The organism is Streptomyces yunnanensis, from assembly GCF_029011865.1.
Lineage (GTDB): Bacteria > Actinomycetota > Actinomycetes > Streptomycetales > Streptomycetaceae > Streptomyces > Streptomyces yunnanensis.
In genome coordinates this window covers 1,704,899-1,761,950 of sequence record NZ_CP095749.1, presented here as the reverse complement: position 1 = coordinate 1,761,950, position 57,052 = coordinate 1,704,899, and the positions used below count along the sequence as shown (strand labels likewise).

Sequence of the window (57,052 nt, the reverse complement as noted above, 5' to 3'; positions counted from 1 at the left end):
GACGATGCCGGCGAGGTCGGCGGGGGTGAGTCCGGCGCGGTGGCAGGCATCGCGGGCGATGGCGGGCAGTTCGGTGGTGACCCAGCGGAAGACGGTCTGGCCTTCCTGGACGAAGCGGGGGTGCCAGTCGTCGACCAGGCGCACGGCATCGCTGCGGGTGGGGTCCGAGCCCCAGGCGACCGGACCGACTCCCTCGTTCTCGTCGGCGCTGAGGACTGCGGCGCCTGCGCCGTCGCCGAGCAGGACGCAGGTGCTGCGGTCGCTCCAGTCTGTGACGTCGGACATCTTCTCGGCGCCGATCACCAGGGCGTGCCGGGCAGCGCCCGCTCGTAGCGCGTGGTCCGCGCCGGCGATGGCGGTGCAGAAGCCGGCGCAGCCGTTGTTGAGGTCGTAGGCGACGGCGGAGGGGATGGCGAGGCGGCCCGCGACCTGGGCGGCGATGGAGGGGCAGCGATCGACGGCGGAGCAGGTCGCCACGGTGATCAGGCCGATGTCGGACGGCTGGAGGCCGGATACGGCCAGTGCCTTGCCCGCGGCGGCGGCTGCCAGGTCGGTGACCGACTCGTCCTGCGCGGCGATTCGTCGGGTGGCGATCCCGGTTCGGCGGCGGATCCAGTCGTCGCTGGTGTCGACCATGCCGGCCAGGTCGTCATTGGTGAGGACGTGGGCGGGTTGGTAGTGCCCCAGGGCGGCGATACGGGATCCAGGCACGGCGGTGCTCCTTGGTCGGACGGCAGTGCCGGGAATATAGCAACCGATCGGTCGGATGCTAAAAGAGTGGTTGTTGGCTACGATGACGGGATGAGCCCCCGTAAGTCCGTCGCCGAGGCCCGCAGGACGCGGGAGCGGATCGTGGAACATGCCATCGCCGTCGCCTCGGTCGACGGCCTCGAAGGACTGACCATCGGACGGCTCGCCATGGACCTCGGCATGAGCAAGGCCGGAGTACTCGGACACTTCGGCACCAAGGAATCCCTCCAACTCGCCACCCTGGAAGGGGCCTCCGCGGTCTTCGCGCGCACGGTATGGGAACGGGCGCAGCACGAACAGCCCGGCCTTCCCCGGCTGCAGGCTGTCTGCGACGCCTGGATCGCCTACATCGAGACAGAGCGCGAGGTCTTCCCCGGCGGCTGCCTCTTCACCACCGCAGCCGTCGAGTTCGATGCACGCAGCGGCCCCGTGCGTGATGCGGTGGCACGCCTGTACAGGGTGTGGCGCCGGCGGCTGGCCGATGAGGTGCGCATCGCCGTCGACTGCGGTGACTTGCCCTCCGGCACGGATCCCGAACAGGTCGCCTACGAACTGGTGGGGCTCTACATGGCTTTCAACCAGGAGATCCAGCTCTTCGCCGATCCGGCCGCTGCCGAGCGCACTCGTCGGGCCCTGGCTCGCCTCTTCGGACAGGAGCAAGCGTCGTCCGGCGGATCATGAGGCGCGCCGACAGGACGGGCCCCGGCTGACCGGCGTCACCGCACTCACCTGGCGGGACGCATGACCGGCACCGACACCGCGAAGCCGCTCCTGGAGCGGATCGACGCCCGTGAGCAGGCCGTGACCGACCAGGCCGAGCGGGTGTGGACGCAGATCGAAGAGCTCACCGCATGGCTCGGTGAACTCGACGAGCACCTCGATCACCTGCGGATCACCCGCAAGACGGTCCTTGCCCTCGCCGACGAACCCGACACCAAGCAGACCAGGGGCAGTTCACCGGCACCCGAACTGCCGGAACACCCCGCCTACCAGTAGATAGTGACCGTCTTCGCCGCCCGGGACAGGCCGCTGCGAGCCCGCCACCTGTGCCTGGTCCTCGACCTGCCCCTCCTGCGCAAGCACACCGAAGACATTCGCTCCAAACTCAAACGCTTGGTCAGCCGCGGGATACTCACCGAACCCAAGCCCGGTCTGTTCGTCCAGCCTCGCCCGTAACCCCGCACCGAACCCCAGGAACAGTCAGCCTTACCCGGCGCCAGCCCTGTAGCGGACATCGAGCCTCATAGCGCCCACTGACAGCCCCGTCTGCGAGGGGCCGGCCCCGGCGAACTCGAACTCGGCCTGTTCGCCCTCTCACCCCAGTCAGCCGATGTCGGCCACGCTGGGCACCCACTCGACGTGAAATCCGGCGCCTACCCAACGTAGAAGGCGGTGCCTCCGAATTGCCGCACGACCTGATACATCGTCCGCGCTGCGCCAGGACAGTCCGGGAGAGCGTCCGGCTGGTCGCGGCAGATCCGGAGCATCTCCTCAAGGAGGCGGTCGTCGATGGTCCTGCGCCGGGCTTCGGTGGGGTCCAGGCGCAGGCCCTGTCCGCCGTAGTTGCGGTAGCCGAAGTCGTGGATGACACATGCGTCGTGGAAGACCTTCGCCCACGGGCGCGGGGTGGGGGGTGAGCAGCCGTCGGTTGTCCAGTCGAAGGGCTTCTCGTGCTGCCGTGCGTAGGCGGGGAACTGGCGGTAGGTCCTCGCCATGAGGAAATCGGCCCGCTCGCGCACCTGATCGGTGTGCCTGGCCTGCGTCGGTCGCGAGGCCGCCCGTGGTGCGGCGTCGGACGCTGCCGCGGGTGTAGCACTCGGCAATGCGCTGATCAGAAACGATCCGCAGAGGGTGAGTCCGGTGAGGAACCGTGACGCGGCGCGCCGCCGGGTGTGGAGTCTCATGCTGCTCCCATCTGGAGATGCGAGTGCGGGAACGACGAGGCGTCGCCACTATGCGTATTCGGAATATAGCTGTGTGCAGGTAGGTCGACTCTCGTGCATCCGGATCAGGTCATGCTTCGGCTGTCACGTGCCTCCACCAACCCGCCCCGAGTCCCCTGCTGGCGGAGCGGGGCCGCATGGCGCGAGTGCCCCGCCGCCGACCAGCGGGGCACTCTGTGCGGGGCGGCGGTCGTTCGAGGCCAGGGCGTGTCGTCCGAGGCTGCTACGCGAAGGTCAGCGTCGCCGGGCCGCTCTGGCTGGAGACTCCCTTGCCCGAACACGCGGTGGGGTTCAGATCGGGCAGCGTGACCGTCCGCGTGGCGACACTGCCTTTCCCGAATCCCTGGGTCACCGTGCCGACGGCCGTGATCTGGGATGTGCCGTTCCCCAGTCGGACCACCGAGGTCACCTTGAAGAGCACAGTGGACCTCTTGTCGTTGTTCCACTGGTAGGTGGGCTGGTCCTGGGTGCCGAGCGGGTTGTTGAGGGAGGTACAGGACGCGGTCTCGGTGACTTGGAACGTTCCCTTGCCGGACGTGATACCGGCCGTGTCCGTGCAGGACGTGTAGACCTCGGTGATGGTCACCTTGGTCGACTTGGCAGTGTTGGTGAGCGGCGGATCGTAGGTGACGGTCTGAGTGCCGATGCACGACAGGAGCGAGGCGTCGGCGTGTGCGGTGGCGGGTGCGAGGAGACCGCCGCACGCGAGCGTGAATGTCGCGGTGATGCCGAGGGTCCGAGAGCGAATGCCGGCGAACACGGTGCCTCCTGGGCTTCCGAAAGGAGTGACGCACGGTGAGACCATTAGCCCACCGCTCTCGGCCAGTTGGCCAGATCCCGACCGCACATCACAGGAGTGCACAGGCTCAGTGCCGAGCGCGCCACGAACCCTGTGCGCCGCCGGTGGGCAACAGCCCAGAATGTGTGCGCCGGAGCTGACCCTCCGGACCGGCGGACGGCTCGCTCAGGGCGTGGACCTGGCGGAGATCGGCGAGGTGGCATTCACCAGTCCGGACCGAGTCCGGGACATGGTCCACAACTTCTACGCGGACGGCACGAGGCTGGATGCGGCCGCCACAGTCATCGCCGCCCTGCACCACGACAACCCGGCGCTGCGCGCGCACCTGGACAGCCACACAGTACCGGCAAACTCGCCGATCTGGACGAACGCCAGGGTGACCGCGTAGGCCGTGGTCCCATCATCGGCCCCTGCTGACCTCAGGAAGCTGAGCGGCAGGATAACCCGGGGGACCTGCCCGGGTTGCCGGCTCCTTCTCCTGGTCGTTGTGGTGGTTCGGTCCTGAAGTGTCGGCGGTGCCGGTGGGGCCGCAACGCGCCGCCGGCACGTTTGGTTTGCGCGGATCCTGCCGCCCCGGACAGCAGTGCGGCGGCAGGGCCCAGATCGCCCGAACTCACCCGCCGGCTTCCGGCTTCAGGGCGCCCGGCCACCGGCTCAGGACGAGAAGCCATCCTGAACCGGTCGACAACACCGAGGGAAGGCCCGCCGTCCAGGTCGTTGTCTCACCCCCAGAGGAAGCGAGCGCTCGTGATGCCGCTAGGCGATGACGGTATCTATGGGCAGTTGATGGTGCCGGTGTTGTTGCCGGTGGCAACAATGGTGGCGCTGGTGAGAGTGCCTCCCCCGCTGTTGCCGTTGCCGCCTTGACCGCCGCTGGCACGGGCGCTGCCGATGCCTCCGGCGCCGCCGGTGGCCGTGATGGTGCCGGCGGTGATGGAGGGGAAGCCTCCGCCTAGGCTGGTGCCTTCGCCGTCGCCGCCGGTGCCGCCGACGTTGCCGCGCGCGCTGGTACCGGCAGAACTGCCTCCCATGCCGCCGACGGCGGTGACGGCCGCGCGGGCGCCGGTGATAGCGCCATTCCCGGTGTTGCCGTTGCCGCCGAGACCGCCGGATCTGGTGCCGACGCCTCCGGCGCCTCCGGTGACATCGATGGTGACCGGTCCAGAGCCGGGTGCCTTGATGGTGCCGAAGTTGCCACCGCCACCGAAACCGCAGATGGAGCCGGGGCCACCTGCGCCGCCAGTGAAGTTGAGGGTCCCGCTGTTAGTGACAGTGACAGCGCCGGCGTTGCCGGGGCGGCCGGTGCCGCCGATTCGGCCGCCGCCGTTGCCGCCGGCGCCGCCGGTGGCGTTGAGGGTCCCGTTGTTGCTGACAGTGGCGGTTCCACTGTTGCCGAAGCCGCCGTCGGAGCCGGTGCTGTCGCCGCCGTTGAGGGCGAGGGTTCCGCCTTTGACGGTGACGGTCCCGGTCGAACCGGCGCCGGCGAAGCCGCTGAGGCCACTGCCGATGCCGTTGCCGCCGTTGATGGTGCCCTTGGCGCCGGTGAGGTTGACCGTTCCGGCGTTACCAGGCTGGCCAGGGCTGCCGGCGGACCCTGTGGCCTCCAGGACGATCCGCGACCCGTTCAGGTTGACGGTGCCGCCCGAGGAGATAGCGGGCAGCGGGGGGCCGAGGACGGGAATGATGATGTTGACGTTGCACGCCCCGCTGGTGGTGACATTCAAGGTCCCGGCCACGGTCCCTTCCACGTTGACGGTGGTGCACGCGTTGATGGTCACGATCGTGTTGGCGGGGATCCCGTTCGGGCAGGTCCAGACGCCGCCGACCTCGGTGCATGGGTCGGCCGCGTGGGCCTGCGGTCCCGCCAAGACCTCAGCGGCCAGGGCCAGCACGCCCGCGGCGGCCCCGGCGGCCACTGTCCGCAGGATACGTACGAGGTGTGTGCGACGGTGTTGGAGTGGGCGAACTGGAGATGGTCTCATCAAGCGACCTTCCCCTTTCCTCGCTGGCCCGAGCGGCGGGCCAGCAGCCGATTCCCCGCGTCAGCACACAGCACGCTACGTCCGGCATACGACGTTAGGCCAGATGCAACCACAAAGGTCATATCAAATGAACAGTCACAGTGGCTGCTTGCAGCCTGCCCTCCCACGGAGAGCTGCCGTGCCAGGCCGTCATAGCCCCGATCAGGAGCAATGCTCAGATCCTGTGGATCGGCTCGGGAGGGCGTACCTTCCCGAGTGATCGATCGACTGGTATCGAGTAGGCCCGCGTTGGCGCGCGGGTCGGGAAGGGACGCCCGTGCTCAGCGTAGTCAACGCCGACGGCACCACCGCCACCGGCTCCTCACTCATCGACGAGATCGTCCGGGAGGGTGCGAGGCGGATGCTCGCCGCCGCGCTGGAGGCCGAAGTCGATGCGTACATAGCCGAGTTGGCAGACGAGAAGGACGAACGAGGGCGGCGCCTTGTGGTCCGCAACGGCCACCACAGGCCCCGGACGGTGACCACCGCTGCCGGGACGGTCGAGGTCAAGGCCCCGCGCGTCAACGACAAGCGCATCGACGAGACGACCGGTGAGCGCAAGAAGTTCTCCTCGGCGATCCTGCCGCCCTGGGCCCGCAAGTCCCCGAAGATCAGCGAAGTGCTGCCGCTGCTCTACCTCCACGGCCTGTCCTCGGGGGACTTCGTGCCCGCGCTGGAGCAGTTCCTCGGATCCTCGGCCGGGCTCTCGCCGGCCACCGTGACCCGGCTGACCGCCCAGTGGCAGGCCGACCACAAGGCGTTCAGCGAGCGTGACCTGTCTGCCACGGACTATGTCTATGTGTGGGCCGATGGCATCCACCTGCGTATCCGTCTGGAGGAGGCGAGGGCCGCGGTCCTGGTCGTCATGGGGGTGCGCGCGGACGGCACCAAGGAGCTGATCGCGATGGCTGACGGCTACCGTGAGTCGACGGAGTCCTGGGCCGGCCTGCTGCGGGACTGTCAGCGCCGCGGCATGCGGGCCCCGGTCCTCGCCGTCGGCGACGGTGCCCTCGGCTTTTGGACCGCGCTGAATGAGGTCTTCCCGGAAACCCGGCACCAGCGGTGCTGGGTCCACAGAAGCCGTAAGGAATCAACTTGTCGGTGTGTCGGTTTACTCGTCCGCGGCCGCGAGGAGATCGGGGGCGGTGCGGTAGCGGGTGGCGGCCGGAGGCGGGAGGAGTCCGCCTTCCGCAAGCAGGGGACGGATCTCGCGGACGACGTTCCCGATCGAGGACCTGCTCACGTCCCCCAGCGCGTCGGCGAGGACGTCCAGGGTGCACAGTTTCCGCAGGTAGAGGATGGCGACCACGACGCGCTCTCTGTCACCCAGCTTCTGGGGGAAGACGCCGCCGCGGCTGCCCAGCTGGCGATCGGCGCCCCGGCGCTGGTAGGAGGCCCGTTCAGCCTGGGCAACCTGGCGTGGAGAGAGCCGGCGAGTGAGCGCATCCAGCTCCGCGCGGGACATGCCGGTAAGCCGCGGATGGGACAGGCTCTCCATGATCCGGGTGCGCGGCGGGGTCTGGTCGGTGTCGAGGAAGGCCATCAGCGCGTCCGCCCTGGTGAACCGGCTGTGGGCGTATCCGGGCTGGTGACCGTGGTCCTCCAGGACCCGGCGGGTCTCGGCGACAAGGTGGCCGACGCATTCAGGGGTGACCTCCAGCATGTCGGCCAGCAGCTTCATCGAGCAGACCTGTCGCTGGTAGAGGAGAGTGAGCAGAACCCGGGCGGCGTCGTCGAACAGCGGCTTGGCCCGCTGATTGCCGGTGGCGCGCCGGGCCCGTCCACCCCGCTGCTCGCTGTAGCGTTCCTGGGACCGAGCAGCCTGTAGTGGGGCCAACTCGGCGCGTAGATCCGCGAGTTCCGTACTACTCAGCCCGGTCAGGCGGGGGTCCGCCAGGCGGGCGAGAAGCTCGCGGCGCCGGCCGGAGACGCCATGTGCCTCGCTGGTGGGCAGGGCCTGCGGCGCGGAGGGTTCGGGCAACAGGGTGTAGTTCCACTGGCCGTGGACCTCATGCCGGACCAGCGGCAGCGCGGCGAAGCGATCCTTACTGATCGCAATGCCCGTGGGGTAGTCGCCGGGATCCAGTTGGGCCTCAACGCGCAGACCGGCCCGGGTACGGGTGGCGACGATCGTCTCAATGACGACGTCATGGCTGGTCAGCGGCCTGCCACGCCAGTTGTGCGTGATGTGGGAGAACAGCCGGTGCTCGATTTTGTTCCAGTGTGTCCTGAATGCAGAGGGGAATTCGATGTAGGACGAGTTTCTTGCAGCAGTGCTGCGTGACCGATGAAGGATTGGCCCTTCGAAGTCGCCCTGCGGGGGGAGGCTTCAAACCGCCTCATGCCGCGTTAGCCGAAGACTGTCGTGGTGAGCGATGAGGAAAAGGCGTCCAAGAGGCGTCAGGTGGGGATCAGGGAGACGAACGCAAGTGAATCGTTGCTGACGTGTCGAAAAGATTCCGACGACATCAAAACCGGGAAGCTTGGAACCGTCCCGGGATAAGCCTGGCGGGAGCCCGCCGACTGGCCAGGCGGTGTCCGGCATGGAGACGACGTGAACCTGATCTGCCGCGGTCATGTGGAACAGGAGAAGGCGCGTACCGATACAGCCCGTCCTGGTAGGGGCGGGCGAGAGGAGCACCCCGAGCGGTTGTGCCGCGAAGGGGCCGAGTACCGACGCGGGACGTGCCGGCGGACCGGCTCGTAGTAGTGGTGAAGCCCCTGTAACGGGGGTGGAGCGAAGGGGCCGGGTCGTCCGTGACTGTGTTGATCGCATCAACCGGACGGTGTCCGGGAGGAGTTCGGTGAGCCAGTTGAAGTCACAGGCCAAGCCGTTTGAGATTTCTAAGTGGGAAGTCAAAGAAGCATGGGAGGAAGTCAGGGCTAACAGGGGAGCACCGGGAGTGGACGGGCAGAGCATCGCCGAATTCGAGAAGGACCTGAAGAACAATCTCTACAGGGTCTGGAACCGGATGTCGTCGGGCTCCTACTTTCCTCCTCCGGTGCGTGCGGTGGCTATTCCTAAGCCACATGGCGGCGGTGAGAGAATCCTTGGTATTCCCGCCGTCGCTGATCGTGTGGCTCAGACCGTAGTGGCCCGGCATCTGGTGCGGAGGGTGGATCCTATTTTCCATCCGGACAGCTTCGGATACCGGCCCGGACGGTCCGCCTTGGATGCCGTGGAGAAGTGTCGGGAACGCAGCTGGAAACGGGACTGGGTTGTCGAGTTCGACATCTCCCAGTTCTTCGACAGTGTGCCCTGGGACCTCCTGGTCAAGGCGGTAGAAGCACACACCGAAGCCGTTTGGGTGAAGTTGTATGTGCGGAGGTGGCTTGCTGCCCCGCTCAAGATGCCCGACGGCACCCTGCTGGAACGGGAGTGCGGGACGCCACAAGGAGCCCCGGTTTCTCCCGTCTTGGCGAACCTGTTCCTGCACTACGCGTTCGACGTCTGGATGGCCCGGGAGTTCCCTGCTGTCTCGTTCGAACGCTATGCGGACGATGCGGTCGTGCACTGCGTCACTGAGCGCCAGGCCCGCCAGGTGCTGGCCGCGCTCTCGGACAGGATGGCCGAGGTCGGGCTGCGTCTGCACCCGGCCAAGACCCGGATCGTTTACTGCCAGGACGGATTGCGGCGCGGCTCGTACGAGCACACGTCTTTCACGTTCCTGGGGTTCACGTTCCAACAGCGCCAGATGCGGGACAAGAACGGCCGCATCAGATGGTCGTTCCGTCCCGCGGTCAGCAGGGACGCCCTCAAACGACTCGGCGAGGAGGTCCGCTCCTGGCGGCTTCACCGGCGGGTCAACCACACCGTGGAAGAACTCGCGCAGCGGATCAATCCGATCGTCGCGGGCTGGATGCAGTACTACGGCCGGTTCTACCGATCGGCCTTGTATCCACTTCTGATGCGCATCAACGCCTACCTGGTGCGCTGGCTCCGCAACAAGTACAGACGGTTTCGCGCGATGAGGAAGGCCATCGCGGCCTTCCAGAGGGCAGCCAAGCGCCGCCCGGGGATGTTCGCGCAGTGGAGATGGGTCAGTTCCCCCTCCTTGGCCTGGTGATCAGGATGACAAGAGCCGTATGACGAGAGATCGTCACGTACGGATCTGTGGGAGCCGGAGGGTGCGAATCCCTCCGGCTACCCGACTTTACTTGTGCCCGGAGGAAAGTGACACACCGTGATCGTTAGGCCCGTCTCGGCGGCCAGAGCAGCCAGTTCGCTCTTCCAGACCCGATAGCGGTAACCGTTGGAGCCGCCCGCGTCCGAGGTGATCAGCAGCCGTGACGCCTTTGGGTAGTCGAGGCTGCCGCGACAGCGCCACCAGCGGCGGATGGACTCGACCGCGAAGACCGACGTGTCGTGGTCGACACCGACGTTGACCCAGCCGGTGTTGCGGGCGATGTCGTAGATCCCGTACGGGATCGCCTGCTGAACGTCCGGACCGCTGAAGAAGAAGTGATGGTCCTCCACCTCGACCGGGTCGCCCCTGGGCCGCCACTCGCGGCCGGCCATGGGCAGCCGTCCGATCTGCTCCCGCTTCTTCGTGTCCACGCTGATTACCGGCTCACCGTCGGCCTGGTGCTGCTTGACCTGCTCGTTGATATAGCGGAACTGGGCATCCCGGTCGGGATGCTGGGCACCCTCGAGAGTCTTGGCGTTCGCCTGCAGACTGAAGCCCTCCTGCTTGAGTAGCCGGCCCACCGTCGGCGCGGACACCGGGTGCCCCTGCCGGGTCAGCTCCTCGGCCAGGTTGCGCAGCGACTTCGTTGTCCACCGCAGCGGAGACTGAGGATCTCCCCGCTCGTCCGGCTCGACCAGGCCCAACAAGGCTTTGAGCAGGGCAGGATCGTTGGCTTCAGCCCGCTTGCGGCCTCCGCCTGGTGCACGCACCCGGCCGTCCAGCAGTGGCCCGGCCCCCGCTTCCAGTTCCGACACGCCACGACGCACGGTCGTCTCGCTGACCTGCGCGATCCGCGCTACCGCCCGTATCCCGCCATGCCCGATCAGTCGGGCCTCGGTGGCCAGGGCCAGCCGCCGCTGCCGCTCGTTCAGATGGGGCAACAACACCGAGAACCTGCACTGGAGTTGGGAACAGATCTCCTCCGGAACCGCCATACCCTGACAACGAGCCCACACCTGTAAAGCAGCACCTTGATTCTTTACGGCTTCACAAGACGGCCAACTGTCTGGACAGTCTCCCGAAGTCGGCCCAGCCCGCAGCGAAGAAGGCCATCCAGGACATCTACAACGCCGAGGACAAGGAGCACGCGGCCAAGGCCATCAAGGCGTTCGCCAAGCAGTACGGGGCGAAGTTCCCCAAGGCGGTCAAGAAGATCGTCGACGACGAGGACGAGCTGCTGGCGTTCTTCGACTTCCCCGCAGAGCATTGGATCCACTTGCGCACCACGAACCCCATAGAGTCGACCTTCGCGACCGTCCGGCTGCGGACCAAGGTCACCAAGGGTGCCGGCTCCCGGGCCGCCGCCCTGGCGATGGTGTTCAAGCTCGTCGAGTCCGCCCAGGCCCGCTGGCGAGCTGTGAACGCGCCCCACCTCGTCGCCCTCGTCCGCGCCGGAGCCCGCTTCGACAAGGGCGTCCTCGTCGAACGCGAGGAGATGACAGCAGCCTGAGCTACGTCCCAATCGCAGGATCCGGCAGCTGCACGTTCACGACCGGCCTCATGCGGACGGTCGGCCTCGCCCCAGCAGTCGGCCCAGTTCGGCAGCCAGAGCGACCGAAGCCTCGATCTCGACCCTGCGGATCGACACGCTCTCCACGAGGAAACCGAACGGCATGCCGAGTTTGCGGCAGAAGGCAATCAAGTCGCGGGCGTTCGCCAGACAGTGCTGGTAGGACTCGGCCAGCGTGTCGTCCGCGTGGCGCAGAGAGTTCTCCAGCCAGCGTGGGACGTCCACGCCGAGCCACTTGAGGAACGCCAGCGTCTTCACCGACCCGCACACCGAGAGCGTGAACAGGACGGGCTTGGGTTCCAGCTGCCGCTCGCGGCAAGCGTAGTAGTAGTCGGAGACCATGCTCTTGGCCGCGTCAGGGTTGTAGACGACCTGCGAGATGAAGTACGCGCATCCCGCCTGGTGCTTGGCGAGCAGCCGCTGATGCTCCTCGGGGCGTTCGGCGATGGCGACGCCGCCGAGCAGCAGGTCCGGACGAGCGTCGAGGCGCAGGGCCTGCGCCTCGGACAAGCCGGTCCGCACCGCCTTGCCCTTCGAGGACGCGCCGACGAAGACGGAGAGCACGCGGTCGGTGTCGGCCATCTGCAGCCAGGTCCGCAGCTCCGCCTCGGTGTACTTGCCGACGCACCGGTAGATGACCGCGGGGCGGTTCCACCCGCCGAGGTACTCCGCGTGATACACGGCGGGATCGATCGTCGGCAGATACGGAAACGGCCGCTCCGCCGGATTGCGGTCGCTCTCATCGGCGATGTCGTACAGCGCCAGAGCGTCCACATCGAGGAAGTCCAACCGCGCCAAGGTAGCCGCGGTGATCTCCCGGATCCGCTCGGGCGTGGTACTCAGCCGCGGCGGCGTGATACCGAACACCAGGACACCACCCTCGGCACCGGCCACCAGCATCCGGTCGGCTGTCCTGTCGTCACGGTCCACCATGACGCGGAAGCTAGCAGCTCATCCACCAGGCAACGGCAAAGCGCCAGTCTGTGAGACGAAACGCGGCTCGTCGTCATCGCAGCTGACGATGCGATCGACGCCCGGCCGTGAGGGAGCGATCAGATCCACAGGGTTTGACAATTGCTCACGGCTGCACGCCACCCAGGACAGGACCCGAGCGGCGCGTCGCATCACAACAGGGCAAACGTGGCTGCTGTGGCACGAGGCTCTGCCTGACGGGTCGTGTGGCAGGTGTACAGGCACCGCGACGAGACGGTCAGCGCGCTCAGTTCTCGAACCCGCTGAGAGTCCACTGTCCACCGGTAGCGCTCAACCCATAACGCGGCGTCGCCAGTAACGATGAGAGGTTGCCAAGCCCGATGCCGCAGAAGGAGCGTTGCCTCAGTGCGGGCCAGGTGTCACAGCTGGCGCTTCCGTATCGCATTTGTGTGGGGGATGGCCGTGCTGCGCCCCTGCTCGCTTTCGCGCGCTCTAGCCAGGCCGCGGGGTGGCTGGGACTTTCCCCTTAGAGGTCCTAACAAAGGCGTTGGACGTGTCTGTAGGTGATGAGACATGTAGCGAGTCCGAGGAAGGCTTCATGGATGTCGTCCCGTCGCTCCCATCGGATGCGCAGGCGACGGAAGCCGTGCAGCCAGGCGATGGTTCGTTCGACGACATATCGGAAGACGCCCAGGCCGGAGCCGTGTGGCTCGCCTCGCCGCGCGATCACGGGACGGATGCCGCGCTGCCACAGCAGACGCCGGTACTTGTCGTGGTCGTAGCCACGGTCGGCGAGCAGTGCGTCGGGCCGGTGGCGGGGCCGGCCGACAACCCCGGCGACAGGGGGGATCTTGTCGAGCAGAGGCAGGAGCTGGGTGACGTCGTTGCGGTTGCCGCCGGTCAGCGACACCGCGAGCGGGATGCCTTGGGCGTCGGTGACGACGTGGTGCTTGCTGCCCGGCCGTGCGCGATCGACCGGACTGGGACCGCTTTGGGCCCCTACGGGCCGCCCGCACATGGGAAGAGTCGATCACCGCCCGGGACCAGTCCAGCTTCTTCGCCGACCGCAGCTTCTTCAACAGCAGCACATGCAGCTGGTCCCACACCCCGGCGGCATTCCAGGCGGCCAGCCGCCGCCAGCAGGTCATACCCGAACCAAAGCCCAGCTCCTGCGGCAGGTACTCCCACTGGATGCCGGTGTGCAGCACGAACAGGATCCCGCACAACGCCTGCCGGTCCGGCACCCTCGGCCGCCCCTCAACCAGCTTCGGCCCCGGCTTGGGCAGCAACGGCTCGACCAACGCCCACAGTTCATCCGACACGATCCACGGCCGCGACTGACGTTTCCCCACGACCAGACCAACGAGCAAATAGGCCAGCAGTCACATGATCAACCACTTCTGTTAGGACCTCTTAGTCGCGTTGTGGGCCGTAGGAGGTCGGGCTCTCTTCTCCAGCGCCGCGACTGAACATCGGCACGCACGGAGTACTTCATGCGCACAACGACAGCTGGCTCGCACGTCGAGCCCTTGATCAGACTCGCCGTTCTGGCCTTGACCGTCTGCCTCACGCCGGCCTTCCGGGATCGACACATGCCGCGCCGACAGCATCGGTCACGCCGACCTCGCTCGCGCCGGGCAAAGCCTTCATCGTCAACTTCACCTCCCCGCCGGCCTTCGCCCCCAAGACGGCGAAGGCTTCTCCGCGGGCGACAACTTGCCCGGCAGCCTGGATGCCTTCGCCTCGCTCGTGTCCTGCACGGGCAGCATGGGCGGCCTCCCCACCGAAAGCGCCGGCATCGGATACTTCGCCCCCTCAGGAGCGTCCCGTCGATACCACCGTCACCGGTCCCTGACCCCGCGCGTCGATCCCGGCCCCTCTGCCGGCACGTTCCTGCTGCGTACCAACTGGCCGATGAAGCCGCCCAGGAGGCACCCACAATCACCGTCTCCGCCGCCTCTCAGGCTGCCGAGGTCACGTCGGCCTGAAGCGCAACCAGGCCACGGACGTGGACGTGTCCATCCAACTGCCCCCGACAACCCTCGGCGTCACCGGACTGCCCAGCGGATGCACCTACAACTCCGCAGACGACAAGGACGACTGCGCCATCGCCCGCATCGTTCGGGACCGACAGCCATCCGCGCCTACACTGCCAAGATCGGACTGCTCAGCGTCAGGCTTGCGCACTCACCATCAACAGCACAAGCACTGCGTCCAACAGCACAAGCACTGCGTCGGCCCCGACGAACCGGCCTCGGGCTACGGCCGCGGCCTCGTGGTCGCCATCGGCCTGAGCCAGTAGTCCCGCGGATATCACTGTGGGCTTCCCACGTAGACCACCACATCCGACGGCTGGCACAGCACAGCTACCACCCTTCACAATTCTCCGCATTTCACTGCTCATTGGGCGGTACCGGAGCCGGCAAGGCGGCCACGCCGGCACGTTGACGACAGCGCTCGCCCGATACGAGCCGAGCAGCAGGTCCACAAGCGAACCAAGGAACGGCAGTCCCTGTTCGTCGTGAAGTAACCGCGGAAGGCGTGCCATTGAACCAGGAACTTTGGGTAGTCCGACTTGCCCGCGTGATGGCGGCACGGCCCGGTGTCGTGGTCGGCTGCTGGCTGCTCGCCATGATGGTCGCTCTGTCGCAGATCCCGTCCTTTACCCAGCATGAGACCGCCCGGACGGCACGGGTCAATGGCAGCGAATCCGCGCACGTGGAACAGCTGCTGAGCACCACGTTCCCGAAACTGGGGCCTGAGGTCGGCGTGATCGTCTTCCACTCCTCCACGTTGACCGTCAACGATCCGCTGTTCCGGACGCTGATTGCGGGCGTCTCCCTGGGCCTGCAACGGGACCCGGATGTGCAGCGAACGGTGTCGCCTTTCTCCGTCACGGGCCGGGTGTCCGCGGACAAACACACCGCTCTGGCCGGTGTGTTCTTCCGCGGCACCAAGGACGCACTGCAACGCGATGCACCGAGACTGCAGGACGTCGTACAGCGATTGGCGGCCTTTCTCCAGCGCGGACAGGACCGTCGGGTCGAGGCGGATCTGGTCAGCTACTCCGGAGTGTTCTCAGAGATCATCACGCAGGAGAAAGCAGGCACCCAGCGAGCCGAGTTGATCGGTGTCCCGGTCGCCCTGCTTCTCTTGCTGGTCGCGATGGGAACGGCGGTCGCCGCCTGCGTGCCGATCCTGATGGCCGGCGCCGGCGTGCTCGTCGCGTTCGGTGTAGTCGGGGCGTTGAGTTCGTTCACCCGCTTCGACTCCACGCTGGAGACCATCATCCCGATGATGGGGCTGGCCCTGGGCATCGACTACTCGCTGTTCGTCGTCTCCCGGTTCCGCGTCGAGCTCGCCCAGCGCCGCATCGGCCGAGAGCCCCCTTCCACCCAGGTCGTGCAGGAGGCGATTGCCGCGGCCATGCGGCATGCGGGCACCACCATTGTGCTGTCCGGCATCGTGTTCGTGTTGGGCATGTCCGGTCTGCTGTTCATCGATGCACCCACCATCCGGCAGATCGGTGTGGGTGCGATGATCGCGGCGGCCTGCACCCTGCTTGCCGGGCTCACCTTGCTGCCCGCTCTCCTTGCCCTGTTTGGCCAGCGGCTGGAGAAAGGGCGCATTCCCTGGCACACGAGGGCCGGAGGCGCCCTGGCGGAGACCGGTTCACCATGGTTCGCCGCGTTCGCGCGGCGGGTGATGCGGCGGCCCGTCCTCGTCACGGTGCTGGCCGCGGGAGCGCTCTGCCTGCTCGCTCTGCCCACGCTTCACCTGCGGCTGGGCGTCGACCTCGGTGTGCCGGCGATCAAGGGGACGACGGTCGGCAAGGGGCAGCGCCTCGTCGAGCGGGGCTTCACACCCGGCCAGTCCATGCCGGTCAACCTCGTCTACACCACCGCACATGGCCCCCTTTCCCAACGCGATCTCGACGCGGTCACGCGGCTCAGCGCACGGCTGGCGCACGACCCGGCGGTGTACTCCGTCGACTCGGTCAGCACTCTGACGCAACCGGGGACGCCGCCGGAGCGGCCCACCCCCGCCACCCTCCGGATCACCGCGAAGCGGCTTCTGGTCAGCGCGGATTCGCGAAGTACGGTGCTTTCGGTCGTGCCGGTGGCCGCTTCGGACAGTGCCGAGGCCATGAAACTGGTCATGCGGCTGCGCGGACAGGTCATCCCGGAGGCGCTCGCGGACGTACCCGGAGCGAGGGTGCTCGTCGGCGGAATGACCGCGGAGCACCTCGACCTCAGCAATGAGACCACAGGAAAGCTCTGGTTCATCATTTCCTTCATCCTCATTCTCTCCTTCTTTTTCCTCATAGCCGTCTTCCGCAGTATTCCGGTGCCCGTCAAGGCATTTCTGACGAACATGCTGGGCGCCCTGGCCGCCTATGGGCTGACCGTATGGGTCTTCCAGTTCGGCCATCTGGAAGGGCCCCTTGGATTCACCAGCACCGGCACGATTCAAGCGTTTCTGCCGTTGCTCACTTTCGCATTCCTGTTCGCGGTTTCCATGGACTACGAACTGTTCCTCGTCCGGCGGATCCAGGAAGCCTGGCGTCGTACCGGCGACAACTCGGCCGCCGTCGTCGAGGGTGTGGCGCAGACGGCGGTGCCGATCACCGCTGCCGCCGCCGTCATGACCGCCGTCTTCGGCTCCTTCGTCCTGGTCGACGTGGCGGAGATCAAGCAGATCGGCTTCGCCCTCGCGGTCGCGGTCGTATTGGACGTGACCCTCGTGCGCATGCTGCTCGTGCCCGCGGTCATGCGGCTGGCCGGCCGCGCGAACTGGTGGTTCCCGCGGTTCAGTCGCCGCCACGGACCGATCAAGTGAAGCGGATTGAACGAACACATGGTGGTGGGGCGGGATTGGGATCCCCGCCCCACCACGTTTTGCCCGTTCACCTGCTGTCGTCTGACGTCACTGTGTCGTCAGAATCAGCTGGGCGCCGCCGCTTTGCGTCAAGACGCCCGTGTTGGAGGCGCATTCCGCAGCCGTCTGGAACACGTTGTCGTCGTTGATGCTGTTGTTGGTGACTTCGTTGTTGAGGAACGTGTCGCCTTCGGTCACCGTTCCGCCGAGGATCACCGTGTCCACGATGGGACCCGCGGCGGTATAGGTGATCTCGCTCGTGCCGACATCCTGCCCACGCGCGTTGGTCCAGGTGATGTGTGCCACGCCATTGACTGTGACGTTGACGCAGTTTCCGACCTTCTGGGCGACCAGAAATCCGTGGCCTCCGACGATTCCCTTGCCCGATGTGTCACCCAGGCAAGGGACATGCGCCAAGCCCTCGGAACCGAGTTTGATGTTGTTGGACGTCTCTACAGCGCTCGTGGTTCCCTGCAGGAAGAAGGGCTTGCTGTAGTTGACCGTGGCTGTGACATTGTCACAGGTGATCTGGGGAAGCGGTGCCAGAATATGCGCCCGCGCCTCCTTCGCCTGCACGGGCTGGCTCCCGCCGAGCGTGACGAAGACCGCGCTGAAAGCGACGGCAGTTGCGGCGTACTTTGCCCTCTTCATTGCTGAACGAGGGGCCGCCGATGGTTTTCCGACTAGCCTCATGAGTGTGACCCATTCTGTCGGTGATGCGATTCAGCGCATACCGGACAGGCCCAGCATGCGCCGGATGATTTCGCTTACAGGCCATGTTTGCCAAGGTGGCTGGATTTCGCAACGGTTAAATCGGCAAAAGAAAAAAGATCTACCTTTCAGGGATTTCAGCGAGTGCGCCCTGCCTGCACCTCAACTCCCTTTCCTTAACTTGCCTGCATTCGCATATCGCCTTTCACATCAATGTGACTGGTGAATCGATTCCCGTTTCCCGCCACGGGCCACATGCCTGACCGTCAGCCCGTCATGGCGAACAAACGCCACGTGCCGGCTCATGGCAAAGCCAAGCGCAGCACCTCGGCGCAGAGCCTCACTACGGGACGACATCGCCATTCCTCAGGCGCCGCACAGCCGTCAGGAGCCCGTTCCTTCGCACAAAAAATCTTCAATCAGAGCGGCAACAATCTGCGGCTTCCTGAAGTGAACCGCGTGGCCTGCGCCGCTCACCACTATCGCGCGCCCCCTTTCGAGGAGGGCGGCAGCGCGCTCCGTCCATTCCGCGGACGCGAGGGTGTCGCTGGATCCACGGATGACGAGCGTAGGCGCGGAAATCACCGACAAACGCGCCTCAAACGGTCCTTCAGCGTCACTCAGTGCCCGGCGCAGTGCGGACAGGAACCGGAGCGGTCCCGTACGCAGATAGTCCCGAATCACGAGGAACAGCAAAGGCAAAGGCTCACGCGGCGCATCAGCCAACAGGCGCCACAGCTGACGCCAGGCAGATGGCACGTCGGGGTCGGGGGCCGGGCCGGTCAGGACCATGCGTGCGACGAGCTGCGGATTCCGAGCCGCGAACGCTGAAGACACCTGGCAGCCGGCCGAATGCGCCACCAGCACACACTGGCCGATGCCGACGGCGGTGTGCCAGCGCCCCAGCATCGCCGCCAGTTCCTGGACATCCGGCGTGGCGCGGACCGAGGCACGAGGCCGGGCGTTGCCCGGTAGGTCGGGCACCACGACGGTGTGCCCTCTCGCCGCCAGTCGTCGCGCGATGGGAGTGAAATATCTGCCCGACAGACCCAGCCCGTGAATCAAAACGATCACCGGTGCATCTGCGGAGGGAAGGGGCCCGAACCAGCGTGTGTACAGATCCGCGTACCGTCCCTCGCGGGCCGGGGCCTGCACGGCTTGATGACGCTCCCGCAGCCACACCATGAGGGATCCTTTCTGGAACCGCCCTCACCCCCCGCCTCCCCTGCACACGAAGCCTCTCGGACAGGCTCAGCAAGGCAAGTTCCCTGAAGTGTCAGCCAGTCAGATTTCGCCTGGAGACGGGCAGACGTTCGAGCCCTTGCACCGACGTCCAGTTGGACGGCCTCGGATGAGGAACGGTGGCGGGCCTGCTCATACGCCCGCCAGCGGGGCCACGCACGTTGGCACTCGTCACGATGCCTGTCTCAGGCTGCGATGCATAGACGGGACGCAGGGGCGCGTAGGAGCAGATAGAAGCGCTACCGATGCAGTGCACAATCGACGCCACACCCAATTGATTCAGATGGGCCGAAGTGACCCATGGCGGAGAGCGCAGTCAGTTCTCCCCGGCTCTGCTGACGGTGCGGCGTGAGATCCACTGCCATGGCCCGTTGTGCGATCCAACGAGGTTGACTGTGCCTGCTCAGTTCAGGCACCGCAGGTAGTAGGAGATCGTGACGACCACGAGCAGTGGTCCCCACAGCAGCAGTGGTGCGTAACAGGTGTCCATCACGACGAGCGCCGGCCCGGTCGGGGCTCCCTGGGCCCCTCCGAAGCCGCCCGCCCGGGGGATCGTCAACAGCATCACAACGGCCGCGCCGAGCAACGCCGGAATCACCGCCGCCAGTGGCGCGACACGCTTCCCCCCGATCAGCGGGATCCAGCCCGGCACGACCTCGCCCCAGGGCTTGACCAGCCCCAGTGTGAGCAACGTGAGCCCTTCGGTACCCAAACTCATCGCGATGCACATGGCGCTGAACCAGCTGGGGATGTCCCATCCCGTGGTGTTGAACCCCACCGGTATGCCGACCCCCATCGCGATCCGCCAGATCCCGGACGGCGCAGCAGTGAGTGCCGCAAGGTGCGCGACTCGGACCACCCAACGGGCAGGGGGCTTATTCTCGGAGACGGCAGCGGCTGTCGGTGTCCCAAACGTGACCATGGCCCCATGCTGGCTCGCGGTCCGCTCCGCCGAATCACGCGCAAGGTCCAACTCGACTCCCCCGCACGGGGGATGGATACCTTCGGCTTCGACCGGACAGCCGCCGACCCCCGGCGCCCGCGCCAACTGAGTCCAGGGGATCGCCTGCGGACATGGCGCGAGGGCATCCAACGTCGTTGTGTGAAGACTGACTTGGACACCCTCGCAACGGCACTCTACGTCAGGATCGAAGACCAACTTGCCTTTGTAGGTGAGTTTCTACTGCTCGATAAACCCAGGCAAGTTATTGAGAATCGAGACAAGGATGGGACCTTTCAAGTGCTGGAGTGGGGAGGAGGGGTGCAAGGGCTGGAGTCCACGACCGGTTGCCGCGTGCGCTCGTCGTGCACGCCGTGGAAGCGGCCGACGCCGCACTGGGCACCGGCCTGAGCGAGCCGGTACGGGCGGCCCTCCCCGAACTCGCCGACCGAGTTCTGGCATTCGTGCGGCAAGCGCACGACGCCACCGGTCAGCGGCAAAGCGAGGGTGCCCCGCCAACTCCCGCCTAAAGAAGGCGTGTTGCCCTCCGATGCCGAAGAGGCGGCGGGGATATACTCGCGCCACCAGTCGAACGGACTGAGGAACAGCGGGGGGACTGTGGTGAGCGGGCGGAGCCATCTGGTCGAGGTCGAGTTGGACAGCGGTGAGGTCGTGCTGGCCGAGGTCTTGTCGGCAGGGGGTCCGATGTCGCCGACACCGGACGCCTCCGGCTGTCGCAGACGCGCCAGGCACTGAGCGAGGTCGGCCGGTGGGCGCTGGAGAGCGTCCGTGAGTCACTGCCCGAACCGCCCGACCGGATCGACGTCGAATTCGGGGTCAAGCTGGCGGTGAAGACGGGAAAGCTGGTCGCGGTCATCGCCGAGACCGGCGGCGAGGCCAGCGTCACCGTCCGGATGGGCTGGGACCGGGCCACCGAGGGCGGCCTCCGGACGGGAAACTGAGCCCGCCGTGGAGCTGGACCCTCGTCTGATCGAACTCGCGGACAGCCACGCCGTGGCGATATACGTCGACGGAGGGTTCAAGGGCAGCGGATTCGTCCTTGCCCCGGAACTGGTCGTCACCTGCGCCCACGTCGTCGAGAGGGCCGCGGACGAGGTGCTGGTTTGGACGTCCGGTTCCGCTGACCGTACCGGTACCGTGATCGCCCGCCATCCGCCACGGCGTGGCGGCGACGGGTACTACGACAGCCCGGACATCGCCCTGGTCCGTCTGCACGAGCCGCTGGACCGGCAAGGGGTGTGGCTCGCCGAGGAGCCGCCGCAGGCCGGCACGGTCGTCCTGGCCCGCGGCTTCAGCCGATTCACCGCCGAGCCGGACGTGCAGCGGGACTCGCTGTCGCTGACCGTCCGTGGCCCGGCCGGCTCCCTGCTGGGGGTCAAGGACGACCGGATCGAGGCGGGCCTCAGCGGCGCTCTGGTGCTGGACACGATGACCGGCAGGGTGTGCGGCATGGTCAAGGCATCACGCGAACGCCGGGAGGTGCAGGGAGGCTGGATCGTCCCGGCCCACGTCATCGCCGAGCACGCGGCAGCCGCCGGGGGCGGAGCCCGGCACCGGCCGGGCACCGCCTGGTTCGATCTGGCCTCGCGCAGAGCCGAGTTGCACGCCCGGCTGTTCGGTGCGGACCGGCACCCGGCACGCGTTGCGGCTCCCCGGCGGGACCGGCCACCGTCCTGGTGGCTGCAGACCCGCAACGAAGTGGTGCCCTTCATCGCCCGGCCCGAACTGGACGACCTCCTCGACTGGTGCCTGCGGCCGGACGACAGGGGCATGCGTCTGGTCACCGCGCCGGGCGGCTCGGGCAAGACCCGCCTCGCGATGCGGCTGTGCCAGGTGCTCCGCGAGAAGGGCTGGATCGCCGGCTTTCTGCCGGGCGACCCGCACGAAACCAGTCCACGGATATCGGAGGCTGTGGACGCCGGGTACCGGGTGCTGGTGGTGGTCGACTACGCCGAAACGCGCACCGATCCCAACAAGTCGCTGCTGACGGCCCTGGAACAGGAAGAGCCCGGCATGGTGCGCGTGCTGCTGCTCGCCCGGTCGGGCGGCCCGTGGTGGACCAGTCTGAAGAACCGGGACGTCGTGGACGGCGATCCGGTCCGCCTCTCCCCGCTCGGCGAGCGCACCGGACCCGGTCCGGTGCTGTCCGCCGCATGGCAGGCGTTCCACGCCGCCATCATCGGCGGGCCCGCCTCGGCACCTCCGGCCGGGCCAGGAGCCGACGGCCCCGACGACGTACTGAGCCTTCACGCACTGGCCCTGGATGAGGTACTGGCGCGCCGTGACGGAGTCCGCGTCGGGTCGGGGGACCCGCTGGGGCGCGTGCTCGGCCGTGAGCAGCAGTACTGGACCGACCTGGCGCGGGGGCACCAGCCGGCACTGCCCACGCAAGACGCGTCGGTCAGGCGCGTCCTGCTGCTGCCCGCGTTGTTCTCCGCCGTCTCCGCCGAGCAGGCCGAGGCGGCCCTCGGCCGCCTGGAGACGCTGCCGGAGCATGCCTTGGCGAGCGCCGCCGAACTGCTGCACCGGCTCTACCCGCACCCCGGCCTGTACTGGGCACCCCTGCAACCCGACCGGCTCGCCGAGCTGCTGCTGTCCCAGGTGATCGACGACGCCGAAAGCGCCGACGCGTCCGTCGGCCTGCTGACCTCCGTACTCGCCGACTGCACCTTCGAACAGGCCGAGCAGGCCATGACGGTCCTCGACCGCACCCGTGTCGCCCTGCACCGCCGGGGCTCCCACGAGCCGGCCAACTGGCTGATGGAGACAATAGGCACCCTGATCCGCACCCGTCCCCTGGACTTCCTCCCGGCTGCCGCCGGCGTACTGAGCTCGGGAACCCCCGGATGGGACGTGCTCCAGGAGGTACTGGAGAGCGCCGACTATTTCGATGTGCTGCTGCCCCTCCACCAGCGGGTGGCCCGGACGAGGCGGAACTCGGAGGTGGTCCACGAAATCCTCGGCGCGCTGATGCTGCGCTACAAACGCTCTTTCTCCTCTCGGATCTGGTCCCCGAAGGGCAGGGAGACGGCCGCGCAGCTGCTCCAGGCGGTGCGCGAGATCGGAGACCTTTTCGAGGCCCGCGGTGAGCCGGACCATGCTTGGTGGCACGCCCGCACAGCCGTGGCCTTCGCCGCGAAGCTCGCTCGAGCCGATCCCGACGCGTACAGACCCGTCCATGCCGACTGCCTCGACGTCCTCGGCTACCGGCTGGTGGTGCTCGACCGGCGCCGCCCGGCCCTGCGGGTCGCCCGGCGAGCAGCCAAGGCGCGCAGGACCCTGGCGCGGCGCGACCCGGCCCACCGGCCGCTGCTCGTCCAAGCCTTGACGCGCCTGGGCACCGTGTCGGCCACGGCCGGGAAACCGGATTCCGCGCTGCGCGTGACCGAGGAGGCCGCCGAGGTTGCGCTCGACCTGGCCCGCGAGGACGAGCACGGATGGTCGGGGCTGGTCGTCGCGGTCTACAACAACTACGGCCTGCTGCTGAGCGGGGCCGACCGGCAGGCGGAAGCGGCAGAAGCGGCGAAGGTGCTGGCATCCGCCCTCGCCGTTGCCGATTCACAGCACCTGACGCCCGCCGAACGGGACGCCCTGGAACCGTACCGGCTCACGGTCGCACGCCTCCTGGCGCAGGAATCGGTCACGGACTACAGGTTGATGCCCACCACAGCCGTCTACCCGGGGGAGACGGACGACGATCTGCCCTAAGAGCGCCCGGCAGTAGGTGTCATTTCAGGCGCTTGGTGGTTGGGCGGCCGTCCCAGCGGTAGCGCGGGGTCGCACGGCGGATGAGCATACGCAGTGTGACGATCGCGGCGGACAGGTAGAGGTAGAAGTCCACGGCCCGGCTGCGCTTCTCGGTGCAGCGCCGTAGCTTGCCGAAGCCGTTCATCCACGCGTGGCTCCGCTCCACCACCCACCTCTTGCCGGCCTGGACCGTGGCGGGGACGCCCGTGCGGGCGATCTCGCCGGTGAAGCCCAACTCCACGAGCGCGCAACGGGTCTTGTCGCTGTCGTAGCCGCGGTCCAGGTTCACGTTGACTTGATCGGGAAGCCCGCCGACCTGCTCGTCGGCGGCCTTGAGGGTGGGCACGAGCAGTGGGGAGTCGTGGCGGTTGGCCCCAGCCGAGATGATGCCCAGCGGAACGCCGGTGCCCTCGGTGGCCACCGAGCGCTTCAGGCCCTGTTTGCCCCGGTCCACCGGGGAGCGCCCGGCGGCCTCGCCGCCGCAGGGGGCCTTGGTGATGCAGCCGTCAACGGGCAGTTCGTCGAGCTCCAGGCCGATCGTGCGGTCGTACGCCTGAAGGGCGAGTGCGTGGATCTGCTCGGCTATCCCGAGCTGGGCCCAGTACGTGACGCGGCGTCTGATCGTGCGGTCCGAGCAGCCGGGGCCGGCGATGCGCTCGTAGCCGGAGCCGTGTACGAGGGCGGCGATGACGTGATCGAAGACGACACGGTCGGGGACGCGCGGGTTGTGGCAGCCGAGCGGGTGCGTGTCGACGTGCTTGGGCAGTAGCGCCGCGAACTGGTCCACAGCGGTTCGAGCACGCATGGTGGAAGGACAGGCACGAGCCCTCCGGTGATCACTGAGTGTAGAATTCCATGATCGCCTGGGCTCGTGCCTGCTCGGTCTCCGGCGCCCGATAGGCCACCGAGCGCGCCTGCTGCCGGGCGCTTCTATGGCAGCGTGGTGGTGTCGATCGCTTGGATTTGGTTTGAGTCGTGGTCCGAGACGAGCAGGGTCTTTGCGTCGGGGCTGAGAGCGAACTCTCGGGGGAAGGCGCCGGTTTGGATGCGTCCGAGGTTGGCTGGTTTGCCGGTGAGGGCGGCCCGGGTGTCGACCACGGTCAGTCCGGTGGTGGCGCCTGGGGTGTGGAATCGGTTGGTGTCGGCGGTGATGATGCGGCTGCCGCCTCGTACGAAGGTCAGTCCGACGGGGGCGGTGCCGACCTGAACGGAAGTCAGCAGGGCGTGCTGGGGGTCGGTGGTGAGTTTTGCGGCGTCGAAGGCGAGCAGGGCGTTGCTCTTGCGGGCTGTGACCCATACCGTCTTCCCGTCCGGTGAGGGGGCTACCCGTACCGGGTTGCATCCGGCCAGGACGCTGCCACGCAGGGCCTTTTGCGGAGTCGCTTCCAAGGTGGCGAGGTCGATGACGCTGAGCTCGCCGTGCTTGCCGCCTGCTGTCGGTTTCTGGCCCGGGGCGACCTCACTGGTCGCGTACAGCCAGCGTCCGTTGGGGGAGATGGCGGTGCCGACCACGGCTTGGCCCAGGGTCAGGCTGCCGATGAGGGAGCTTTGGCCGAATCCACCGCGAAGTGCCTTGCGCAGGTCGAAGACCTCGATGTCGCCGCGGTGGCCGGTGCCGGTGTCACCGTATTCCTGGCTGACGAAGGCGTAGTGGTCATCGGGTGAGACGGTCACCTCGATCGCGCTGGTCCCGGCCGTGCCGGTGAGCGTTCCCAGCACGGCCCCCGGTGCTCCTGCCGCAGCCTTGGCCGTGTCCACCACGATCGCTCCGCTGCCCGCGGCGATGAGCAGTTCGCGTCCGTCATGGGTGAGGGCGACGCCGGTGGCGCCTTCCTTCCCCACACTGGCGGCCGGAAGCGGAGTCTTGCGTAGGAGCCGGGGCTGGGTGCTGTCTGTGGACAGCACCCCGAGTTCCGTCTTCAACGCGGCGAAGGCGATGTGGCCCGTCCGGGCGTAGGCCAGTCCGAAGGGCCGGGCCGGGACGGTCAGACTCGCGGTGTGGACACCGCCCAGCTGCGACTGCGCTGGTGCGGCCGAGGACTGGCACGAGGGCTCGGATGCGGACGAGGCCGGCGGGAGGGCTGCTGCGGAGAGTGCCGACGAGCTGGTACGGCTACTTGGGGCACTGCCCTTCCCCGCACATGCCGACACGCCCAGTCCCACGGTCAGCGCCAGTGCCAACGACCACAGCCGTTTTCCTGAGAAGTCCATCACGCTTTCCCTTTCTCACCTTGGAAACTACGGCGATGATGAGGGAAGACCTTGTGGATTCTCTGTGGAAAGCAGAGGCCACCACCCGTTCCGAAGGCCCTTCGCCCCGCGACAGGCTATGGCGCTGCACCGAGAAGCGCAGCCGGGCCGTGGACTTCTACCTCTACCTGTCCGCCGCGATCGTCGCACTGCGTATGCTCATCCGCCGTGCGACCCCGCGCTACCGCTGGGACGGCCGCCCAACCACCAAGTGCCTGAAATGATGCCTACTGCCGGGCGCACTTAGAGGTCCTAACAAAGGCGTTGGACGTGTCTGTAGGTGATGAGACATGTAGCGAGTCCGAGGAAGGCTTCATGGATGTCGTCCCGGCGCTCCCATCGGATGCGCAGGCGACGGAAGCCGTGCAGCCAGGCGATGGTTCGTTCGACGACATATCGGAAGACGCCCAGGCCGGAGCCGTGTGGCTCGCCTCGCCGCGCGATCACGGGACGGATGCCGCGCTGCCACAGCAGACGCCGGTACTTGTCGTGGTCGTAGCCACGGTCGGCGAGCAGTGCGTCGGGCCGGTGGCGGGGCCGGCCGACAACCCCGGCGACAGGGGGGATCTTGTCGAGCAGGGGCAGGAGTTGGGTGACGTCGTTGCGGTTGCCGCCGGTCAGCGACACCGCGAGCGGGATGCCTTGGGCGTCGGTGACGACGTGGTGCTTGCTGCCCGGCCGTGCGCGATCGACCGGACTGGGACCGCTTTGGGCCCCTACGGGCCGCCCGCACATGGGAAGAGTCGATCACCGCCCGGGACCAGTCCAGCTTCTTCGCCGACCGCAGCTTCTTCAACAGCAGCACATGCAGCTGGTCCCACACCCCGGCGGCATTCCAGGCGGCCAGCCGCCGCCAGCAGGTCATACCCGAACCAAAGCCCAGCTCCTGCGGCAGGTACTCCCACTGGATGCCGGTGTGCAGCACGAACAGGATCCCGCACAACGCCTGCCGGTCCGGCACCCTCGGCCGCCCCTCAACCAGCTTCGGCCCCGGCTTGGGCAGCAACGGCTCGACCAACGCCCACAGTTCATCCGACACGATCCACGGCCGCGACTGACGTTTCCCCACGACCAGACCAACGAGCAAATAGGCCAGCAGTCACATGATCAACCACTTCTGTTAGGACCTCTTAGCCTCGATTCACCGATCAATGGCCGGTCCAGAGCCCGGACATGAGAACGCGGATGCTCTCTGACCTGGGATGATGGTTCTTCCTACAGTCCCAAGTCCACAGATCGAGAGAACATCCGCGAGATGCAATCTTCCCATGCCGCTTCGGCGGTCTGTGCCGTGTTCGACGATCGGAATCTGGTCGCGGACGCTGGTCTGGTCCCGGTGATGCGTCTTGCCGAGCGGGGACGGCTTTCACAGCTGGTCCGCGCCACGGTACGGATCGACGGCGCGGACAACAGCGGTGGGGCGAACCCGGTTGCGAAGGTGACCTCGCTGGTGGCGGCGATGTGCGCGGGAGCGGACAGCATCGAGGACGCGGACCGGCTGCGGCACGGCGCCATACCGGCGGCGTTCTCGGGGATCCGTGCTCCTTCGACACTGGGCACGTTCCTGCGCTCCTTCACCCACGGCCATGCTCTGCAACTCCACGCGGTGCACCGGAAGTTCCTGCGGAACCTGGCCTTGCACACCCCGCTGCTGCCCGGCGCCGACCAAGTCGCCTTCATCGACGTCGACTCCACCCATAAGCGCGTATTCGGCCCCGCCAAGCAGGGCGCCCAGGTCGGCCGGTTCAAAGGGATACGTACCCTGCACCCGTTGCTGGCCACGATCTGCACCCCGACAGCGCGGCCGGTGATCGCCGCGGTCCGACTGCGGCAGGGCAAGGCGGCCGACTCCCGCGGCGCCGAGCGGCTGGTCACCGAGGCCCTGGCCACCGCTGGCGAGGCCGGCTGCACCGGCATCCGCATCCTGCGGGCCGATTCGCAGTTCTACAACGCCGATGTGGTCGCTGCCTGCCGCCGGGCCGGCGCCCACTTCTCCCTGGCCTGCGGCATGAACCCGTCCATCAAACGGGCCGTCGCCACCATCCCCGACGATGCCTGGCAGCCGATCCGCTATCCCAGGGCCGTCGTCGATCCCGACACCGGCGAGCTGATCTCGGACGCGGAAGTCGCCGAGATCGGCGCCTACACCGCCTTCACCGGCCGGAAGAAAGCCGAGCACGTCACCGCCCGACTGATCGTGCGGCGCGTGCGTGACCTGGCCAAACCTGCCACCGTCGGCGAGCAGGGCGAGCTGTTCCCCACCTGGCGCTACCACCCGTTCTTCACCGACAGCCCCTTCGAAACCCTCCAGGCCGAACAGCAGCACCGCCACCACGCGGTCATCGAGCAGGTCATCGCCGACGGCAAGGCCGGCCCCCTCGCGCACCTGCCCTCCGGACACTTCAACGCCAACGCCGCCTGGCTGACCCTGTGGGCCCTCACCCACAACCTGCTACGAAGCGCCGGAGCACTGGCCTCCGTCTTCCACAGCAAGGCCACCACCGCCACCCTCCGCGCACACCTGATTCACGTTCCCGCCCGCCTGGCACGGTCAGCCCGACGCCTGACGCTGCACCTGCCCGAACAGTGGCGCTGGCGCGACGCGTTCACCGAACTTTTCACTGCCGCCCATGCGCCCCCAACAGCGTGACCGACCCTGTTCATCCGCCCGCGAAGGCCCGACCGAAACCCATGTGGAAAAGCTGGGCAGACCAGCGGGTACCGCATGCCCTCCAACCAGCCACCTCCCCGAGAACACAGAAATGATCACGTCAGAACCGGGCCGGTGAATCGAGGCTTAGAGGTCCTAACAGAAGTGGTTGATCATGTGACTGCTGGCCTATTTGCTCGTTGGTCTGGTCGTGGGGAAACGTCAGTCGCGGCCGTGGATCGTGTCGGATGAACTGTGGGCGTTGGTCGAGCCGTTGCTGCCCAAGCCGGGGCCGAAGCTGGTTGAGGGGCGGCCGAGGGTGCCGGACCGGCAGGCGTTGTGCGGGATCCTGTTCGTGCTGCACACCGGCATCCAGTGGGAGTACCTGCCGCAGGAGCTGGGCTTTGGTTCGGGTATGACCTGCTGGCGGCGGCTGGCCGCCTGGAATGCCGCCGGGGTGTGGGACCAGCTGCATGTGCTGCTGTTGAAGAAGCTGCGGTCGGCGAAGAAGCTGGACTGGTCCCGGGCGGTGATCGACTCTTCCCATGTGCGGGCGGCCCGTAGGGGCCCAAAAGCGGTCCCAGTCCGGTCGATCGCGCACGGCCGGGCAGCAAGCACCACGTCGTCACCGACGCCCAAGGCATCCCGCTCGCGGTGTCGCTGACCGGCGGCAACCGCAACGACGTCACCCAACTCCTGCCCCTGCTCGACAAGATCCCCCCTGTCGCCGGGGTTGTCGGCCGGCCCCGCCACCGGCCCGACGCACTGCTCGCCGACCGTGGCTACGACCACGACAAGTACCGGCGTCTGCTGTGGCAGCGCGGCATCCGTCCCGTGATCGCGCGGCGAGGCGAGCCACACGGCTCCGGCCTGGGCGTCTTCCGATATGTCGTCGAACGAACCATCGCCTGGCTGCACGGCTTCCGTCGCCTGCGCATCCGATGGGAGCGCCGGGACGACCTCCATGAAGCCTTCCTCGGACTCGCTACATGTCTCATCACCTACAGACACGTCCAACGCCTTTGTTAGGACCTCTAAGTGCGCCGGGCGCCGTGATCCGTCTGGCATCGGCTGGATGTACAGCGTGATGAGAAAGCTTCGCTGAAATACGATGGAGCGAACTGGCCTTGGGGGGAGTGCGGGTGGAAACCGACGGCGTGGCCGGACCTGTGCCGGGGCAGCAGGGAGCAGCAGTCGTTTCCGCGCCGGGCAGCCCCACGGCACCGTCACGAACCGGCAGACTCGACGATCAAGTTCCGTTCCTGGTCCGGTTGGAACACCAGGAACGTGTCGCGCTGCTGGAGCTGGGCCGGCCCATGAAGTACAGCCCGCGGTCCGTACTGGTGCATCAGGACGAACCGTCCACCCACGTGGTGGTCATCCTCGCCGGCTGGACCAAGGTCACCCGCTCCACAGCCAATGGTTACGAAGCGCTGCTTGCCCTGCGGGGTCCGGGCGACGTCGTCGGGGAGGCCTCCGCAGTCAGCGGCCGCCCGCGCTCGGCGACGGTTACCGCGCTCGGGAAGGTCGAGGCTGTCACGATCGAGAGTGGTCGATTCCTGGGCCATCTCGCGGATTTCCCGGCCTCGTCCCGCCAACTGCTCAGCCTCATCGGAGACCGGACACAGGCCAGCGACCGGCGACGCGTGGAGCAAGGCGCACTCGGAGTCCGTCAGCGGTTGTCGCTCCTGCTCCTGGAGCTGTCGCGCACACACGGGGTGCAGGACGCGGAGGGAGTGCGCCTGACCAGCGGCCTCAGCCAGCACGAGCTGGCAGGCGCGGTCGGAGCCTCTCGAGAGGCGGTGGCCAGGCTTCTGAAGGAACTGAGGGAACGTGACGTCGTCCGGACCAGCCGCAGGGGACTGGTCATCGTCCACTCGGACCAGCTGCGCCGGATAGCGGGCGGCGAATAGCCGACGGCCGTGCAGCCGGGGCGAGTTGTGTGCCATTGGCTACAGACGCTGTGTGCAGGTGTTCCTTCTCGATTGTCAGACCCTCACGAGATAGTGCTCCGGACCGAGCCCGACCGTCCGAGAGGCACCCATGACCCTGGTCCTGACGGAACCCGTCAACCGCACCATTCTGCTGCTGGACATCGAGGACTTCAGCCGACGGGACGATGTGGTGCAGGCCTGCCTGCGCCGGGAACTGCACAACGTGGTGGAGGACACTCTGGCCGCGGCGGGTGTCGAGCGGAACATGCAGTACCGAGAGGACCGCGGGGACGGTCTGATCGTGCTGGTCAGTGCCGACATCCCGAAAACGGTGCTGCTCAGGTCCCTGTTGACGGTCATCCCGGATGCATTGTCCCAGTACAACCGGCTGGCATCGAGGAGCGCGCAGATGCGGCTGCGGACGGTACTGGCCGCCGGAGAGGTCGCCTTCGACCCGAAGCAGGGCACGGTGGGCGGGCTCGTCGGCCACGACCTCAACCAGTCCTGCCGGCTGCTCGATGCCGACGCCCTGCGCGAAGCGCTCGCGCAGAGGGAAGCGGACTGCGTGCTGGGAGTGTCGTCCCCCGTCTACGAAGGCGTGGTTCGCCACGGACACCGCGGGCTGCGCCCGGAGGAGTTCCACCACGCGGTGGTGTCCGTGAAGAAGGACCGGCTCGACCTGTGGTTGCACGGGCCGCCGCCGGACGGCACCACCACCCCTGTACCGGAGCCGGCGTCTGCCGGGCACGGCGGCAGAGATGCGCACGAGGATGCCGCCGGGCAGCCTCCGGCGGCGACCGCCGCGGCGCCTGCGGGCGGTGGGGCGGCATTCGCCTTCAACGGTGGAACGGTTTCGGTCGGCGGTAGCCAGGTCAACGGCGGTCAGACCGGGGTCAGCGGCGGCCACGTCACGGGCGACGTGATCATGGGCACGGTCCGGCGTGAGGGCCGGAGTGAGCAGACATGAGCGAGCAGTCCGGTGACAAGCCATCGGAACGTCCTCAGGACGATACAGACCCGGCGGACGGCAAGCAGGAGCAGACGAACGATGAGCACACTGAAATGGAGGATGACCGCCCGCAGGACCCCTGGGCGGCTCGGCGTGATCTGTACGAACACGTCCCGGCCGCCGTCGGCGGCAGCCTCGTCGGCGGCGATCAGACCGGGGTCAGCGGGGGCAGCGTAGGAGGCGACGTTGTCCTCGGCACGAAGGTGGAGCACCACTACCGCTTCGGCGCCACCACCCACATCTCCGGAAACATTCCCCCTGCCGAACTCGACCAGCTGGCCCTGGAGTTCGCCGGATACGAGGAACTTGTGCACCCCCTGCGCGACCGGCTGCGGGAGGAGCGGGTTCTCGTGCTGTACGGCGCGCCCTTCACTGGCCGACGCAGCGCCGCCCTGATGCTGCTGCGCTCGCTGGATGCCGTGCCCGTACGCGCCATCGACCCCAACACCCGGCCGACCGCGCTGTTGGACGAGGTCAACGGCGATCAGCACGGCTACCTCGTCAGCGATCTGGTGACCGGCAGGGAGAACCCGCTGCGCGACATCGACCTGTGGGCCGTGCGGGATGTGCTCCGGAAGAAGGGTGCCTATCTGGTCATCACCGTTGACCTGCTCGCGATCCTGCGGGGCGTCGACACCGTCTCGTGGCAACCGCCGTCTCCTCAGGCGGTGCTCCGGTCACATCTGCACGCCCTGGTGGATGACCCTCAAAGGGAGCGCGAGCTGCTGGCGCTCGACCTCTCCCGGGAGTTCCTCGACCGCGACGACCACCAGCTACGGGAGGCGGCGCAGTTCGCGAAGGCCCTGGCCGGGCACGCGGACGGCACGATCACCCGGGAGAAGCTGGCGGACGTCGGCCCGGAGCTGGTCCGTGAGCAAGTCAGGGAATGGTTCGGAGACGACGAGACCCTTCTCCGGGACCGGGCTTTCCTCATCTCCCTGGCGGCGTTCGATGAAGCCGCCTACGCCCTGACCGCGGAACTCAGCGACACCCTGTACGCAGAGTTCCAGAGAACCGAGGACGCCGGGAGGGAGCCCCAGGTCGGCATCTTTGGGACGTCCATCACCAAACGCCTGCGCCTGGCCCGAGCCGTTGAGTACCGCAAGGAGGAGCACACCGAGTGGGGCCCTGTGTTCCAGCGCATGGCCCGATTCCAGGAGCCCAGAGCCTCTGTAGAGGTCCTCCGCGAGGTCTGGACGAGTCACCCCTCCGCGCGGCCTGCTCTGCTCGCCTGGCTCCGGAAGCTTGCACAGGACGGCCGACCGCTGGTACGTACCCGTGCGGCAGTGACGGCCGCGGTACTCGCCCAGACCGACCTGCCGTCGGCGATGGCACTGCTCATCGAGGGCTGGGCGAAGTCGAAGGTGTATCGCGACTGCCTCGTCGCCGCCAACGCCCTCGCGGCGGCGCATGCCATCGGTGCGCCGAACATCCCGCAGATCCTCCGCTCCTGGTGCGACGAAGAAGCCGGACCACGGCTTCGCTGGACAGCCATCCGGGCCTACGCTCTGGTGTGGGATCCCGTTTCCCGCGTCGGATTCCGCGCGGGAATGTCGTAGCTGTGTCGGATACGACATGCGGACGGGATTCATGCCTCCTTCTCTAGTAGTGCTTGGTCAGGTTGGTGCGGGTGTGGGTATGTCGCGGTGGCAGGTGGGGCAGGCGCCGGCCCAGGTTGCGAGGAGTGTCTGCATTTCGCGGATGACTGTGTAGAGGCTCAGGCCGGCGCCGTGTCTTTTGGGGATGTGGCCAGTCGTTGCAGGGTGCAGAAGGCGTGGGCTGCGGAGACGAGGGTGACGTGGTGGTGCCAGCCGTTCCAAGTGCGGCCCTCGAAGTGGGCCAGGCCCAGGGCCTGCTTCATCTCGCGGTAGTCGTGCTCGATCCTCCAGCGGAGCTTGGCCAGCCTCACCAGGGTGGTCAGCGGGAAGTCGGCGGGTAGGTCGGACAACCAGAACTGCACCGGCTCCGGCTCGGTGGTGGGCCATTCGGCCAGCAGCCAGCACTCCGGCAGCTCCGGCCCTTCGGTGGCCTGGCGAATCTCGCGTCCGGCGGGCCGGATCCGCAGGGCCACGAACCGTGAGTACATCCGTTTGAGGCCCAAGCGGCCCCGTCCGGGCCGGGAGCCCTCCCGCCACGACACCGGCCGCGCCGCCTTCCGGCCCACTGCGATCACCAGTTCTTTGACCGACCTGGGCTTGTCCGGGTACTTCGCCACCGGGGGACGTCCGTTCCCCTGGTAGGCCGGTGTCACCGGCACGGCATCGCCCAGGTGAGCCGACAGCGTGGTGGAGATCCCCACGACATAGTTCAGTCCGCGATCGTTAAGGCCGAGCCGGAACGCCGCGCAGTCGCCGTATCCGGCATCCGCGATGGCCAGCGGCACCTCGATTCCCCACGAGCGGGTCTCATCGAGCATGTCCAAGGCCAACTGCCACTTCTCCACATGCCCGACGTCGGCGGGGATGCCGCAGGCGCTACGCCGCGCAGTCTTGTCCGAGTCGGCCTTCGGCGAGGCGGGATCCCAGGTCTCGGGCAGGAACAGCCGCCAGTCCACGGCAGCGGAGGCGTGGTCGGACGCCAGGTGCAGCGAGACCCCGACCTGGCAGTTGGTGACCTTGCCTGCCGTGCCGGTGTACTGCGAAGACACGCATGCCGAGGCAGTCCCGTCTTTGAGGAATCCGGTGTCGTCGAAGATCGCAGCGGTCGGCCGGATGGCGGTTTCCATCTTCCAGGCGAGCTTGGCTCGGACATGGGACGGATCCCACGGGCTTGTGGTGATGAAGTGGGCCAGCGCCTGCCGATTGCCGTCGGCCCCAAGCCGGGCGGCCATGGGCTCCACCGACTTGCGTTTGCCGTCGGTCAGCAATCCCCGCAGGTAGACCTGCCCCCACCAACGCTGCCCATCCCTCGCGAAAGGCTCGAACACCTCAGCCGCGAATTCTTCCAACTCGCCACGAACAGCAGCGATTTCATCTGGCGTCACACTCCATCAACGCACGCAGCGCCAGAAGGACACGCACCACCAAGATCAACCTGACCAAGCACTACTAGTAGTTCCCCTCTTTGTGTACCGGAGCGTCCCGGTCGTCATCAACGCAGACGACCGGGGCATGCCAACGGCGTTCGGCGGTCGATCAAGCCGCCCTGGAGAACGCGAGTTTGGGGTCCGATGAGCACGACAGATCTGGCTACGTCGTTACAGGTGAGTGTCCGGAAGACCGACGAGTCCGTGGTGGAGGATCTGGAGTGGGCGTCCGTGCCACTCGATCTCCTGCGGAAGGCACAGCCGTGGCGGACGTTCCGCTGGCACAAGGGCCAGCAGCACTACTCGGGCACGTACTGGGCGGCGACGGTACGCGACCATGTGATCTACGAGTCGCGGTTGGAACTGGCACGGCTGCTGTTCGCGGACTTCGCCCCGAACGTCCGGCATGTCGTCGCTCAGCCTTTCCTGCTCAAGGCAGAGGTTGAGGGCAAGCTACGGCGGCACATCCCGGACTATCTGCTGTTGACGGATGACGGGCCGGTGGTCGTGGATGTCAAGCCGCGGCATCGGCTGGAGCGGCCCAAAGTCGCGTTCACGTTCGCGTGGACTCGTGCGGCGGTCGCCTCCCGCGGGTGGCGTTACGAGGTCTGGAGTGAACCGGACCTTCATGAGCTGGAGAACATCCGCTTCCTCGCCGGCTACCGCAGGGACTGGTTGTTCGATCCGGGCCTCTTGGACGGCCTGCGGGCCTGTGAGCTGGAGGGACGGTCGCTGCGTGAGGCTTTCCGGCTGCTGCCCGATCGTCCCCGGCCGCTGGTGAAGTCGGCGGTGCTGCACCTGCTGTGGTCTGGGCACGTGACGACGGAGCTGGACCGGCCGCTCAGCTCGGGGCACGTGTTGAGGAGGGCCGCATGAGCGGGGCGGGAACACGGCTTGGTGTCGGCACGCGCTTCAGGCTCGACGGCGAGACGGTCGAGGTCGTGGAGCTCGCGAGCCTGGCTACGGGTATGGAGGTCATCCTCAAGGACGCCCGTGACCGGCTGGCGCGGATGTCGGTACGGGAACTGCTGACCTCGGATCGAGCTGAGGTGATCCCCAAGGACGGGGGTCCGGCCGCCGACGACGTTGAGTTGGCTGCCGTGGTGCTGGGTCGGCTGACCAAGGAGGAACGGAAAGAGGTTCTTGAACGGGCCGAGCACGTCCGGGAGATGCTGACGGGTTACCGCTCGGGATGCGAGGAGTTGGCAAGGCCGGGTGAGCCACGGCCTGAGTACGCTCCCGGCCTGTCGTTGGGGAAGCGCTACGCGGCCAAGGCGGCCGAACTGGGCCTGACCGTGCGGTCGGTGGAGCGGTGGGCACGTGCATTCCTTGAGGGCGGTGAGGTGGGGCTCGCCCCGAAGAAGGCACAGGTGGAGGGTGGGCTGTCTCATGCCGATCCGCGCTGGGTGGAGGTGGCTGAAGAGGTTCTGGGCGAGTACAAGGAAGAGTCCCGGCCCTCCGTGAAGCTCGTGTTGGAGCGGGTGCAGGCCCGGCTGGAGGAGCGTTTCGGGCCGGACGCGGTGCCGCTGCCGAAGCGGACGGCGGGGTATCGGTGGATGCACGAGCTCGAGCGGCGTCATCCGACGTTCCGGTTGAGTACAAAGCGCAACCGGGAGATCGCGGATCGTCCCGACGGTGTCTACGGGAAGCTGCGGCCCACGCGGCCCGGCGAGTACGTGCTGATGGACACCACGCGACTGGATGTCTTCGCCTTCGACCCGGTGACTTTGAAGTGGGTGCAGGCGGAGCTGACGGTCGCGATGGACTGGTACACCCGCTGCATCACCGGCATCCGTGTCACTCCGGTGTCGACGAAGGCCGTTGACGCGGCTGCCGTTCTCTTCCAGACCTACCGGCCCCGGCCCATCCCTGAGTCCTGGCCGAAGGAAGCGGCCTGGCCCGATCACGGGATCCCCCGCGGTGTCCTGGTGGATGCCGAGGCAGTCCATGGTCCCGTCACGGGAGCCGTCGGCCCTGCATTAGCGGCGGAGACGGTCATCGTCGACCACGGCAAGATCTATCTCTCCGCCCACCTGACCAGCGTCTGCCGTCGGTTGGGCATGTCGATCCAGCCGGCCCGACTACGGACGGGCCGGGACAAGGGGCCGGTCGAAAGATTCTTCAGGACCGTGCGGGAAGACCTGCTGCAGGTGCTGCCCGGCTACAAGGGCCCCGACATTCATTCACGGGGGCTCAATCCTGAAAAGGACGCCTTCTTCTTCCTGCACGAACTCGAGGCGATCATCCGCGAGTGGGTGGCGTGTGTGTATCACCGCAGACCGCACAGCGGTCTCGTCGATCCGCACCTGCCGAATGTGGATCTGTCACCGGCCGCGATGTTCGAGCACGGCCTCGCCCGGGCCGGCTACATCGAAGTGCCGCGTGATCCGGATCTCGCCTACGAGTTCCTGGAGGTCACGATGCGGACCGTCCAGCACTACGGCGTCGAGATCAAGGGACGCCGCTACGACGGTCCGGGGCTTGCTGGCCTGAAGGACATGGCCGGATCGGACGTCGAGCTGGCCAAGCGACGGCTCCCGTTCTTCGCCGACCCCGATGACGTCACCCGCATCTACTTCCGCGACGAGGAGCGCAAGTGGCACACGCTGAAGTGGGAACACGCGGCGAGTCTCCAGATGCCGTTGAGCGAGGAAGCGTTGCAGTTCGCCCGGCGCCTGGCCGCGAAGCAGTACACCTACCCCAACGACCGGCTCGCCGTCGCGCTGCTGCTGGAGCGGTGGAATCTCGGGCTCGGCAATTCCTTGGTCGAACGGCGCATGGCCCTGCGACTCTCTCGTGAACAGGCCGCCGTGGATCTGCCCGAGGAAGAAGCCTCCGAGGTCAACGTCTTGCCGTCGGTCGCCCGGGTGCTGTCCCTTCCTGAACAACCCTCGCCTCCGGCTGCCGAGTCCGACGAGGCCGAACTGGGGATGACGACGCCGACGACCTGGAGGAGCTGGACGAGGAAATCGACTTCTACGCCACGGCTTTGAAGGACGTTGATGACGATGAGTAGAACGCCCCGGGCCCTGGCCGAGGAAGCCGATCTGCGTTCCCGCCTGGATCACCTCACGCTGTCCCGGAAGGAGGGCTTCGGCCGCTTTGCCGATGCCCCGCGCCGGATCCGTCCGGATCTGCTGTCTCGTCGGCAGTTGAAGAAGCTGTGTGATGAGGCGCTGACCGAGTACAACCGCGCCCGCCGCAAGTGGCATGCGAACCTCGGCCCGCTGGACACCCCGCAGATGCAGGCCCTGCACGAAGACCTCTGGGACATCTTCGACAGCAACGACCAGGACGGTGACAAGGTCAAGGGCGGGATCGCTCTCGACGCCTTTCCCGGTCTGGGCAAGACCACGGCCGTTCTCGCTTTCGCCCGCAAGCTCCACCGTCGCATCATCAAGGAAGAGGGCCAGTACACCGACGATGGCCATGAACGCTGGCCGGTCTGCCGCGTCGGCCTGACCAGCAACACCGGAATGCGCGATTTCAACCGGGCCATCCTGGAGTACTACGGGCACCCAGGCCGTCACCGCGGCACGACTGCCGAATTCGGCTATCGCGCGCTCGATTCCGTCTTGTCCGCGCAGACGAATCTGCTGATCGTGGACGACCTGCACTTCCTGAAGTGGCGGAACAAGAGCGGGATCGAGGTCAGCAACCACTTCAAATACATTGCCAACGAGTTCCCAGTGACCTTGCTGATGGTCGGCGTCGGCCTGGAGAAGCGGGGTCTGTTCAGCGAGGGAGCAAGCTACGAAGACGCGGTCCTCGCCCAGACCGGACGCCGCACGACGCGACTGGGCCTGGAAGCGTTCGACATCAAGACCGAGAAGGGGCGCCGCGATTGGCGCGACATCCTCCTCGCAATCGAGAAACGCGTCGTCCTTGCGCACAAGCACCCCGGCATGATCGCGGACGAACTGTCCGACTATCTCTTCGCCCGCAGCACCGGGCATATCGGCTCCCTCATGACGCTGGTCAACCGCGGCTGTCAAAGAGCCGTACGCACCGGCGTCGAGCGTCTGGACACGAAACTACTGGACCAGGTGAAGAACGACGCCGCGTCCGAACGGGCCCGCCAGGAATGGCAGGACGCCCTCGAGGCCGGCCGGCTCGTCAGTCGGCCCGGGCAGAAGCAGAAGAAGGTGTCGTGAGCGAACCCCGAACTCTGGCGATCCGCGTCCTCCCGCAGCCCGGCGAGAGCCTGGACAGCTGGCTCGAGGCCCTCGCCCGCCGCTCCTGGACATCGCTGTCCGCACTGCTGGACGCTCTCGGACTGCCGACGGAGGAACGTACTCACTACCTCTTGACGGGGCTGCCTCCGGAGATGTTTCAACGGCTGAAGAAACAGCTGAACCTGCGCGTTAGAGTGCTTGAGCAGTCTGCCGTCCCGCCCGCTCTCTTCGGGCGCCGAGCGCCCCACTGGCGATTCTGTCCGCAATGCCTCAACGAGGGACAAGGGCGCTTCCCGACGCGTTGGTGGCTACCCTGGACCTTCGCCTGCACCAAGCACCAGGTGCTCCTGCACAGACACTGCCCCAGCTGCCACGCCGAACCTCGCGGGTTCCTGCCCAGGTCCGTTCACCTGCACCCGCCCGGGCGCTGCATGCGCCGCACCGGCCTCAGGACAGTCTGCGGAGCCGACCTCGGCGAACTCCCTGCCCTCGCCCTCCCCACGGGCACCCTCTGCTGCAGGCCCAGGATCAGCTCGACTCTCTCCCCGTCCACCAACGGATGGACCCCGACCGAACCTTCTCAAAAGTCGACAAGTGCCTATCACCGTTGATGGAGTCACTGACCGCTACCGACCTGCTCTCCCTGAACGACGCTGCCCGAGATGCCTGGCAGAACACGCTCACCGACGTCACTGACCTCAACACTGGACTCGGAATCTGGCGACTACAGGAGCGACGACGCACCATCCTGACCCCCGACTTCCTGAATCGCGAATACGTGGAAGGCCAGACACCTCTCCACGCGATCGCCAAGAGCCACGGGCTCCCGATCAAGCACGTCATCCAGCACACCAGGGAACTCGGCGTCACCATCTTCCGCGGAAACCGTCCTCGCACCATCGACAACGAGGAATGGCTCCGCGAGCAGTACCTCGACCGGGCCCGAGGCATCGACGACATCGCCCAAGAGATCGGCACCAACGGCAACGTCGTCATCCGCCACCTTGAGGCACTCGGCATCCCCCGGCGCCCGTTCAGCGCACGCAGCCTGACGGCGCTCAACGCGAAGCTGGACGAATCGGTGCCTGCCGACATCCGAGCAGCGGTCGAAGGAACCCTGCACGGCTGGCTCCGCCTCCGCAGGTTCCAGATCAACATGGTCTTCCCCACCCTCACGGCCGCAGCCCAGCACCTCGACGTCATGCCGAGCGCGCTGGCCAGCCAGTTCCACCAACTGGAGCAGGACATCGGCACCCAGCTGTTCCACCGGTCTGTCCGCCACTCGCCTCAGCGGCCCACCGCCCGAGGCACGGCGCTCCTTCAAGACCTCGACAACAGCCAGGTCCGGGCGCTCATGCAAGACGCACTCGGATCTCGCCTAGATCCACTACCAGCTCCCGACGCGGTCGACTTCGCGACAGCAGTCGTCGACGGCGAACGCGCCGCCCTCACGGTTCTGCACCCGCACGCACCGCCCCTCAGCGCTTGAACATCCCCTCGTCCCTGCACCCTCTCCTCGACCACCTGCTGACACAAAGCGACCAGGAAACCTCCTCAGCCCAGATCCACACCGCCACCGGCATTCCGTTCACCACCGTCTATAAGCAGGTCAAGCGCCTGGAAGCAGCCGGCTGGCTCACAAGCCGCCTCGAAACCCGTGCCGAACGGCCAGGCTCCGCACGCCGACGAACGTTCTACTCACTCACCACCGCGGCGCATCAAGCCGCTTCCACGATCACCCGACGTCCCGCGGCGCCGAGGAAAACGACAGCACCGCGGGACGAAACCACCGACACAACGGCAGGACCGCTCTATGAAATCCCAGGTCAGGAGACCTAACGATGGGTCAGATCAGTGAAACCTACATCTGGTGGGCGCCAGGATGCCCGACGAAGCGTTGAACGCGTTGGCGGAAGCCGCTCGTACCGGGGACGACGAGCAGGAGGCGCAGCACATCGCCGAGTCCGCCGCGCTGCTGCTGAGCGACGAATCGGCGCCGGTGCGCAGCCGGCTGCTGCGGGGCCTGTTCCAAATCCTCCGGGATGGGCCTTCCGGCCGCCGACTGGCGCTGCACGCTTTCGTCCTGGCCTGTACGCGCGCCGACAACCGGCTGATGCTGCGGTGGTATACAGCCGCCGCCTCAGCGGGCCCGGCCGAGGACGCGCAGCAGCTATCCCTGCTGTGGCGGACCGCGCTGGGCGATCTGGGGTATACCGCCGATGCGTTGAAGGCGCTGGCCGGCTGGGTTCGTGAGGCGGACGGCGATCCGCAGGCCGAGCGGGAACTGGCGATGCTACTTCCGGCGCTGGTCGGCTCCGACGAGGACCGCAAGCGTCTCGATCACATGCTCTTGACACTGCGCGGTCGCCGCGGGAGTGCGGATGCCCCACCCGCGGTGGCCTCCCGTCTGCGGGGCGTGCTGTGAGGTGCCGCCTCCCGTCTGTGGCCACGGCCGCGAAATTTCGGAACACCACTGAGTGAGGAGAGAGAAACCATGGTGGACCTCCGTCGCGAACCCGACTGGGACCAGGGGGCAGACCGGCACAGCGAGTTGATAGACCCCGTATTGACCGTGCGTCAGTTGTCCCGGTTCGGTCACCGCAGGGGTTACAGCCGGATCGACAACGCGCTGGTATTCACCACGGACAAAGGGGAGTTCGAGGTCTACCTGCCACCCCACCGGCCGGCGCGCTCCCTGTTCGCCGTGACGCGGTACACCGCGGTCTACGAAGTCGACATGGGGGTGCACGCCTGCACCGTGTCCCTGCTGCTGCCCAGCGACAACGACGCCTTCGACTTCACCGCTGAGGTGGAGCTGACCTGGCAGGTATCCCGGCCGGGACGGTTCGTGGCCGGCGGGGAACGGGACGTGCCCGCTCTCCTGAGGCGCCGGTTGGAAAGGCTGATGTACCCGGTCAGCCGCGGATTCCCACTCGACCGGAGCGCGGACGCCGAACGCGCCGTGTACCAAGCTCTCGCTAGAGCGGGAGATTTGGGAGAGGAGGCGGGGCTGCGCACGGCGTACGCCGTGCGGCTCAAGCTGGACGACGCGGCGATCGGCCACCAGCGGGAGCTCCGCCGGATCCGGTACAGCGACGAACAGCTGCGACTGTCGCACGACGTGGCGATGCGGGAGGACCGGCTCAAGGCGGAGCGGAATGTGGAGCAGGCCCGGCACGATCACGAAATGGCCATGCTGCGGGGCCGTCAGGATGAGGAAGCCAGGGAGCTGGAGGCGGAGAAGGTCCGCTACTACGAGTACTACCTCCTGCACGGCGGTGTGGCGATGTGGGCCCTGCACCTGGCACAGCACCCGGAGGATTCCCGGCTGGTCATGGAGAACCTGCAGAGGGACCAACTCCAGCTGATCCGGAGCCAGTCAGAGGTCGCCCTGCAGGTACTGAAGGAAGGGAACCCGGAAGACTACCAGCGCGCGGGGCTGAACAAGCAGGCCGTGGAGATCTTGGAGGGGCTCCTCGCACGTAACTTGCCCGGTATCGCTTCGGCTCCTCCCGCGCCGGGCTCCCTGTCGGGGGCCGCGCACCCCGGTGCCCCGGTGCATTTCCGCAAGCCGAGGGGCGGGTCGTCCGCCGGCAGCACCGAGGAGGGGCGATGAGCAGTGGGGGTGTGCAAATTCCGACGGTGGGAGCTCGTCTGCTCACGGAGCTGCGCTCCGAGACAGCTCGTGCGGACAGCAAGGCGTCGCTGCTTCTGGGGGTCATGAGCATGACGGTGAGCCTGCTCGGTGGCCTGCTCGCGGCTCGGGGATGGTCGTTATCCGGGCTCTCCGCCCCCGGGAGCGTGCTGTTGTGTGTGGCCATGGCCGCTCTGGCCGGCGCACTGGGATGCCTACTCCTCGCCGTCTTGCCCCGGTACAGCACCAGCCGGTGGTCTCCGGGGCGGCCGTTGACGTACTTCGACGACATCCGCCGCGCCGCGGAAGGAGGCCGGCTCGCCGAGGCCCTCGCCGTCACCGAGGCACACCAGGACGACGGGCTACTGGAGGCGCTGGCCCAGAACAGCCGCATCGTTGGTGCCAAACACCGGTGGATCCGCACCGGTCTGGCTGCCTACTGCGCGGGAGTGGTGATTCTGCTCGTTGCGCGTCTCGCCGGCTGAATGCACCGCGCCGGCCTGCTCTTTACCGCATCGTCACGATCCGGCCGTATGTCGAGACAGGAGCCTCTCATGACCACTGCCTTCGAACCCGCCCAGCCCGGCCGCACTTCCCTGCCCGAAGCTCCGGTTTATCCCGCTGCTGTTCTCTTTCCATCCTCGTGCTGTCCGGACGAGATGATTCCGCCTCCACCGCCCTACCCGGGCGGCGCGACGCAGTCCGAGGCATCTCACTCCGCCGGGAATCCGGAACAGCAGTCCGTTTCTGAGAAGCGCGTGCCGCAAGAGGCGCTCGGCCGCCGTGGGCGTGTGCACCTCGCCAAGCGGCAGCGGGGCATGGACGCCACGGCTGTGGGCCAACTGTTGCTGCAGTTGCCCTCGTTCCTCGCCAGCCTGGTGATCGTGGTGACGCTCTCCCACCTCCTGTTCCCCGGTATGGGCTGGTTGGGGGGCCTGCTCTGGCTCGCTTCAGGTGCCATGGCGTTTCATCGGCCCACCGAGAGAGCCCTGGCCCGCCATGTGCTGAACCTCCGTCACCCCACCCCGGGGGAATTGAACCGACTGGCACCGCTGTGGCGGGAAGTGGCGGCGCGGACGGGTGTAGACGGCCGCGCCTACGAACTATGGATCGAGGAGAGCGATCACCTCAACGCCGTGGCCGCGGCGGGGCACATCGTGGGCGTCACTCGGTTTTCACTGGAGCACCTGTCTGATGGTCAGCTGGCCGCGGTCCTCGCTCATGAGCTGGGGCATCACGTCCGCGGTCACGCGTGGTCCTTGGTCCTGGGGCGGTGGTATGCGGCTCCGGTGCGGTTTGCGTGGGCTGCTGTGCGGAGGCTGATCCGGCTCGTCACCGTCGTGGGCCGTGGGCGCATGAGCTTCTGGGCGGCAGTGCTGCTTCTTGCGGCAGGCGCCATTGTGCTGGCGGTCGCGTGGAAGTACTGGTTCCTCACCCTGACGCTGATGGCCGCTCCGTATCTGCTCGCCGCCGTGACCCGTCGGGCCGAACTGAGGGCGGATCACCATGCGGTAGTGGCTGGTTTTGGGCCGATGCTCGCCGAGGTGTTGCAGTTGATGCAGGCGGCGGAACGGGAGGGCGGGCCTGCGGCGGCTTCCGCTCTGTCCGGGTGTGGCAAGATGGCTGCGATTGACCCGGGAACCGCCGCTCGCGGCGGTAGGCGGAGCCTTTCAGGCAAGCTCCTGTCCTCGCACCCCGACTATTACACGCGCCTGCACCACCTGGCGCCGTCTCTGAAGCGGCGGTGAATCTGGTCCAAGTCGGATCCTGGGGCCGCGCTGCCGCCGCACCCTTGCGGGCCCTGTACTGCTGGGACAACGCGGGTCGGGAGGGGAGCCGCGATAGCTTCGTCCTGAATGGGTTCGGGTGCTGGCATTGCTCGGGCAGATCCTGTTTGCCCAAGATTGGCCTGGCGGTTTTGCTTTCTGATGGTGCCGAAGAGCTTCCGGGAGCGGGCCGGTTCCTGGACGGGGACGGGCCAAGACCAGCACTACGTTCTGTCGGCGGTCGCCGAAGGAGAGGCCGAGGCATCCTTCCCGGAGGAGTAGGCCACTGCCGAGGTGGAGGGCAGCGCCACTGGGCAGCGAGTGGTGGCGGCGATGGGCGTGATTGCGGAAGTCGCGGACGTCGAACCGGCAGAGGACCTGAAACTTGTGTCCGGAGGGGGGATCGGTGGCTCTGTGGAGGTCGGTGAGGATGCCGCGGTAGTCCAGGTGCTCGGGCGCGGGGCCAGTTAGCGAGCAGTGACGCTCATATGGCGCTTCATGTTCCTGAGAGCTTGTCCAACTGGTCGTAAATCGGCCCTGAACTGCAACTTCTCACGCTCTCGTTCACCCTGACACGACTCCGGTGACACATCATGTGAAGGGCGCGATCGCGTACCTTGCCAGTTGCCTTAACGGAGCCTCGCGGACACCAACATCGACAACCCGCACCGCAGGGTGCGGTTGAGCTTCCTTGGTTGACCGAGAGGGAGGTGTCGGGAGCCACGGACCCGATGCCCCGGCCCAAGCTCGGCCCGTGGCTGTGTGACGAGAGGGGGCCATATGACGGCCTCGTCGCCGCGGCGGTGGACCGGCTCGGTCGCCATGTCGTCGGCCACAACTACTACCTCCTCGACGACATCTTCGCCGCTGTGCAGGAGCGCACACCCTCCCTCGTGGCGGATGAAGCACCAATGACGTCGCAAGAGACCCGGAGTTGCTGTGATCGCAGGCTCACTGCTCTTCGAACTGGCCTAGCACAGGGGCTGTTGGGCCTTCGAAGCGTGCCCGTACCGCCTCTGCTGCTTTCTGCTTCCCTATCAAGGCCGTGACCTGTGTGAACAGGCCGGCGGCCTGGTCGGAGGGATGAGTGACGACGGGCACGGGTTCCGGTGCAGCCAGGGTCGTTCCTCCCCGGGCAGGCCGAGCACGCGGCAGATGACACGCATGGGCAGCCGCCCGGCGGTTTGGGAATGTTGCCCATGCGGTGGTCTTCCGGCCGCCGCGTGTGCTGCCCGCGTTGTTCCCTGATGACTTACGACCTGCTGAGTTTCACCGCGTCCCCCGCTGTGTCACCCGCGAGAACGTCGATTCGGGCGCCGTTGTCCGGGTCTGTGAAGTGTTGGCCGGGCCTGTACGCCGCCAGGTCGAGGGGGGTGCAGCCGGCTCGCGGCTTCGCGGACGGGTGGCCGTTCATGGCCTGGACCGGACCCTCGCCGGTCCGGGTCGCGGAGTCGACCTTGTAGATGAGGACGCCGCGCGAGCACGCGTCCGCGTCGTGGCCCTGGGCCCTGCGGGACTCCGCGACGTACGCCGTCGTCGCACCGGTGCGCAGTACGGCGATCTTGGTGCCGTCGCGTCGTTCCACCGGGGTCAGCCGCACGGTGCGTCGACCGGGTGCGGCCAGACAGGCAACCTGGGCGTCACGGGTCCAGCCGAGCTTCCAGGAGTGCCAGCCCAGGTACTGGGGTGCGGGGCCGGCGATGTTGCCCATGACGTCCCAGCCGCCGACGTACCGGTGGGTGGTGCCGGTGAAGGAGTACAGGTCGGGCAGGCCGAAGGTGTGGCCGGTCTCGTGGTCGGCGACCTTGGGGCCCCAGTGCCACATGTCCTGGCCGAAGGTCACGGCCCACTTGATGCGGGTGCCGTCGGCGGTCACCCCGGGCGTGGTGGGGTCGTAGAGGTAGGTCGGGGAGAAGGAGATCGCGGAGGCCGCCTTGGTGGGGACGACGTAGACCATGTCGTAGCGGGAGAAGTCCGCGTACGGGTCGGCGGCGGTGATCGCGTCCCGTACGTACTTCTCGTGGGCCTCGAAGGTCAGGCCGCGCCGGAATCCGTACGAGTCCGAAGTCGCCGGCATGCGGACCCAGCGGTGCAGTGCGGTGAGGTCGAGGCGCGTGCGCCCGTAGCTGGCCGTGCGCATCCAGTCGGCGGCGGGGGCGAGTTGGGCCGCGTACTCCCGTGTGGAGTCGGTGGCCTTGGCGTCGGGGAAGTCCACGAACAGCATCAGGACGCGCCTGGTTCCGGTGGCGCGCTGGAACCGGGTGTGGTCCGTGTCGTGGCCTTCGTCGGTCCATCCGGTCCTGCCGGGCAGTGCGCAGTCGGTGGCGGGGGACGAAGGACGTCGGGTCGGCGGTGGCGTGGCCCCGTTCGCCGATGTGGGGGTGGCCAGGCAGGACGTGAGGGCGAGAGCCGCGGTGAAGGCGCGCAGACGTGTGGAGAGGAGGGACATGTCACTCCTGTCGTGGGAGGGAGGAGGGGAGTGCGGGACGGGAGGGCTACGCGCGTCCGGCGGCCAGGTCCATCAGGCGGGCGAGGACACGGCCGTTGGAGGCGGTGACGCCGTCGTGCTCCCATTCGTTGGTGACCCAGGCGCGGGTGGCGCCGACGTCATGTGCCGTGCGCAGCGAGAGTCCCGCGTCGACGTACATGTCGTCGTGGTAGACGACCGCGGCCAGGGGGACCTGGTTGGCGGCGAGGCGCCGGGGGTCGTAGAGCGGGGGCCAGTCGGTGCGCTGTGCGAGGAGGTCCGCGGCGTCCGCGAAGGGGCGCAGGCCCTTGATCTCGCGGAACATCCAGGGGTAGATCATTTCTCCGGTGAGGAGTAGGGGGTCGGCGTCCTCGGCGAACTCGGGGAAGTCGGTCAGTGACCGGGCGGCGGCCCAGGCGGTCGGGCCGGCTCCCTGCCCGTACAGCGTCTCCTGCATGACGGCATACAGTGGGTTGTCGGTGAAACCGGTCAGGGACTCGACCTGGTGGAGGAAGGTGTCGGTCAACTCGCCGTCCGGGGCCAGGGATTCGTCGAGCAGCCAGTGAAGGCGTTCGAAGCCGTCGCCCATTCCGAGGACGAGGCCGAGGGTGCGCAGACGGCGGGTGGTGAGGCGGTCGCCGCCGGGCAGCCGGATGTCGTCGGACGCGAGAAGGTCGGCGATCTCGCGGAGTCGGGCGGCGTCGTCGGGGTAGCGGGCGTAGAAGTCGAGGACCCGGTCCCGTACGCGGGGGTAGGTGCGGTGGTAGACGTCGTCCGCGGTCGCGGTGAGTCCGGGCAGGCCGCCGGTGACGTAGCAGGACCGTAGGCCGTGGGGGGCCTGGGAGAGGTAGGTGAGGGTGAGGAAGCCGCCGTAGCTCTGGCCGAGTGTCTCCCAGGGCTCGTCACCGCACAGCTGCCTGCGGATCAGCTCCGCGTCGGCCACGATCGCGTCGGCGCGGAAGTGGCCGAGGTGGGCGGCCAGTTCGGACGGAGAGGCGAACCGGGAGGCCGATTTGGCGGTGACCGGAGTGGAGCGGCCGGTACCGCGCTGGTCGAGGAGGAGCACCCGGTGGGTCTTGAGCGCCTGGGGCAGCCATCCCGGCGATCCCGCCGAAGGGCGGGGTGCCTTGCCGCCGGGGCCGCCCTGCAAGTAGAGGAGCCAGGGCAGTTGGTCTTTGGTGCGGGCCGGGTCGACGACCTCGCGTGCGAACACCTGGAGGGTCGGGCCGTCCGGAAGCGAGTGGTCCAGCGGGACGGTGAAGAGATGATCGGTGGTGGCGTAAGCGGGGTTCATGGTGCCCTTTCACAGTGCGGCACGACGAGGGAGGGGCCGGGGGACGGAGGCATCGGTGAGGTGTGACATTGCATCTGTGCGCACAGGTCAGCATGGCTCAGCCGTCTGCTTGCGGGGAGCCCTTGTTCGGGCATAGCGCGGCGTTATGGAGGGCCCTTCGCCGCCTCGGTGGCTCGTCGCCTCAGGAGGAACGCGTCCCGGAACGCCGGGTCGCCCCCAGGGTTTGCGCCGGGGAGGAGCTGCCGCCGCCGGCCCACAGGGAGCGGACGTGGCCCAGGTGCCTGGCCATGCACCGCTCGGCCTTCTTCGCGTCGCCCGAGAGCATCAGGTCGAGGAGCTCCAGGTGTTCCTCGGCCGAGGGGATCAGTTCACCGCGCTCGTCGAGGGCGGTGAGGCCGTACAGGCGGGAGCGCTTGCGCAGGTCGCCGACGGTCTCGACGAGACGGTCGTTGCCGGAGAGCGCGAGGAGCGAGAGGTGGAACTGCCGGTCCGCCTCCAGATAGCCGATGAGGTCGTGATCGCGGGCGGCCCGCACGATCTCCTCGGCAATCGGGCGCAGCGCCTCCAGTTCCTCGCGGGCGGCGGTGCGGGCGACCTGGCCGACCGTGGGGATCTCGATGAGCGCGCGGATCTCGGTGTACTGGTCGAGGTCGCGCTCGTTGACCTCGGTGACCCTGAAGCCCCTGTTGCGGACGGGCTCGACCAGGCCCTCGCGGGCCAGGTCGAGCATCGCCTCGCGCACCGGGGTGGCGGAGATCCCGAAGTCCTCGGCGAGCGCCGGCGCCGAGTACACCGCGCCCGGCCGCAGTTCACCGGAGATCAGGGCGGCCCGCAGGGCGTTGCTCACCTGGTCGCGCAGCCGCTCCCGGCCGACGTTGAGGTCGCGGTGCTTCAGGTGCCCCATGGCGCTCGTGGTCCCTTCGGTCTGGTGTGGACCACCGTACAATGTCACGTTGCCTTCGACGGTGACAGGGTGTAGGTCCGGGTGGAGGTGTAGAACTCCAGCGCCGCCCGCCCTTGTTCACGCGGCCCGTGGCTGGATGCCTTGGTGCCGCCGAACGGCAGGTGGAAGTCGACGCCGGTGGACGGTGCGTTGATCCGGATCATTCCGGTGTCGAGCCGGTCGAGGCCGCACAGCGTCGCGTCCAGATCTGCGGTGTGGACCGACGTGACCAGGCCGTACGGCACGGAGTTGGTGAGGTGTACGGCGTGGGCGAGGTCGTCGGCGGGCAGCAGGACGGCGAGCGGACCGAAGACCTCCTCGCGCAGCAGGCGGTGCCCCGGGGGTACCTTTTCCACCAGGGTCGGGGCCGCGTACCAGCCGGGCCCGTCGGGCACCGTTCCGCCCACCACCGGGCTCAGGCCACGCCGGGCGTCCCCGACCTGGTCGCGGGCCGCTTCGCTGATGAGCGGCCCGCTCACGGTCGCCGCGTCGGCCGGATCGCCGACCGGCACGGCTCGCAGCGCCGCCGCGAGCGCCTCACGCAGGGGGGCGAGGGCCGCGCCGACCGCGATGACGCGGCTGGTGGCGGTGCACTTCTGGCCCGCGTACCCGGCGATGGCGGCGGCGAGATGGGCCGCGGCCCGTTCGATGTCGGCGTCGGGGAGGACGATCGCCGCGTTGAGACCGCCCATCTCGGCCTGGACCGGGACACCCCGTTCCGTGGCGGCGCGGGCGACGTCCCGGCCCACGGCGGTCGAGCCGGTGAAGGACACGGCGTCGGCGGTGGAGACGAGCGCCTGACCTTCGGTGGCTCCGCCGGGCAGGAGGGTGAACACCTCGTCCGGTAGGGCCTGTTGAACGATCTCGGCCAGGCGCTGTGCACAGGCGGTGGCCTCGGGCGCGGGCTTGAGGACGACCGCGTTGCCGGCGGCGAGCGCCGGGGCGGCCTTCCAACTGGGAATGGCGAACGGGAAGTTCCAGGGCGTGATCAGTGCGGCCACGCCGTGCGGGCGGCGGCGGGTGAGAAGCAGGCCGGGGCCCACTGCGGTCTCGTGGACGGCGCCGACGGGTTCGTACGGTGCCTGGGCGTAGTAGCGCCAGATCGCGGCCGTGCGGGCGACTTCGGCCCGGGCCTCGGCGAGCGGTTTGCCCACCTCGCGGACGGCGAGTGCGGTCAGCTCGGCCGCGGCGGCGTCGATGGCGGCGGCGACCGCGCCGAGCGCGGCCGAGCGGGCGGCCGCCCCGCCGAGCAGCCAGTCGGGCTGGGCCGCGCGGGCCCGCCCCACGGCGTCGGCCGCCCCCGAGGCGCCGGGCGCCGGGATCTGGAGCAGGACGTCGGAGGGGTCGGCCGGGTTGTGCGAGGTGATGGGGAAGGCGGCGTCGGTCACAGGATTCCTCCGAGGAGGCCCCGGCCTTCAGGCCGGGGAGGAATCGGGCTCCTGCGGAGCAGGGCAGAGGTAGCCGTTTCGCCGCCGGGGCGAAGCGGTATCCAGTCGGTGAGGGGGTGAGCAAGTCCCCCAAGGCCGATTGTTCTCAACTGTCAGTCCTCCCGGATAGGTTGTGATGCATGATGACCGCAGCGATATCGGAGGATGCCGGGCACGCCCGGTACACCTTCCGGCTGCGGGTGTCGTCCACCGCGAACACTGCTCTTGAGGCGGAGTGGGCGCGGTGTCGCTGGTTGTGGAATGAGTGTGTGGCCCGCTCGAAGAAGGCTCACGTCGATAGGGAGAAGTGCGGTCCGGCCCGGCTGGACAAGATGCTGACCGAGGCCCGCACCCGAACCGGGTGGCTGCGGGAAGGCTCGTCGGTTCCTCAGCAGCAGCTCGTTCGGGATTTCGGGAAGTCTCGTGCCAAGGCGCTGAAGGACATCAAAGCCCGGTTGCCGATGCGGCAGCGGGCGGGGATGCCCCGCTACAAGAAGAAGCGCGAGGCCGACCCGAGTCTGAACTACACCCGGCGTGGGTTCCGCCTGAAAGACGGGCGGCTGCACCTTGCGGGCGGCATCGACGTGACTGTGGTGTGGTCGCGGGAACTTCCCAAGTCGCCTTCGTCGGTACGGGTCTACCGCGACAGCATCGGTCATTGGTACGCGTCCTTTGTCGTTCCCGCGCCGGTTGAGAACCTGCCTGCCACCGGCCGCGTCCTCGGGGTGGACTGGGGTGTGAAGGAGACCGCCACCACCACGTCCGACGCCCACGACCTTCCGCACGCCCAGCACGGCCGCGCGGCCGCGCAGAAACTCGCCCGCTATCAGCGGATGATGGCCCGCAGGAAGCCCGCGAGAGGTCAGGCCGGGTCGAAGGGCTACCGCGAGGCGAAGCGGCAGGCGGCGAAGCTGCACAAGAAGGTGTCCCGGCAGCGCCAGGACACCGGTCGCAAGTGGGCCAAGAACGTCGTCCGCGACCATGACGCCATCGCGGTGGAAGACTTCCGTCCTAAGTTCCTCGCAACAACCACCATGGCCCGCAAGGCAGCCGACGCCGCCATCGCAGCCACCAAAGCGGCCTTGATCGAGATGGCCAGGAAACACGGCCGGACCGTGCGCCTGGTCAACCCCGCGCACACCACGATGGACTGCGCGCAGTGCGGAGCGAGAGCCAAGCACGCACTACCTCTTTCCGAACGAACGTATACCTGCACCGCGTGCGGAGCCGTCTCGCCGAGAGACAAGAACTCTGCCCGAGTGATGCTGGTCCGGGCTGGTCTCGTACCCGGCTGGCGCTGATCGTGTAAGACCTGCACCTCCGCCGGGGGGGCAGGCGACGTGAGCTAGGAATCCCTCTCCTTCAGGAGGGGGAGGAGTCAAAGGAGGAAACCTCCGGGGAAGGGGTCGTCCGGGTCGAGGAAGTACTGAGCGGTGCCGGTGATCCAGGCGCGTCCGGTGACCGTCGGTACGACGGCGGGCAGTGCGCCGACCGTGGTTTCCTCGATCAGACGGCCGGTGAAGCGAGTGCCGATGAAGGATTCGTTGACGAAGTCGCGATGGAGGGGAAGTTGGCCGCGTGCGTGCAGCTGGGCCATCCGGGCCGAGGTGCCCGTTCCGCACGGGGAGCGGTCGAACCAGCCGGGGTGGATGGCCATGGCGTGCCGCGAGTGGTCGGCGTCGGAGCCGGGAGCGGCGAGGTAGACGTGCTTGACTCCGGCGATCTCCGGCCGCTCGGGGTGCACGGGTCGCTCCGGCGAGGCGTTGATGGCGTCCATCACGGCGAGCCCGGCGGCCAGCAGGTCGTCCTTGCGGGCGCGGTCGAACGGCAGCCCCAGCGCGTCGAGTTCGACGAAGGCGTAGAAGTTCCCGCCGAAGGCGAGGTCGTAGCCGACCGTGCCGTGGCCGGGGACCTCGACCGTGCGGTCCAGGGCGACGCAGAAGGCGGGGACGTTGGTGAGCGTGACGGAGGTGGCGGCGCCGTCCGCCACCCGTACGTCGACGCTCACCAGTCCCGCCGGGGTGTCGAGCCGGACGGTGGTGACCGGTTCGGTCACCGGCACCATGCCCGTCTCGACCAGGACGGTGGCGACCCCGATCGTGCCGTGTCCGCACATCGGGAGCAGTCCGGAGACCTCGATGTAGAGGACCCCGTAGTCGGCGTCGGGGCGGGTGGGCGGCTGGAGGATGGCGCCGCTCATGGCGGCGTGACCGCGTGGTTCGTACATCAGGAGCGTCCGGAGGTGGTCCATGTGCTCGATGAAGTACGTCCGCCGCTCGGCCATGGTGGTGCCGGGGACGACCCCGACGCCACCGGTGATCACGCGGGTGGGCATGCCCTCGGTGTGCGAATCGACGGCGTGGAAGACATGGCGGGTGCGCACGGGCTTCCTTTCGGTGGGCGGGGTGCTCTGGTCGTCGACGAGTGGGTGACGTGGTCAGCGGTGGCCGTCGGCGACGGCCTTCCGGGTGGCGGTCCGCACCGCCGCCTCGGTCTGCCCGGTGAGCGCTGAACGCGGCGGGCGGGTGGGGCCGCCGCGCCGCCCGACGATGTCCATGGACAGCTTGATGGACTGCACGAACTCCGTCTTGGAGTCCCAGCGCAGCAAGGGGTGCAGAGACTTGTAGAGCGGGCGTGCCGTGGCCAGGTCGCCTGCGACGGCGGCGTGGTACAGCGTGGCGCAGCTGGCGGGGAAGGCGTTGGGGTATCCGGCGATCCATCCCACGGCGCCGGCGAGGGCGAGTTCGAGCAGCACGTCGTCGGCGCCGATCAGCAGATCGAGCTCCGGGGCGAGTTCGGCGATCTCGTAGGCCCTGCGGACGTCGCCGGTGAACTCCTTCACGGCGACGATGCTGCCGTCCTGGTGCAGGTGGGCCAGTGTGTCGGGGGTGAGGTCGACCTTGGTGTCGATGGGGTTGTTGTAGGCGACGACCGGCATCCCGGCGCGGGCGACCTCGGCGTAGTGGGCGCGCACGCCCGACTCGTCGGCCCGGTAGGCGTTCGGGGGTAGCAGCAGCACCGAGCCGCAGCCCTCGTCGGCTGCCTGCTCCGCCCAGCGCCGGGCTTCGCCGCTGCCGTAGGCGGAGACGCCGGGCATGACCCTCGCCCCGTCGCCCGCTGCCTCGACGGCGGTACGGACGACGCGGGCTCGTTCCTCGTCGGTGAGGGTCTGGTACTCGCCGAGCGAGCCGTTGGGCACGACTCCGTCGCAGCCGTTGTCGATCAGCCAGCGCACGTGCTCGGCGTAGGCGTCGTGGTCGACGGAGAGGTCGTCCCGCAGGGGAAGGGCGGTGGCGACCATGATTCCGCGCCACGGACGGCCGGTGTTCCAGGTGGTGGAGATGGTCATGGCGACACATCACCTCTCTATGAAGTGTGACATTTTACTGGGCTGTGGTGTGTGGTGCCTCGGGAAAGACCTGGCCCGGGGTCAGCCGTCGCCGGGGGAGACGTCGGGCCCCGATGCGGTCGTGGTGTGGCCCCCGGGTTCGTCGGCCGGGCCCCCTGGCTCGGTGGCGAGCGGTACGGCGGGGTCATCGAGCGCGGCGAGCGCCGAGAGCGGGACGGGGGTGGCGAACGGGCGGCGTTCGGCCGGAGGTTCGGCGGTTCGGCCGCGGGCCGCGAGGCAGGCCACCGCCGAACCGCACATCCGGCCCTGGCACCAGCCCATACCGGCTCGGGTGAGCAGCTTGACGCTGCGTGCGTCCCGCGCTCCGAGGTCCTCGATCGCCTCCCGGATCCGCCCGGTGGTGACCTCCTCGCAGCGGCACACGTCGGTGTCGTCGGTGAGCCAGTGCGGCCACCCGGGGCCAGGTGCGTGGACGGCGGCCATCGCGTCGGCGAACGCGCGCATCTGGTCCCGGCGGCGCGTGAGCTCCCGGACCCGGCCGCCATGGGCGGGACGTCCGAGGACGCGTGCGGCCACCGTCACTGCCGCCAGTTCCCCTTCCAGCCAGGCCAGTTGGGCCCCGCCCACCCCTCCGGTCTCACCCGCCGCCCACAGGCCGCGCACCGAAGTCTCCTGGAGGCCGTCCAGGGCCAGGGCCCGGGTGCCGTCGGGCAGCGGGCGGGTGGCGCAGCCGAGCGACGTGGCCAGCTCGATCTGGGGGACGAGGCCATGTCCGACGGCCAGCGCGTCACAGGCGATCCGGCGCCCCGTCCCCCGTACGGGGCGCCAGCCGCGATCGAGACGCGTGACGGTGACGGCCTCCACCCGATCCGTGCCGTGCACCTCGGTGACCGCGCTGCGCACCCGCACCCGCACCCGGTGCCACAGCAGTGCCGCGCCGTGGATCAGCGCCTCGGCGGCCTTGTGCGGGTTGGTGGCCAGCGCCCGGGGATACCGGGCGTAGCGCAGATAGCCGGACGCCTCGACGACGGCCGGCACTCTCGCGCCGGCGGCCGCCAGCGAGGAGGCCACCGCGAGCAGCAGCGGGCCGCTGCCCGCCACGACCACGTGGCGTCCCGGCAGCACCAGGCCCGACTTGAGCATGGCCTGGGCTCCGCCGGCGCCCACGACGCCGGGCAACGTCCAGCCGGGGAAGGGGAGTTGGCGTTCGTAGGCGCCGGTCGCCAGCAGCACCGCACGGGCCCGTACGCGCACGGGGCGCTCTCCGCCGCCGTCGGCGCCGGTGACGGCGTGTACCGCCCACGGCCCGTCACCGGTCCCACCACCCACACCCTCCTCGTCGTCTTTCGTCACGCTCCACACGTGATGGCCGGGAAGGTGCCGGACATCGCTCCGGGCCAGCCGTCGGCGCAGGTCGGTGTAGGCGGACCAGTCGTGGTGCAGGGCCTCGGGCCGGACGGCTCCAAGGGCGGCAGCCGGGGTGCGGTAGAACTGTCCGCCCGTCTGCGCGGAGGTGTCCAACAGGGCGACGGACAGCCCGAGTTCACCGGCCGTGACCGCTCCGGCGAGACCGGCGGAGCCGGCACCGATCACCGCGAGGTCGTACGGTTCAGACGCCGAGAGCGGCACGGCCGTGTCCTTCCTGAGTGGTGATGGCGTCCCCCGGCCGGGCCGGAACCAGGCAGGCCCGCCGGTTGGGCTCTCCGTTGATGGTGGCGAGGCAGTCGTAGCACTGGCCGATGCCGCAGAACGCGCCCCGCGGGCGTCCGCCGACTCGTGTGGTGCGCCAGGCCAGGATCCCGGCTCCCCACAGCGCGGCGGCGACGGACTGGCCGGGCAGGGCGGTGACGGGGCGTCCGTCGAAGGTGATCCGGAAGAGCGGACCGGGCTGAGCACCGACCAGTTCGGCGGGGGTACGGGCCATGGCTCCTCCTCTCATGACTGTGGGACAGGCGGTCTTCAGGCGGCCGGAGAGAAGCGCTCCGGCCTGAAGGGGGCGATGTCGAGCGGCGGTTCGCCACCGGTCAGCGACCGGGCGATGGCCAGTCCGGTGGCGGGGGCCAGCCCGATCCCCGCGCCCTCGTGGCCGCAGGCGTGCAGCAGGCCGGGGACGCGCGGATCGGGGCCGATGGCGGGCAGGTGGTCCGGCAGGTACGGACGGAAGCCGACGTACGTGCGCATCGCCCGGATCCCGGCCAGGACCGGGAACAGGGCGATGGCCTGGGCCGCCAGGCGTCGCAGCGCCTCGGGCGAGAGCGTGCGGTCGTAGCCGACCCGTTCCCGGCTGGCGCCGATCAGGACCGGTCCCGCCGGGGTGCCCTCCACCACCGCCGAAGTCTGCAGCGCCGCGGAGCCACTGGCCACGTCGGCGACGTAGTCGGCCGCGTACACCTTGCGGCGCACCACGCGCGGCAGCGGCTCGGTGACCAGGACGAAGCCCCGGCGGGGCCGGACGGGAAGCGTGACGCGCGCCAGGCGGGCGATCTCCCCGCCCCAGGTCCCGGCGGCGTTCACCACGTACGGGGCGTGGAGTTCCCCGACCGTCGTCCGCACTCCCCGGATCTCGCCGCTCGCCCCGGTGAGCAGGCCCGTGACCTCCTCGCCGAGCCGCAGCCGGACCCGCTCGCCTCCCGCGCGCAGCAGATGCGCGGCGGCGAGCGCCGGCATGACCTGCGCGTCCTGGGGGTAGTGGAAGCCACCCGCCAGTCCGGCGGCGAGATGGGGTTCCAGGTCGCGCAGGCGGTCGGCCGGGACCTCCTCCGCCGTGACACCCGCCCCGCGCTGCCCGGACGCGAAGTCGCGCAGCGCGGCCATCCCCGCCTCGTCGGAAGCGACGACCAGTCCGCCTTTGGGTTCGTACTCGATGTCCGGCGGGAGTTCTTGGGACAGCTTCCGCCACAACTCGCCGGATGTCCTGGCCAGTTCGAGTTCGGGGCCCGGCTCCTTGTCGGACACCAGGAGGTTGCCCTCGCCGGCCCCCGTCGTGCCGCCTGCGACGGGGCCACGGTCCAGTACGGCGACGCGGAGGCCGGACCGGGCGGCGTAGTAGGCGCAGGCCGCACCGACCACGCCGGCCCCGACGACGATGACGTCTGCGGAGTTCCTTGTCAGCACGTCAGTAATATTTCACATTGCACTCTCGGTGCCAAGGGTCCGCGGTCAATTGCCGTCGAACGGCGGCGAGTTCCGCCGGGTCGACGGGGTGTGACGCGCCATGCGGAAACCGGAAGTCGGGCTGGTCCTGGCGGCTTCGCGGTCGCCCGCGGCGGCAGCCCCTCGGGCGTGGTCGAGCTAAAGAAGTCGCCGACACCTTGTCAGTGCAATTTCACATTACTATGTTACCGGTCACACTCCAGCCAGCTCTGGCTGTCCGATCGCTTTCGGAGTGACCACCCATGAACAAGCGCACTTCCATCGCCCTGTCCGGTGCACTGGCGGCGACCCTCA

Annotated in this window: 46 protein-coding genes and 7 pseudogenes (2 of these 53 cut by a window edge); 29 read left to right on the top strand and 24 right to left on the bottom strand. The window is 68.1% G+C overall.

Annotated elements, in window-relative coordinates; genetic code table 11:
• Positions 1–711, bottom strand: the 5' portion of a protein-coding gene (locus tag MOV08_RS07750; protein WP_275306815.1) for a beta-ketoacyl-ACP synthase III. 234 nt of this gene lie to the left of the window's left edge; only the first 711 of its 945 coding nucleotides appear in the window; it begins with the start codon at positions 709–711; its stop codon lies beyond the left edge, outside the window.
• A gap of 90 nt (positions 712–801) precedes the next feature.
• Between MOV08_RS07750 and MOV08_RS07745 the strand changes: the two genes are divergently transcribed.
• Positions 802–1,431 carry a TetR/AcrR family transcriptional regulator gene (locus MOV08_RS07745; RefSeq protein WP_275306814.1) on the top strand — a complete coding sequence of 210 codons (630 nt, stop codon included), beginning with the start codon at positions 802–804 and terminating at the stop codon, positions 1,429–1,431.
• Between the two features lie 60 nt (positions 1,432–1,491).
• Complete coding sequence (locus MOV08_RS07740) at positions 1,492–1,746, top strand: hypothetical protein (RefSeq protein ID WP_275306813.1); 255 nt, start codon at positions 1,492–1,494, stop codon at positions 1,744–1,746.
• 377 nt (positions 1,747–2,123) lie between these two features.
• Here MOV08_RS07740 and MOV08_RS07735 read toward each other — a convergent pair whose 3' ends face one another.
• Positions 2,124–2,465, bottom strand: coding sequence for a phospholipase A2 (locus MOV08_RS07735; RefSeq protein ID WP_275306812.1), 342 nt, complete (start codon positions 2,463–2,465; stop codon positions 2,124–2,126).
• A gap of 451 nt (positions 2,466–2,916) precedes the next feature.
• Positions 2,917–3,453, bottom strand: a complete 537-nt coding sequence (locus MOV08_RS07730; protein ID WP_275306811.1) for a hypothetical protein — start codon at positions 3,451–3,453, stop codon at positions 2,917–2,919.
• A gap of 160 nt (positions 3,454–3,613) precedes the next feature.
• Here MOV08_RS07730 and MOV08_RS07725 point away from each other — a divergent pair, with 160 nt between their 5' ends.
• Positions 3,614–3,880, top strand: coding sequence for a hypothetical protein (locus tag MOV08_RS07725; protein ID WP_275306810.1), 267 nt, complete (start codon positions 3,614–3,616; stop codon positions 3,878–3,880).
• Positions 3,881–4,265: 385 nt separating this feature from the next.
• Here MOV08_RS07725 and MOV08_RS07720 read toward each other — a convergent pair whose 3' ends face one another.
• Positions 4,266–5,408 carry a hypothetical protein gene (locus MOV08_RS07720; protein ID WP_275306809.1) on the bottom strand — a complete coding sequence of 381 codons (1,143 nt, stop codon included), beginning with the start codon at positions 5,406–5,408 and terminating at the stop codon, positions 4,266–4,268.
• Positions 5,409–5,790: 382 nt separating this feature from the next.
• On the opposite strand from MOV08_RS07720, the pseudogene MOV08_RS07715 reads away from it, so the two are divergent.
• Positions 5,791–6,591 (top strand): annotated as a pseudogene (locus MOV08_RS07715) (IS256 family transposase); the annotation flags it as partial.
• An 897-nt stretch (positions 6,592–7,488) separates the two neighbouring features.
• Here the strand turns inward: MOV08_RS07715 and MOV08_RS07710 are convergent.
• Positions 7,489–7,809: pseudogene (locus MOV08_RS07710) on the bottom strand (ISAzo13-like element transposase-related protein); the annotation flags it as partial.
• 508 nt (positions 7,810–8,317) lie between these two features.
• Between MOV08_RS07710 and ltrA the strand changes: the two are divergent.
• Positions 8,318–9,580, top strand: coding sequence for a group II intron reverse transcriptase/maturase (gene ltrA / locus MOV08_RS07705; RefSeq protein ID WP_275306292.1), 1,263 nt, complete (start codon positions 8,318–8,320; stop codon positions 9,578–9,580).
• Between the two features lie 86 nt (positions 9,581–9,666).
• On the opposite strand, the pseudogene MOV08_RS07700 reads toward ltrA, so the two are convergent.
• A pseudogene (locus MOV08_RS07700) lies at positions 9,667–10,635 on the bottom strand (ISAzo13 family transposase); the annotation flags it as partial.
• Between the two features lie 53 nt (positions 10,636–10,688).
• Between MOV08_RS07700 and MOV08_RS07695 the strand changes: the two are divergent.
• Positions 10,689–11,150: pseudogene (locus MOV08_RS07695) on the top strand (transposase); the annotation flags it as partial.
• A 48-nt stretch (positions 11,151–11,198) separates the two neighbouring features.
• Here the strand turns inward: MOV08_RS07695 and MOV08_RS07690 are convergent.
• Together MOV08_RS07690 and MOV08_RS07685 are read right to left on the bottom strand one after the other, a co-directional pair.
• Entirely contained in the window at positions 11,199–12,143 is a 945-nt protein-coding gene (locus MOV08_RS07690) for a methylenetetrahydrofolate reductase (RefSeq protein WP_275306808.1), read from the bottom strand.
• 535 nt (positions 12,144–12,678) lie between these two features.
• A protein-coding gene (locus tag MOV08_RS07685) for an IS5 family transposase (RefSeq protein ID WP_420834112.1) occupies positions 12,679–13,495 on the bottom strand; the annotation gives its coding sequence in 2 pieces (ribosomal slippage) (positions 12,679–13,135 and positions 13,134–13,495; 819 coding nt in all).
• 827 nt (positions 13,496–14,322) lie between these two features.
• On the opposite strand from MOV08_RS07685, the gene MOV08_RS07680 reads away from it, so the two are divergent.
• Both MOV08_RS07680 and MOV08_RS07675 read left to right on the top strand, forming a co-directional pair.
• Positions 14,323–14,445, top strand: coding sequence for a hypothetical protein (locus tag MOV08_RS07680; protein ID WP_275306807.1), 123 nt, complete (start codon positions 14,323–14,325; stop codon positions 14,443–14,445).
• Between the two features lie 245 nt (positions 14,446–14,690).
• The gene (locus MOV08_RS07675; protein ID WP_275306806.1) at positions 14,691–16,982 is read left to right on the top strand and encodes an MMPL family transporter; all 2,292 of its coding nucleotides are present in this window, start codon (positions 14,691–14,693) and stop codon (positions 16,980–16,982) included.
• An 87-nt stretch (positions 16,983–17,069) separates the two neighbouring features.
• Here the strand turns inward: MOV08_RS07675 and MOV08_RS07670 are convergent, their stop codons facing one another.
• The 3 genes from MOV08_RS07670 to MOV08_RS07660 form a co-directional block, all read right to left on the bottom strand.
• On the bottom strand, positions 17,070–17,672 hold the full coding sequence (locus MOV08_RS07670) for a hypothetical protein (RefSeq protein ID WP_275306805.1): 603 nt from the start codon (positions 17,670–17,672) through the stop codon (positions 17,070–17,072).
• Positions 17,673–18,116: 444 nt separating this feature from the next.
• Complete coding sequence (locus tag MOV08_RS07665) at positions 18,117–18,917, bottom strand: alpha/beta fold hydrolase (protein ID WP_275306804.1); 801 nt, start codon at positions 18,915–18,917, stop codon at positions 18,117–18,119.
• Between the two features lie 460 nt (positions 18,918–19,377).
• The gene (locus MOV08_RS07660; RefSeq protein ID WP_275306803.1) at positions 19,378–19,896 is read right to left on the bottom strand and encodes a hypothetical protein; all 519 of its coding nucleotides are present in this window, start codon (positions 19,894–19,896) and stop codon (positions 19,378–19,380) included.
• A 365-nt stretch (positions 19,897–20,261) separates the two neighbouring features.
• Between MOV08_RS07660 and MOV08_RS07655 the strand changes: the two genes are divergently transcribed.
• The 3 genes and pseudogenes from MOV08_RS07655 to MOV08_RS07645 all read left to right on the top strand — a co-directional run bounded on the left by MOV08_RS07655 (position 20,262) and on the right by MOV08_RS07645 (position 23,643).
• Positions 20,262–20,444: a hypothetical protein gene (locus MOV08_RS07655; protein ID WP_275306802.1), complete on the top strand. Its 183-nt coding sequence runs from the start codon at positions 20,262–20,264 to the stop codon at positions 20,442–20,444.
• A 162-nt stretch (positions 20,445–20,606) separates the two neighbouring features.
• Positions 20,607–20,876, top strand: a pseudogene (locus MOV08_RS07650) (CU044_2847 family protein); the annotation flags it as partial.
• Positions 20,877–20,883: 7 nt separating this feature from the next.
• A complete protein-coding gene (locus MOV08_RS07645; RefSeq protein WP_275306801.1) occupies positions 20,884–23,643 on the top strand; it encodes a S1 family peptidase in 2,760 nt (919 codons plus the stop codon).
• A 19-nt stretch (positions 23,644–23,662) separates the two neighbouring features.
• On the opposite strand, the pseudogene MOV08_RS07640 reads toward MOV08_RS07645, so the two are convergent.
• Together MOV08_RS07640 and MOV08_RS07635 are read right to left on the bottom strand one after the other, a co-directional pair.
• A pseudogene (locus tag MOV08_RS07640) lies at positions 23,663–24,504 on the bottom strand (IS5 family transposase).
• Positions 24,505–24,612: 108 nt separating this feature from the next.
• Complete coding sequence (locus MOV08_RS07635; RefSeq protein WP_275306800.1) at positions 24,613–25,893, bottom strand: YncE family protein; 1,281 nt, start codon at positions 25,891–25,893, stop codon at positions 24,613–24,615.
• 113 nt (positions 25,894–26,006) lie between these two features.
• Between MOV08_RS07635 and MOV08_RS07630 the strand changes: the two are divergent.
• Positions 26,007–26,156: pseudogene (locus tag MOV08_RS07630) on the top strand (IS5/IS1182 family transposase); the annotation flags it as partial.
• Positions 26,157–26,184: 28 nt separating this feature from the next.
• Here the strand turns inward: MOV08_RS07630 and MOV08_RS07625 are convergent.
• Positions 26,185–27,001, bottom strand: a protein-coding gene (locus MOV08_RS07625; RefSeq protein ID WP_420834112.1) for an IS5 family transposase whose coding sequence is annotated in 2 segments (ribosomal slippage) — positions 26,185–26,641 and positions 26,640–27,001 — 819 coding nt in all. Because the reading frame shifts where the segments join, the coding sequence is not laid out codon by codon here.
• Positions 27,002–27,187: 186 nt separating this feature from the next.
• On the opposite strand from MOV08_RS07625, the gene MOV08_RS07620 reads away from it, so the two are divergent.
• The 5 genes from MOV08_RS07620 to MOV08_RS07600 all read left to right on the top strand — a co-directional run bounded on the left by MOV08_RS07620 (position 27,188) and on the right by MOV08_RS07600 (position 33,084).
• On the top strand, positions 27,188–28,582 hold the full coding sequence (locus tag MOV08_RS07620; RefSeq protein WP_275306799.1) for an IS1380 family transposase: 1,395 nt from the start codon (positions 27,188–27,190) through the stop codon (positions 28,580–28,582).
• A 211-nt stretch (positions 28,583–28,793) separates the two neighbouring features.
• A protein-coding gene (locus MOV08_RS07615) for an IS5 family transposase (RefSeq protein ID WP_420834139.1) occupies positions 28,794–29,611 on the top strand; the annotation gives its coding sequence in 2 pieces (ribosomal slippage) (positions 28,794–29,145 and positions 29,145–29,611; 819 coding nt in all).
• A 233-nt stretch (positions 29,612–29,844) separates the two neighbouring features.
• Complete coding sequence (locus tag MOV08_RS07610) at positions 29,845–30,495, top strand: Crp/Fnr family transcriptional regulator (protein ID WP_275311717.1); 651 nt, start codon at positions 29,845–29,847, stop codon at positions 30,493–30,495.
• A 130-nt stretch (positions 30,496–30,625) separates the two neighbouring features.
• Positions 30,626–31,483 carry a hypothetical protein gene (locus MOV08_RS07605; RefSeq protein WP_275306798.1) on the top strand — a complete coding sequence of 286 codons (858 nt, stop codon included), beginning with the start codon at positions 30,626–30,628 and terminating at the stop codon, positions 31,481–31,483.
• A gap of 95 nt (positions 31,484–31,578) precedes the next feature.
• Positions 31,579–33,084, top strand: coding sequence for a hypothetical protein (locus MOV08_RS07600; protein ID WP_275306797.1), 1,506 nt, complete (start codon positions 31,579–31,581; stop codon positions 33,082–33,084).
• 158 nt (positions 33,085–33,242) lie between these two features.
• Here MOV08_RS07600 and MOV08_RS07595 read toward each other — a convergent pair whose 3' ends face one another.
• A complete protein-coding gene (locus MOV08_RS07595; RefSeq protein WP_275305717.1) occupies positions 33,243–34,508 on the bottom strand; it encodes an IS701 family transposase in 1,266 nt (421 codons plus the stop codon).
• Between the two features lie 219 nt (positions 34,509–34,727).
• Between MOV08_RS07595 and MOV08_RS07590 the strand changes: the two genes are divergently transcribed.
• From MOV08_RS07590 to MOV08_RS07550, 10 genes are all read left to right on the top strand, one after another.
• Positions 34,728–35,426 carry a TnsA-like heteromeric transposase endonuclease subunit gene (locus tag MOV08_RS07590; RefSeq protein ID WP_275306796.1) on the top strand — a complete coding sequence of 233 codons (699 nt, stop codon included), beginning with the start codon at positions 34,728–34,730 and terminating at the stop codon, positions 35,424–35,426.
• Positions 35,423–37,543 (top strand): Mu transposase C-terminal domain-containing protein, encoded by a 2,121-nt coding sequence (locus MOV08_RS07585; protein ID WP_275306795.1) that lies wholly within the window; start codon positions 35,423–35,425, stop codon positions 37,541–37,543. The genes MOV08_RS07590 and MOV08_RS07585 overlap by 4 nt, the downstream gene beginning before the upstream one ends.
• Positions 37,544–37,558: 15 nt before the next feature.
• On the top strand, positions 37,559–38,704 hold the full coding sequence (locus tag MOV08_RS07580) for an AAA family ATPase (protein ID WP_275306794.1): 1,146 nt from the start codon (positions 37,559–37,561) through the stop codon (positions 38,702–38,704).
• Positions 38,635–39,336, top strand: a complete 702-nt coding sequence (locus MOV08_RS44155) for a TniQ family protein (protein WP_420834138.1) — start codon at positions 38,635–38,637, stop codon at positions 39,334–39,336. The genes MOV08_RS07580 and MOV08_RS44155 overlap by 70 nt, the downstream gene beginning before the upstream one ends.
• Positions 39,336–40,214 (top strand): helix-turn-helix domain-containing protein, encoded by an 879-nt coding sequence (locus MOV08_RS07575; protein ID WP_275306793.1) that lies wholly within the window; start codon positions 39,336–39,338, stop codon positions 40,212–40,214. The genes MOV08_RS44155 and MOV08_RS07575 overlap by 1 nt, the downstream gene beginning before the upstream one ends.
• Positions 40,211–40,564, top strand: coding sequence for a helix-turn-helix domain-containing protein (locus tag MOV08_RS07570; protein WP_275306792.1), 354 nt, complete (start codon positions 40,211–40,213; stop codon positions 40,562–40,564). Before MOV08_RS07575 ends, MOV08_RS07570 begins: the two co-directional genes overlap by 4 nt.
• Before the next feature lie 43 nt (positions 40,565–40,607).
• Positions 40,608–41,150 carry a hypothetical protein gene (locus MOV08_RS07565; RefSeq protein WP_275306791.1) on the top strand — a complete coding sequence of 181 codons (543 nt, stop codon included), beginning with the start codon at positions 40,608–40,610 and terminating at the stop codon, positions 41,148–41,150.
• Between the two features lie 69 nt (positions 41,151–41,219).
• On the top strand, positions 41,220–42,341 hold the full coding sequence (locus MOV08_RS07560; protein WP_275306790.1) for a DUF4670 domain-containing protein: 1,122 nt from the start codon (positions 41,220–41,222) through the stop codon (positions 42,339–42,341).
• On the top strand, positions 42,338–42,844 hold the full coding sequence (locus MOV08_RS07555) for a Pycsar system effector family protein (RefSeq protein WP_052286586.1): 507 nt from the start codon (positions 42,338–42,340) through the stop codon (positions 42,842–42,844). The genes MOV08_RS07560 and MOV08_RS07555 overlap by 4 nt, the downstream gene beginning before the upstream one ends.
• A gap of 69 nt (positions 42,845–42,913) precedes the next feature.
• Positions 42,914–44,107: a M48 family metalloprotease gene (locus MOV08_RS07550; protein ID WP_275306789.1), complete on the top strand. Its 1,194-nt coding sequence runs from the start codon at positions 42,914–42,916 to the stop codon at positions 44,105–44,107.
• A gap of 1,270 nt (positions 44,108–45,377) precedes the next feature.
• Here the strand turns inward: MOV08_RS07550 and MOV08_RS07545 are convergent.
• From MOV08_RS07545 to MOV08_RS07530, 4 genes are all read right to left on the bottom strand, one after another.
• Positions 45,378–46,574, bottom strand: a complete 1,197-nt coding sequence (locus MOV08_RS07545) for a M6 family metalloprotease domain-containing protein (protein ID WP_275306788.1) — start codon at positions 46,572–46,574, stop codon at positions 45,378–45,380.
• 46 nt (positions 46,575–46,620) lie between these two features.
• Positions 46,621–47,886: an alpha/beta fold hydrolase gene (locus tag MOV08_RS07540; RefSeq protein WP_039630534.1), complete on the bottom strand. Its 1,266-nt coding sequence runs from the start codon at positions 47,884–47,886 to the stop codon at positions 46,621–46,623.
• Between the two features lie 181 nt (positions 47,887–48,067).
• On the bottom strand, positions 48,068–48,790 hold the full coding sequence (locus MOV08_RS07535; protein ID WP_275306787.1) for a GntR family transcriptional regulator: 723 nt from the start codon (positions 48,788–48,790) through the stop codon (positions 48,068–48,070).
• A gap of 44 nt (positions 48,791–48,834) precedes the next feature.
• A complete protein-coding gene (locus tag MOV08_RS07530; RefSeq protein WP_275306786.1) occupies positions 48,835–50,217 on the bottom strand; it encodes an aldehyde dehydrogenase family protein in 1,383 nt (460 codons plus the stop codon).
• Between the two features lie 179 nt (positions 50,218–50,396).
• Here MOV08_RS07530 and MOV08_RS07525 point away from each other — a divergent pair, with 179 nt between their 5' ends.
• Positions 50,397–51,557, top strand: a complete 1,161-nt coding sequence (locus MOV08_RS07525) for an RNA-guided endonuclease InsQ/TnpB family protein (protein ID WP_420834137.1) — start codon at positions 50,397–50,399, stop codon at positions 51,555–51,557.
• A gap of 77 nt (positions 51,558–51,634) precedes the next feature.
• Here MOV08_RS07525 and MOV08_RS07520 read toward each other — a convergent pair whose 3' ends face one another.
• The 5 genes from MOV08_RS07520 to MOV08_RS07500 form a co-directional block, all read right to left on the bottom strand.
• Positions 51,635–52,639 carry a proline racemase family protein gene (locus MOV08_RS07520; RefSeq protein ID WP_039630529.1) on the bottom strand — a complete coding sequence of 335 codons (1,005 nt, stop codon included), beginning with the start codon at positions 52,637–52,639 and terminating at the stop codon, positions 51,635–51,637.
• Positions 52,640–52,693: 54 nt separating this feature from the next.
• Positions 52,694–53,605 carry a dihydrodipicolinate synthase family protein gene (locus tag MOV08_RS07515; RefSeq protein ID WP_275306785.1) on the bottom strand — a complete coding sequence of 304 codons (912 nt, stop codon included), beginning with the start codon at positions 53,603–53,605 and terminating at the stop codon, positions 52,694–52,696.
• A gap of 81 nt (positions 53,606–53,686) precedes the next feature.
• Positions 53,687–55,234, bottom strand: coding sequence for an NAD(P)/FAD-dependent oxidoreductase (locus tag MOV08_RS07510; RefSeq protein ID WP_275306784.1), 1,548 nt, complete (start codon positions 55,232–55,234; stop codon positions 53,687–53,689).
• A complete protein-coding gene (locus tag MOV08_RS07505; RefSeq protein WP_275306783.1) occupies positions 55,215–55,529 on the bottom strand; it encodes a (2Fe-2S)-binding protein in 315 nt (104 codons plus the stop codon). The genes MOV08_RS07510 and MOV08_RS07505 overlap by 20 nt, the downstream gene beginning before the upstream one ends.
• A gap of 35 nt (positions 55,530–55,564) precedes the next feature.
• A complete protein-coding gene (locus MOV08_RS07500; protein ID WP_275306782.1) occupies positions 55,565–56,719 on the bottom strand; it encodes an NAD(P)/FAD-dependent oxidoreductase in 1,155 nt (384 codons plus the stop codon).
• Positions 56,720–57,000: 281 nt separating this feature from the next.
• On the opposite strand from MOV08_RS07500, the gene MOV08_RS07495 reads away from it, so the two are divergent.
• On the top strand, positions 57,001–57,052 hold the 5' end (the start) of the coding sequence (locus MOV08_RS07495) for an ABC transporter substrate-binding protein (RefSeq protein WP_275306781.1). Its footprint extends 1,691 nt past the window's final position; 52 of the gene's 1,743 nt are visible here — the first part of the coding sequence; it begins with the start codon at positions 57,001–57,003; the stop codon falls past the right edge of the window.

Excerpts from the sequence above, each read along its gene's own strand:
- MOV08_RS07745 (WP_275306814.1), top strand. The coding sequence starts at position 802 with ATGAGCCCCCGTAAGTCCGTCGCCGAGGCCCGCAGGACGCGGGAGCGG.
- MOV08_RS07740 (WP_275306813.1), top strand. The coding sequence starts at position 1,492 with ATGACCGGCACCGACACCGCGAAGCCGCTCCTGGAGCGGATCGACGCC.
- MOV08_RS07735 (WP_275306812.1), bottom strand. The coding sequence starts at position 2,465 with ATGGCGAGGACCTACCGCCAGTTCCCCGCCTACGCACGGCAGCACGAG.
- MOV08_RS07725 (WP_275306810.1), top strand. The coding sequence starts at position 3,614 with ATGTGTGCGCCGGAGCTGACCCTCCGGACCGGCGGACGGCTCGCTCAG.
- MOV08_RS07690 (WP_275306808.1), bottom strand. The coding sequence starts at position 12,143 with ATGGTGGACCGTGACGACAGGACAGCCGACCGGATGCTGGTGGCCGGT.
- MOV08_RS07670 (WP_275306805.1), bottom strand. The coding sequence starts at position 17,672 with ATGAAGAGGGCAAAGTACGCCGCAACTGCCGTCGCTTTCAGCGCGGTC.
- MOV08_RS07665 (WP_275306804.1), bottom strand. The coding sequence starts at position 18,917 with ATGGTGTGGCTGCGGGAGCGTCATCAAGCCGTGCAGGCCCCGGCCCGC.
- MOV08_RS07660 (WP_275306803.1), bottom strand. The coding sequence starts at position 19,896 with ATGGTCACGTTTGGGACACCGACAGCCGCTGCCGTCTCCGAGAATAAG.
- MOV08_RS07635 (WP_275306800.1), bottom strand. The coding sequence starts at position 25,893 with ATGGACTTCTCAGGAAAACGGCTGTGGTCGTTGGCACTGGCGCTGACC.
- MOV08_RS07620 (WP_275306799.1), top strand. The coding sequence starts at position 27,188 with ATGCAATCTTCCCATGCCGCTTCGGCGGTCTGTGCCGTGTTCGACGAT.
- MOV08_RS07605 (WP_275306798.1), top strand. The coding sequence starts at position 30,626 with ATGACCCTGGTCCTGACGGAACCCGTCAACCGCACCATTCTGCTGCTG.
- MOV08_RS07600 (WP_275306797.1), top strand. The coding sequence starts at position 31,579 with ATGGAGGATGACCGCCCGCAGGACCCCTGGGCGGCTCGGCGTGATCTG.
- MOV08_RS07585 (WP_275306795.1), top strand. The coding sequence starts at position 35,423 with ATGAGCGGGGCGGGAACACGGCTTGGTGTCGGCACGCGCTTCAGGCTC.
- MOV08_RS07580 (WP_275306794.1), top strand. The coding sequence starts at position 37,559 with ATGAGTAGAACGCCCCGGGCCCTGGCCGAGGAAGCCGATCTGCGTTCC.
- MOV08_RS44155 (WP_420834138.1), top strand. The coding sequence starts at position 38,635 with ATGGCAGGACGCCCTCGAGGCCGGCCGGCTCGTCAGTCGGCCCGGGCA.
- MOV08_RS07575 (WP_275306793.1), top strand. The coding sequence starts at position 39,336 with ATGGAGTCACTGACCGCTACCGACCTGCTCTCCCTGAACGACGCTGCC.
- MOV08_RS07565 (WP_275306791.1), top strand. The coding sequence starts at position 40,608 with ATGCCCGACGAAGCGTTGAACGCGTTGGCGGAAGCCGCTCGTACCGGG.
- MOV08_RS07560 (WP_275306790.1), top strand. The coding sequence starts at position 41,220 with ATGGTGGACCTCCGTCGCGAACCCGACTGGGACCAGGGGGCAGACCGG.
- MOV08_RS07555 (WP_052286586.1), top strand. The coding sequence starts at position 42,338 with ATGAGCAGTGGGGGTGTGCAAATTCCGACGGTGGGAGCTCGTCTGCTC.
- MOV08_RS07550 (WP_275306789.1), top strand. The coding sequence starts at position 42,914 with ATGACCACTGCCTTCGAACCCGCCCAGCCCGGCCGCACTTCCCTGCCC.
- MOV08_RS07545 (WP_275306788.1), bottom strand. The coding sequence starts at position 46,574 with ATGTCCCTCCTCTCCACACGTCTGCGCGCCTTCACCGCGGCTCTCGCC.
- MOV08_RS07540 (WP_039630534.1), bottom strand. The coding sequence starts at position 47,886 with ATGAACCCCGCTTACGCCACCACCGATCATCTCTTCACCGTCCCGCTG.
- MOV08_RS07535 (WP_275306787.1), bottom strand. The coding sequence starts at position 48,790 with ATGGGGCACCTGAAGCACCGCGACCTCAACGTCGGCCGGGAGCGGCTG.
- MOV08_RS07525 (WP_420834137.1), top strand. The coding sequence starts at position 50,397 with ATGATGACCGCAGCGATATCGGAGGATGCCGGGCACGCCCGGTACACC.
- MOV08_RS07515 (WP_275306785.1), bottom strand. The coding sequence starts at position 53,605 with ATGACCATCTCCACCACCTGGAACACCGGCCGTCCGTGGCGCGGAATC.
- MOV08_RS07505 (WP_275306783.1), bottom strand. The coding sequence starts at position 55,529 with ATGGCCCGTACCCCCGCCGAACTGGTCGGTGCTCAGCCCGGTCCGCTC.